General features: G+C 71.8%; 47 protein-coding genes (1 of these 47 running past the window's edge). 19 read left to right on the top strand and 28 right to left on the bottom strand.

What is annotated here, in order from left to right:
* The 5 genes from AB0D49_RS34930 to AB0D49_RS34910 form a co-directional block, all read left to right on the top strand.
* Positions 1-488, top strand: the 3' portion of a protein-coding gene (locus AB0D49_RS34930; RefSeq protein ID WP_362765819.1) for a sugar ABC transporter permease. Its footprint begins 424 nt before the window's first position; 488 of the gene's 912 nt are visible here — the last part of the coding sequence; the start codon falls outside the window, past its left edge; it ends in the stop codon at positions 486-488.
* The gene (locus AB0D49_RS34925; protein ID WP_362765816.1) at positions 485-1,411 is read left to right on the top strand and encodes a carbohydrate ABC transporter permease; all 927 of its coding nucleotides are present in this window, start codon (positions 485-487) and stop codon (positions 1,409-1,411) included. Before AB0D49_RS34930 ends, AB0D49_RS34925 begins: the two co-directional genes overlap by 4 nt.
* A 45-nt stretch (positions 1,412-1,456) precedes the next feature.
* Positions 1,457-3,310: a CBM35 domain-containing protein gene (locus AB0D49_RS34920; RefSeq protein ID WP_362765813.1), complete on the top strand. Its 1,854-nt coding sequence runs from the start codon at positions 1,457-1,459 to the stop codon at positions 3,308-3,310.
* Positions 3,311-3,390: 80 nt separating this feature from the next.
* Entirely contained in the window at positions 3,391-5,766 is a 2,376-nt protein-coding gene (locus tag AB0D49_RS34915) for a glycoside hydrolase N-terminal domain-containing protein (protein ID WP_362765810.1), read from the top strand.
* A complete protein-coding gene (locus AB0D49_RS34910) occupies positions 5,763-6,983 on the top strand; it encodes an SGNH/GDSL hydrolase family protein (protein WP_362765807.1) in 1,221 nt (406 codons plus the stop codon). The genes AB0D49_RS34915 and AB0D49_RS34910 overlap by 4 nt, the downstream gene beginning before the upstream one ends.
* Before the next feature lie 9 nt (positions 6,984-6,992).
* Here the strand turns inward: AB0D49_RS34910 and AB0D49_RS34905 are convergent, their stop codons facing one another.
* From AB0D49_RS34905 to AB0D49_RS34880, 6 genes are all read right to left on the bottom strand, one after another.
* A complete protein-coding gene (locus AB0D49_RS34905; RefSeq protein ID WP_362765804.1) occupies positions 6,993-9,968 on the bottom strand; it encodes an AAA family ATPase in 2,976 nt (991 codons plus the stop codon).
* Between the two features lie 46 nt (positions 9,969-10,014).
* A protein-coding gene (locus tag AB0D49_RS34900; RefSeq protein WP_362765801.1) for an IS5 family transposase occupies positions 10,015-10,841 on the bottom strand; the annotation gives its coding sequence in 2 pieces (ribosomal slippage) (positions 10,015-10,475 and positions 10,475-10,841; 828 coding nt in all).
* Between the two features lie 343 nt (positions 10,842-11,184).
* Positions 11,185-11,544, bottom strand: coding sequence for a UBP-type zinc finger domain-containing protein (locus AB0D49_RS34895; RefSeq protein ID WP_362765798.1), 360 nt, complete (start codon positions 11,542-11,544; stop codon positions 11,185-11,187).
* Positions 11,537-13,054, bottom strand: a complete 1,518-nt coding sequence (locus AB0D49_RS34890; RefSeq protein WP_362765795.1) for an ATP-binding protein — start codon at positions 13,052-13,054, stop codon at positions 11,537-11,539. The genes AB0D49_RS34895 and AB0D49_RS34890 overlap by 8 nt, the downstream gene beginning before the upstream one ends.
* Positions 13,051-14,727: an FAD-dependent oxidoreductase gene (locus AB0D49_RS34885; RefSeq protein ID WP_362765792.1), complete on the bottom strand. Its 1,677-nt coding sequence runs from the start codon at positions 14,725-14,727 to the stop codon at positions 13,051-13,053. The genes AB0D49_RS34890 and AB0D49_RS34885 overlap by 4 nt, the downstream gene beginning before the upstream one ends.
* A gap of 156 nt (positions 14,728-14,883) precedes the next feature.
* Positions 14,884-15,246 (bottom strand): VOC family protein, encoded by a 363-nt coding sequence (locus AB0D49_RS34880; RefSeq protein WP_362765789.1) that lies wholly within the window; start codon positions 15,244-15,246, stop codon positions 14,884-14,886.
* A 77-nt stretch (positions 15,247-15,323) separates the two neighbouring features.
* Between AB0D49_RS34880 and AB0D49_RS34875 the strand changes: the two genes are divergently transcribed.
* On the top strand, positions 15,324-16,193 hold the full coding sequence (locus AB0D49_RS34875) for a universal stress protein (protein WP_362765786.1): 870 nt from the start codon (positions 15,324-15,326) through the stop codon (positions 16,191-16,193).
* A 51-nt stretch (positions 16,194-16,244) separates the two neighbouring features.
* Here the strand turns inward: AB0D49_RS34875 and AB0D49_RS34870 are convergent, their stop codons facing one another.
* The 4 genes from AB0D49_RS34870 to AB0D49_RS34855 form a co-directional block, all read right to left on the bottom strand.
* On the bottom strand, positions 16,245-17,483 hold the full coding sequence (locus tag AB0D49_RS34870) for a DUF4032 domain-containing protein (protein WP_362765783.1): 1,239 nt from the start codon (positions 17,481-17,483) through the stop codon (positions 16,245-16,247).
* 10 nt (positions 17,484-17,493) lie between these two features.
* Positions 17,494-18,240, bottom strand: coding sequence for an MBL fold metallo-hydrolase (locus tag AB0D49_RS34865; RefSeq protein ID WP_362765780.1), 747 nt, complete (start codon positions 18,238-18,240; stop codon positions 17,494-17,496).
* Between the two features lie 70 nt (positions 18,241-18,310).
* Positions 18,311-19,495 (bottom strand): acyltransferase family protein, encoded by a 1,185-nt coding sequence (locus AB0D49_RS34860; protein WP_362765777.1) that lies wholly within the window; start codon positions 19,493-19,495, stop codon positions 18,311-18,313.
* Positions 19,496-19,579: 84 nt separating this feature from the next.
* A complete protein-coding gene (locus tag AB0D49_RS34855) occupies positions 19,580-20,206 on the bottom strand; it encodes an alpha-ketoglutarate-dependent dioxygenase AlkB (protein WP_362765774.1) in 627 nt (208 codons plus the stop codon).
* A 139-nt stretch (positions 20,207-20,345) separates the two neighbouring features.
* Between AB0D49_RS34855 and AB0D49_RS34850 the strand changes: the two genes are divergently transcribed.
* On the top strand, positions 20,346-21,029 hold the full coding sequence (locus tag AB0D49_RS34850) for a TetR/AcrR family transcriptional regulator (protein WP_362765771.1): 684 nt from the start codon (positions 20,346-20,348) through the stop codon (positions 21,027-21,029).
* The gene (locus AB0D49_RS34845; RefSeq protein WP_362765768.1) at positions 21,019-22,692 is read left to right on the top strand and encodes an FAD-binding dehydrogenase; all 1,674 of its coding nucleotides are present in this window, start codon (positions 21,019-21,021) and stop codon (positions 22,690-22,692) included. Before AB0D49_RS34850 ends, AB0D49_RS34845 begins: the two co-directional genes overlap by 11 nt.
* 218 nt (positions 22,693-22,910) lie before the next feature.
* On the opposite strand, the gene AB0D49_RS34840 is transcribed toward AB0D49_RS34845, so the two are convergent.
* From AB0D49_RS34840 to AB0D49_RS34830, 3 genes are all read right to left on the bottom strand, one after another.
* Entirely contained in the window at positions 22,911-23,261 is a 351-nt protein-coding gene (locus AB0D49_RS34840) for a DUF488 family protein (protein ID WP_362765765.1), read from the bottom strand.
* A gap of 128 nt (positions 23,262-23,389) precedes the next feature.
* The gene (locus tag AB0D49_RS34835; protein ID WP_362765762.1) at positions 23,390-23,641 is read right to left on the bottom strand and encodes a WhiB family transcriptional regulator; all 252 of its coding nucleotides are present in this window, start codon (positions 23,639-23,641) and stop codon (positions 23,390-23,392) included.
* A 150-nt stretch (positions 23,642-23,791) separates the two neighbouring features.
* On the bottom strand, positions 23,792-24,721 hold the full coding sequence (locus tag AB0D49_RS34830; protein WP_362765759.1) for a LysR family transcriptional regulator ArgP: 930 nt from the start codon (positions 24,719-24,721) through the stop codon (positions 23,792-23,794).
* A 105-nt stretch (positions 24,722-24,826) separates the two neighbouring features.
* On the opposite strand from AB0D49_RS34830, the gene AB0D49_RS34825 reads away from it, so the two are divergent.
* Together AB0D49_RS34825 and AB0D49_RS34820 are read left to right on the top strand one after the other, a co-directional pair.
* A complete protein-coding gene (locus AB0D49_RS34825) occupies positions 24,827-25,447 on the top strand; it encodes a LysE/ArgO family amino acid transporter (protein ID WP_362765756.1) in 621 nt (206 codons plus the stop codon).
* A gap of 97 nt (positions 25,448-25,544) precedes the next feature.
* Positions 25,545-26,861: an MFS transporter gene (locus AB0D49_RS34820; protein WP_362765754.1), complete on the top strand. Its 1,317-nt coding sequence runs from the start codon at positions 25,545-25,547 to the stop codon at positions 26,859-26,861.
* Between the two features lie 13 nt (positions 26,862-26,874).
* On the opposite strand, the gene AB0D49_RS34815 is transcribed toward AB0D49_RS34820, so the two are convergent.
* From AB0D49_RS34815 to AB0D49_RS34800, 4 genes are all read right to left on the bottom strand, one after another.
* A complete protein-coding gene (locus AB0D49_RS34815; RefSeq protein WP_362765752.1) occupies positions 26,875-27,255 on the bottom strand; it encodes a VOC family protein in 381 nt (126 codons plus the stop codon).
* An 889-nt stretch (positions 27,256-28,144) separates the two neighbouring features.
* On the bottom strand, positions 28,145-29,635 hold the full coding sequence (locus AB0D49_RS34810; RefSeq protein WP_362765749.1) for an aldehyde dehydrogenase family protein: 1,491 nt from the start codon (positions 29,633-29,635) through the stop codon (positions 28,145-28,147).
* A 225-nt stretch (positions 29,636-29,860) separates the two neighbouring features.
* Positions 29,861-30,748, bottom strand: a complete 888-nt coding sequence (locus AB0D49_RS34805) for an ROK family protein (protein WP_362765746.1) — start codon at positions 30,746-30,748, stop codon at positions 29,861-29,863.
* A 126-nt stretch (positions 30,749-30,874) separates the two neighbouring features.
* Positions 30,875-31,546, bottom strand: a complete 672-nt coding sequence (locus AB0D49_RS34800) for a flavin reductase family protein (protein WP_362765743.1) — start codon at positions 31,544-31,546, stop codon at positions 30,875-30,877.
* A gap of 145 nt (positions 31,547-31,691) precedes the next feature.
* Here AB0D49_RS34800 and AB0D49_RS34795 point away from each other — a divergent pair, with 145 nt between their 5' ends.
* On the top strand, positions 31,692-32,900 hold the full coding sequence (locus tag AB0D49_RS34795; RefSeq protein ID WP_362765739.1) for an ROK family transcriptional regulator: 1,209 nt from the start codon (positions 31,692-31,694) through the stop codon (positions 32,898-32,900).
* A gap of 422 nt (positions 32,901-33,322) precedes the next feature.
* On the opposite strand, the gene AB0D49_RS34790 is transcribed toward AB0D49_RS34795, so the two are convergent.
* Positions 33,323-34,519 carry a BadF/BadG/BcrA/BcrD ATPase family protein gene (locus AB0D49_RS34790; protein WP_362765736.1) on the bottom strand — a complete coding sequence of 399 codons (1,197 nt, stop codon included), beginning with the start codon at positions 34,517-34,519 and terminating at the stop codon, positions 33,323-33,325.
* 142 nt (positions 34,520-34,661) lie between these two features.
* Here AB0D49_RS34790 and AB0D49_RS34785 point away from each other — a divergent pair, with 142 nt between their 5' ends.
* The 6 genes from AB0D49_RS34785 (at position 34,662) to AB0D49_RS34760 (ending at position 41,819) form a co-directional block, all read left to right on the top strand.
* The gene (locus AB0D49_RS34785) at positions 34,662-35,978 is read left to right on the top strand and encodes a 6-phospho-beta-glucosidase (protein ID WP_362765733.1); all 1,317 of its coding nucleotides are present in this window, start codon (positions 34,662-34,664) and stop codon (positions 35,976-35,978) included.
* A 225-nt stretch (positions 35,979-36,203) separates the two neighbouring features.
* A complete protein-coding gene (locus AB0D49_RS34780; RefSeq protein WP_362765987.1) occupies positions 36,204-37,460 on the top strand; it encodes an extracellular solute-binding protein in 1,257 nt (418 codons plus the stop codon).
* A gap of 13 nt (positions 37,461-37,473) precedes the next feature.
* Positions 37,474-38,472, top strand: a complete 999-nt coding sequence (locus AB0D49_RS34775) for a sugar ABC transporter permease (RefSeq protein WP_362765730.1) — start codon at positions 37,474-37,476, stop codon at positions 38,470-38,472.
* A 46-nt stretch (positions 38,473-38,518) separates the two neighbouring features.
* Entirely contained in the window at positions 38,519-39,436 is a 918-nt protein-coding gene (locus AB0D49_RS34770) for a carbohydrate ABC transporter permease (protein ID WP_362765727.1), read from the top strand.
* Between the two features lie 56 nt (positions 39,437-39,492).
* A complete protein-coding gene (locus AB0D49_RS34765) occupies positions 39,493-41,151 on the top strand; it encodes a GMC family oxidoreductase N-terminal domain-containing protein (RefSeq protein ID WP_362765724.1) in 1,659 nt (552 codons plus the stop codon).
* Positions 41,148-41,819 carry a type 1 glutamine amidotransferase domain-containing protein gene (locus tag AB0D49_RS34760; protein ID WP_362765721.1) on the top strand — a complete coding sequence of 224 codons (672 nt, stop codon included), beginning with the start codon at positions 41,148-41,150 and terminating at the stop codon, positions 41,817-41,819. Before AB0D49_RS34765 ends, AB0D49_RS34760 begins: the two co-directional genes overlap by 4 nt.
* Before the next feature lie 8 nt (positions 41,820-41,827).
* Here the strand turns inward: AB0D49_RS34760 and AB0D49_RS34755 are convergent, their stop codons facing one another.
* From AB0D49_RS34755 to AB0D49_RS34730, 6 genes are all read right to left on the bottom strand, one after another.
* A complete protein-coding gene (locus tag AB0D49_RS34755) occupies positions 41,828-42,487 on the bottom strand; it encodes a hypothetical protein (protein WP_362765718.1) in 660 nt (219 codons plus the stop codon).
* A gap of 12 nt (positions 42,488-42,499) precedes the next feature.
* On the bottom strand, positions 42,500-43,174 hold the full coding sequence (locus AB0D49_RS34750; RefSeq protein WP_362765715.1) for a hypothetical protein: 675 nt from the start codon (positions 43,172-43,174) through the stop codon (positions 42,500-42,502).
* Between the two features lie 33 nt (positions 43,175-43,207).
* Positions 43,208-45,562 (bottom strand): hypothetical protein, encoded by a 2,355-nt coding sequence (locus AB0D49_RS34745; protein WP_362765711.1) that lies wholly within the window; start codon positions 45,560-45,562, stop codon positions 43,208-43,210.
* Positions 45,563-45,617: 55 nt separating this feature from the next.
* Positions 45,618-46,043, bottom strand: coding sequence for a hypothetical protein (locus AB0D49_RS34740; protein ID WP_362765708.1), 426 nt, complete (start codon positions 46,041-46,043; stop codon positions 45,618-45,620).
* Positions 46,044-46,171: 128 nt separating this feature from the next.
* Entirely contained in the window at positions 46,172-46,624 is a 453-nt protein-coding gene (locus tag AB0D49_RS34735; RefSeq protein WP_362765705.1) for a cyclic nucleotide-binding domain-containing protein, read from the bottom strand.
* Between the two features lie 306 nt (positions 46,625-46,930).
* Complete coding sequence (locus AB0D49_RS34730; protein ID WP_362765702.1) at positions 46,931-48,304, bottom strand: NAD(P)/FAD-dependent oxidoreductase; 1,374 nt, start codon at positions 48,302-48,304, stop codon at positions 46,931-46,933.
* Positions 48,305-48,552: 248 nt separating this feature from the next.
* On the opposite strand from AB0D49_RS34730, the gene AB0D49_RS34725 reads away from it, so the two are divergent.
* Positions 48,553-49,164, top strand: coding sequence for a hypothetical protein (locus AB0D49_RS34725; protein WP_362765699.1), 612 nt, complete (start codon positions 48,553-48,555; stop codon positions 49,162-49,164).
* Positions 49,165-49,205: 41 nt separating this feature from the next.
* Positions 49,206-49,922 carry a fibronectin type III domain-containing protein gene (locus AB0D49_RS34720; RefSeq protein WP_362765696.1) on the top strand — a complete coding sequence of 239 codons (717 nt, stop codon included), beginning with the start codon at positions 49,206-49,208 and terminating at the stop codon, positions 49,920-49,922.
* A gap of 18 nt (positions 49,923-49,940) precedes the next feature.
* On the opposite strand, the gene AB0D49_RS34715 is transcribed toward AB0D49_RS34720, so the two are convergent.
* The 4 genes from AB0D49_RS34715 to treS all read right to left on the bottom strand — a co-directional run.
* Positions 49,941-51,845 (bottom strand): AMP-dependent synthetase/ligase, encoded by a 1,905-nt coding sequence (locus tag AB0D49_RS34715; protein WP_362765693.1) that lies wholly within the window; start codon positions 51,843-51,845, stop codon positions 49,941-49,943.
* A gap of 156 nt (positions 51,846-52,001) precedes the next feature.
* A complete protein-coding gene (gene glgB, locus AB0D49_RS34710) occupies positions 52,002-54,161 on the bottom strand; it encodes a 1,4-alpha-glucan branching enzyme (protein ID WP_362765985.1) in 2,160 nt (719 codons plus the stop codon).
* A 488-nt stretch (positions 54,162-54,649) separates the two neighbouring features.
* Positions 54,650-56,050 carry a maltokinase gene (locus tag AB0D49_RS34705; protein ID WP_362765690.1) on the bottom strand — a complete coding sequence of 467 codons (1,401 nt, stop codon included), beginning with the start codon at positions 56,048-56,050 and terminating at the stop codon, positions 54,650-54,652.
* Positions 56,051-56,078: 28 nt separating this feature from the next.
* A partial coding sequence (gene treS, locus AB0D49_RS34700; protein WP_362765687.1) for a maltose alpha-D-glucosyltransferase occupies positions 56,079-57,671 on the bottom strand: 1,593 nt, incomplete at its 5' end.

Here is a 57,671-nt window from a genome sequence, read left to right as displayed (position 1 = left end):
TCCTCAACAGCCTGCTCGGCGCGGTCGGCACCAGTGGCCACATCGACTGGCTCGGCGACCCCGACCTCAATCTGTGGTCCGTGCTGGTCGCCTCCGGCTGGCGCCACACCGGCTACATCATGATCCTCTACCTGGCCGGACTGAAGAGCGTCGACCCGGCGCTGCGCGAAGCCGCCGCCCTCGACGGCGCCAACGGCCGCCAGACCTTCTTCCGCGTGATCTTCCCGGCCCTCAAACCCGTCAACATCATCATCCTGGTGGTGACGGTCATGGAGTCACTGCGCGCCTTCGACATCGTCTATGTCCTCGGCGGCGGCACCGGCAGCAAACCCGGCATGGAACTCCTCTCCCTGCTCATCACCGACAACATCGTCGGCGAGGCCGGACACATCGGCTACGGCTCCGCGCTCGCCGTGATCCTGCTGCTGGTCTCGCTCGCCGCGATCGGGACCTTCCTCGTCCAGACCTTCCGGAAGGAGGACCAGTGACCACCACGGTGAACCGGCCCGCCTCCCGGCCCCGCTCCGGCGACCGGCCGACCCCGCGCACCGGACCCCGCAGACCCCCGCGCGACCTCGGCCGCCACCTGCTGCTCGGCTCCGTCGCCGTGCTGTGGCTGGTCCCGCTGCTGTGGGCCGTCTACACCTCCCTCAGGTCCTACGAGGACACCGCCAGCAACGGCTACTTCTCCTGGCCCAGCGGACTGAGCCTCGGGAACTTCACCGACGCCTGGACCCAGTCCGGGATGCCGCACTTCTTCTGGAACTCGGTCCTCATCACCGTCCCCGCGGTCCTGGGCACCCTGCTGTTCTCCGCCGCGGTCGCCTTCTTCGTCTCCCGGTTCTCCTTCCGCTTCAACCTCGCCCTGCTGATGCTGTTCACCGCGGGCAACCTGCTGCCCGCCCAGGTGCTCATCACCCCCCTGTACCGGCTCTACCTCAACCTCCCGCTGCCGTGGTGGATGAGCGACTCGATGCTGTTCTACGACTCGCTCTGGGGCATCATCGTCATCCACATCGCCTACCAGTGCGGCTTCTGCACCTTCGTCCTCAGCAACTACATGAAGACGATCCCCAAGGAGATCACCGAGGCCGCCCAGGTCGACGGGGCGCCCGTCTGGCGCCAGTTCTTCCAGATCGTGCTGCCGCTGTGCCGCCCCGCGTTCGCCGCGCTGGCCACACTGGAGTCCATCTGGATCTACAACGACTTCTTCTGGCCGCTCACCCTCGTCGACACCGGCGACAAGCGGCCCATCACCTCCGCGCTCGCCAATCTCCAGGGCGCGTACTTCACCAACCCCAATCTGATCGCGGCCGGAGCCCTGATGACCGCGATCCCCACCCTGCTGATCTACTTCGCGCTCCAGCGCCAGTTCATCAGCGGGCTCACCATCGGTTCCAGCAAGGGCTGAGCCGCCCCGTTTCCCTCGCCGCCCCGAACCCTGGAGGCACGACCCATGCGGTCTTCCTCGTCCCTCACCCGCCCCGGACGCCGGCTCAGAGCCGGCACCCGCCCCGGACGCCGGCTCAGAGCCGTCGTCGTGCTGGCCCTCGCCGCCGGACTGACCACCGCCGTCCCCGCCGCCCAGGCGGAGACCACCGTCCCCGAGACGGCCCCCGCCACCGCCACGGCCACCGGCCTCGCCGCCAAGCCCTTCATGGGCTGGACCAGCTGGAGTATGCAGTCGTCCAAGTACCCGGGACTCAACCCCAAGGGCGACTACAGCTACCTCACCGAGCAGAACATCACCCAGCAGACCGACGCCATGGCGAGCAAGCTCAAGAAGTACGGCTACGAGTACATCAACATCGACGCCGGCTGGTGGATGGACTGGGCCTGGACCCCCCAGTTCGACGCCTACGGACGCCAGAAGGCCGACCCCGTGCGCTTCCCCAGCGGCATGAAGGCGGTCGCCGACCGTATCCACGCCAAGGGCCTCAAGGCCGGGATCTACCTCCCCGTCGGCCTCCAGAAAGAGGCGTACCGCAACGGCACGACCCCCATCCACAACGCCCCCGGCTGCACCACCGCCGACATCGTCTACGACGATCTGCGCACCACCAACGGCTGGGACAGCTCCTACAAGATGGACTTCGCCCAGCCCTGCGCGCAGAAGTACATCGACTCACTGGCCCAGATGTTCGCCGACTGGGGCTACGACTACCTCAAGCTCGACGGCGTCGGCCCCGGCTCCTTCAAGTCCGGCGACCAGTACAACAACGTCGCCGACGTGGCCGCCTGGAACAAGGCCATCGCCACCGCGGGCCGCCCCCTGCACCTGGAGATCTCCTGGTCGCTGGACATCGCCTACGCCGCCGACTGGAAGAAGTACACCAACGGCTGGCGCATCGACACCGATGTCGAGTGCTACTGCAACACGCTGGTCACCTGGGAGAACTCGGTCGACGACCGCTTCGACGACACCCCCAAGTGGACCGACTGGGCGGGCCCCGGCGGCTGGAACGACCTCGACTCCCTGAACGTCGGCAACGGCGCGATGGACGGCATCACCAAGGCCGAACGGCAGAGCTACGCCACTCTGTGGGCCATCGCCAAGTCCCCCCTCTACCTCGGCGACGACCTCACCAAGCTCGACTCCTACGGCCTCTCCCTGCTGACCAACCGCGAGGTCATCGCGATCAACCAGGCCGCCGCCCGGCCCGCCGAGCCGGTCACCGCCTCGAACCCGCAGCAGGTGTGGGCCGCGAAGAACCCCGACGGCAGCTACACCGTCGCCCTGTTCAACCTCGCCGACGGCCCCGCCCAGGTCACCGCCGACTGGTCCACCCTCGGCTTCACCGGCAAGGCGTCCGTGCGGGACGTGTGGAACAAGGACAACCTCGGCACCTACACCGACAAGATCACCCAGGCGCTGCCCGCCCACGGCTCCCGCCTGTTCACCGTCACCCCGCGCGGCACCGCCCTCACCTACACCGCCACCGAGGCCGAGGCGCCCGGCAACACCCTCGCGGGCAACGCCTCCCCGGCCGACTGCTCCGCCTGCTCCGGCGGCAAGAAGGTCGGCAACCTCTACGGCGGCGGCAAGCTCACCTTCAACGACATCACCGTCCCCAAGGCCGGCACCTACCAGATCAAGGTGTCCTACATCAGCGGTGACGCCCGCTCCGCCCTGGTCTCCGCCAACGGCGGCGGCGCCACCTCGCACCGCTTCGGCGCCACCGCGAACTGGGGGACCGTCAACACGGTCCACATCCCGGTCAGGCTGAAGGGCGGAGCCAACACCATCACCTTCGACAGCGGCAGCAACGGCTACGCGCCCGACGTCGACCGCATCGAGGTCCAGAAGTAGCCCCCCACACGACCCCCGCACGACCCCCTGGGGGCCCGGCAGCACGCCGGGCCCCCGGCCCCGACGTACCCGGAGCCGCCATGCACACCAGCCCGAACCAACCCAGCAGAAGAACCGTGCTGTCCGCCGCCTCCACCGCGGGCCTGACCGCCGCACTCGCCACCCTGCCCGTCTTCACCGCCTCCGCCGCCCCCGACCGCCCCGCCAAGACCCCCGCCACCAGCGGCTCACCCCGCGAGACGCTGTGGTGGCAGTCACCCGGCGACGAGGGCTCCCTCATCGAACAGGGCCTGCCGCTGGGCAACGGCCGTATCGGCGCCCTCGCGAGCAACGACCCCGGCAAGGAACTCCTCCTCCTCACCGACGCCACCCTGTGGACCGGCGGCCTCAACGACACCCTCGACAATGACGGCCAGTTCCCGTACGGCCGCGCCGACTTCGGCTCCTTCACCCTGCTCGCCCGGCTCACCGTCGACCTCCCCGACCACGACCTCGGCTCCGTCCACACCTACCGCCGCACCCTCGACCTCGCCCAGGGCCTGGTCGGCGCCAGCTACATCCGCTCCGGAGTCACCTACCGGCGCGAGATGTTCGCCAGCCACCCCGACGACGCGATCGTGCTGCGCTTCACCCAGAGCGGCGGCGGACGCTACACCGGCAGCATCACCCTCACCGGCACCCACGGCGAGCGGCCCACCGCCGCCGAGTCCTTCGGCGCCGCCCTCCCCAACGGACTGCGCTACGGCGCCGCCGTCAAGGCGAAGGGCAGCGGCGGCAAGGTCACCGTCACCGGCACCCGTATCGACTTCACCGGCTGCACCGACCTCACCGTCGTGATCAGCGCGGGCACCAACTACGCGCCCGACGCCACCGCCGGATTCCGCGACCCCCGGCTCGACCCCCGGCGCCTCGCCCACACCAAGGCCACCGCCGCCATCCGCGAGTCGTACGACGCCCTGCGCCGCACCCATATCGCCGACTACCGCGCCCTCTTCGACCGGCTCAGCCTCTCCCTCGGCACCTCCAGCGCCGACCAGCGCGCCCTGGACACCTGGGAGCGGCTGCACGCCCGCCACACCGGCCTCGACCCCGACCCGGAACTGGAGACCGCCTACTTCCATTTCGGCCGCTACTTGATGATCACCGGCTCCCGCGACAGCCTCCCCCTCAACCTCCAGGGGCTCTGGCTGGACGGCAACGACCCGGACTGGATGGGCGACTACCACACCGACATCAACATCCAGATGAACTACTGGATGGCCGACCGCACCGGACTCTCCGACTGCTTCGACGCCCTCACCGACTACTGCCTCGCCCAGCTCCCCTCCTGGACCGACCTCACCAAGCGGCTCTTCAACGACCCCCGCAACCGCTACCGCAACTCCAGCGGAAAGATCGCCGGCTGGACCGTCGCCATCTCCACCAACCCCTACGGCGGAGGCGGCTGGTGGTGGCACCCCGCGGGCAACGCCTGGCTCTGCCACAGCCTCTACGAGCACTACGAGTACACCCAGTCCCGCACCTACCTCGCCAAGATCTACCCCCTCCTCAAGGGCGCCTGCGAGTTCTGGGAGTCCCGGCTGCTCACCCACACCCTGCCCGGCACCGGCAAGGAGGTGCTGATCGCCGACAGCGACTGGTCTCCCGAGCACGGCCCCCTCGACGCCAAGGGCATCACCTACGCCCAGGAACTGGTGTGGGCGCTGTTCGGCCAGTACGCCGAGGCGTCCGCCGTCCTCAAGAAGGACACCGCCTACGCCGGAACCATCGCCGGACTGCGCCGACGCCTCCACCTCCCCGAGGTCAGCCCGAAGACCGGCTGGCTCCAGGAGTGGATGTCCCCCGACAACCTCGGTGAGACCACCCACCGCCACCTCTCCGGCCTGGTCGGACTCTTCCCCGGCGACCGCATCCGCCCCGACGGCTCCACCCCGAAGGCCATCGTCGACGGCGCCACCGCCCAGCTCACCGCCCGCGGCATGAACAGCTTCGGCTGGGCCAACGCCTGGCGCTCCCTGTGCTGGGCCCGCCTCAAGGACGCCGAGAAGGCATACCAACTCGTCGTCAACAACCTCCGCCCGTCCGTCGGCGGCAGCAACGGCACCGCCTTCAACCTCTTCGACATCTACGAGGTGGAATCCGGGCGCGGCATCTTCCAGATCGACGCCAACTTCGGCACGCCCGCCGCGATGACCGAGATGCTGCTCTACTCCCGCCCCGGACACCTCGAACTCCTGCCCGCCCTGCCCGCCGCCTGGGCCGCCTCCGGCCACCTCACCGGGGTCGCCGCGCGCGGTGGTTTCACCGTCGACCTGGCCTGGAAGAACGACACACCGACCAGCGTGACGATCCGCAGCGTGGGCGGACGCACCACCACCGTCGAGTTCGCGGGCCGCACCCGCACGGTCACCCTGGCCCCCGGCCGGTCCGTCACCCTGCGGGACTTCCGCCGGTGAGGCCCCGGACCGCCCCGCCCGCCGGGGTCCTCGCGGTCCTGGTCGCCCTGGTCGCCCTGGTCGCCCTGCTGGTCCCAGCCGGACCGGCGGGGGCTGCGGGGGCCGCGCCCGCCCGGCACGAGGTCGTCACCTGGGGCGCCAGCGCCCAGGACGTCGGCACCGCCGTCGCCGACCGCGCCTTCCGGCTCGTCGTGCACACCAGCGTCGGCGGCGACAATCTGCGCGTCCGGCTCTCCAACGCCTTCGGCGACCGCCCGGTGACCTTCGACAACGTCCACGCCGGACGCCAGAAATCCGGCGCCGAACTCGTCCGCGGCAGCAACAGCCCGCTCACCTTCGGCGGCTCCCGCACCGTCACCGTCCCACCCGGCGGGTCCGTCCTCAGCGACCCCCTCCCGGGACGGCTGCCCGCGGGCACCAACCTCGTCGTCAGCATCCACACCCCCGACGCCGCCGGACGCCTGACCGGCCACGGCATGGCGATGCAGACGTCCTACTACACCCAGGGCGACCACACCGCCGAGGAGAGCGCCACCCACTGGGCCGCCCGGACCGGCTCCTGGTTCTACCTCGACGCCGTCACCGTCCGCACCGACTCCTCGACCGGAGCCGTCGTCACCCTCGGCGACTCCATCACCGACGGCTGGGAGTCCTCCACCGACCTCAACCGCCGCTGGCCCGACTACCTCGCCCGCAGACTGCGCACCTCCACCGCCACGACCGTCGAAGGCGTCGCCAACCAGGGCATCTCCGGCAACAAGGTGCTCACCGACGGCGCCGGGGTCAGCGCCCTGAACCGGCTCGACCGCGATGTCCTCTCCCACCCCGGCGTGCGGACCGTGTTCCTGTTCGAGGGCATCAACGACATCAAGGCCCACAGCGGCGTCACCGCCGCCGACCTCATCGCCGGATACCGCGAGATCGCCGACCGGGCGCACGCAGCGGGCAAGTGCGTCGTCGTCGCCACCGTCGGCCCCTACAAGGGCTGGTACGAGTGGGACGAGGCGGGTGAGGCCGTACGGCAGGAGGTCAACGCGTTCCTGCGCACCAGCGGTGACTTCGACGCCGTCGCCGACTTCGACCGGGCCCTGCGCAGCCCGTACGACCGGCAGCGGATCCTTCCGTTCCTGGACAACGGCGACCATCTGCACCCCAACGACAAGGGGATGCAGGTGATGGCGGACACGGTCGACCTGGCCAGCCTGGACTGCCGCTGAGCCGGTGACCTACCCGGAGGCGGTGGTGCCGTCGGGGGCGATCAGCTCCCGGCGGTAGGCGATGGCCACCGCCTCCGTACGGCTCGCCGCGCCCAGCTTGGCGAGGATGTTGGACACATGCACACTCGCCGTCTTCCCCGAGATGAACAGTTCCTCGCCGATCTGCCGGTTGCTGCGCCCCAGCGTCAGCAGCCGCAGCACATCCCGCTCACGGGCGGTCAGCGGCGAAGCCGCGGGCACGCCCTGGGCCGGACCGTCCGCCAGCCGCCCGCGCCGGATCAGCTCCTCCACCCGCTCCCGCAGCACCGTCGCACCCAGCTCCACCGCCGTCTCCCGCACCGCGCGGGCCTCCTCCGCCGCCTCCGGGCGCCGCTCCGCGACCAGCAGCGCCTCGGCCAGCCGCAACCGGCAGCGGGCCTGCTCGTACCGGTCGCCGAAGCCGAAGGCCGCCACCGCCCGCTCCCACACCGCCGGTTCGGGACCGGACGCGGCCCGGGTCCAGTCCGCCTCCGCGCGCGCCAGCCAGGCCATGCCCTCCGGGCCCTGCGGAATGCCGTCCTCGCCCCGCGCGGCGGACTCCCGGGCCAGCCCGACCAGCTCCCCGGCCGTCTCCGTCCAGCGCGCCACCCCGGCCGTGTCCCCGGTCAGCCGCAGCGCGACGGCCCGGTCGGCGACCGCCGCCAGCGCCAGCGCCGCCAGCCGCACCGTGGCGTCCGACCGGACGCCCGCCTCGTCGGTCAGCGTGTCCACCATGGTCCGCGTCCGGGCGACCGCCGTCTCCGCGTCACCGCGCTGCGCCGCCGCGTCGATCAGCACGATCGCCGCCACCAGATGGCCCATCCAGTCGAACGGCCCGGCGAGCAGCGTGCCCGCCGTCTCCTCCACCGCCGCCGCCTCCCCGCGCGCGAGACGCACATACAGCGCCGGACCCACCGTGAACCCGCCCGCCGGGGGCAGCCGCTCGGTGTCCTCGCGGGCCGCCTCCACACACGCGTCCCACCGGCCCAGCGTGTACAGCACCAGCAGCCGCAGATAGCGCAGCTCCAGCGGATACGACGACGACAGCAGGCCCGCCCGGCGCGCCCGGTCCAGCCCCTCCTCCACCCACGGCAGACTCTCCTCCGGCTCACCGGCCTCGAAACAGCCGACCGCCAGATTGAACAGGGCCCGCATCTCCACCGGGGAGTTGCCCGCGGCGCGGGCCAGCTCCCGGGCCTCCTTCAGCCGCTCCCGGCCCTCCGGGGTGCGCCGCCAGCCCTTGTCGAAGGCCACCAGCGAGATCATCAGATCGGCCTGGGCGTCCAGGACACCCAACCGCTCGGCGACCGGCAGCGCCCGGCGCGCGAACTCCACCGCCGTACGGCTGTCGCCCACCATCCGGGCCGCCAGCGCGTGCGTGGCCGCCGCCCACACCCAGGTCGGCGTCGGCGGATCGGCCGGGATCAGCTCCAGCGCCTCACTGCTGTGCGCGAACGCGGCCTTCAGACTGTCGACCCGCAGCAGACTCCCCGCGAGCGTGTACCGCACCCGCGCGGCCAGCTCCGAGTCCGTGTCCGCGCCGACCTCGGCCAGCGCGGCGCGGTTCAGCGCCACCGCCCGGTGCCCCTGACCGGCGTGCGCCGCAGCCGCCGCGGCCCGCAGGGTGAGCGCGATCCGCTCGACGCCCCCGGGCCGCGCGTCCGCGTCCACCACCGCCCACAGCTCCAGCGCGGCCTCCAGATGTCGCAGCTCCTCGGCGGGTCCGCCGACCCGGCGGGCATGGTCGGCCGCCTCCAGCGAGGCGGTGAGCGCCTCGACCAGATCATGGCTCTCCCGGTAGTGGTGCGCCCGCTCGGCCGCTGTCTCCGCGGTCCGGCCGCGCGCGGCCAGCAGCCGGGCCAACCCGCCGTGCAGCCGCGACCGCTCGCCCGGCAGCAGATCGGCGTACACCGCCTCCCGGGCCAGCGCGTGCCGGAAGCGGTATGTGCCATCGTCGCCGGGCAGCAGCAACTGCCGCTCCACGGCCTCGCGCAGCGCCTCCTCCAAGGCGTCGTCGGGCAGTCCGGCCGCCCCCCGCAGCGTCTCGTGCGCCACCCGGCGACCGGCCACCGCCGCCGTGCGCAGCACCTGCTGCGCGGTGTCGGAGAGCTGCTCGAACCGGATCAGCAGCACGTCCGCGAGCCCGCTCGGCACGCCGACGTCCCCGGTGCCGGTGGCCGCGAGCAGCTCCTCCGCGTAGAAGGCGTTGCCCTCGGCGCGCTCCACGATCCGGCGCACGGTCGCCTCCGGCAGCGGGCTCTCCCGCAACCCCCGCACCAGGACCGCCACCTCCGCGTCGGGCATGGGCCGCAGCTCAAGGCGCTCCACCGACGGCAGCCGCACCAGCTCGGCGAGCAGCGGGCGCAGCGGATGACGGCGGTGCAGATCGTCCGCCCGGTACGACGCCAGCAGCGCGATCCGATGGGTCGGCGTGCCGCCCGCCGACCGCTGGAGCACGCCCCGGCTGAGCAGGAACCGCAGCAGGTCCCGCGATGACTGGTCGGCCCAGTGCAGATCCTCCAGCACCAGCAGCAGCGGCGCCCGCCCGGCGACCTCGGCGAGCAGTGAGGCCATCCCCTCGAACAGCCTCAGCCGCGCACCGCCGGACCGCTCCCGCTCGTCCGGTTCGTCCACCCCGGGCGCCCCCAGCAGCCGCTCGGCCGCCGGATGCGCGGCCAGCACCCCCGCGAACCGCTCATCGGCGGCCAGCGCGCCCAGCATCTCCGTGAACGGCAGATAGGGCAGCCCGACATCGCCGAGGTCCACACAGTGCCCGGTCAGCACGGTCATCCCGTCCTCGGCGGCCCGCCCCGCGATCTCCTCCAGCAGCCGTGTCTTGCCCACGCCGGCGTCCCCGGCGACGAGCACGGCCCGCCCTTCCCCACCCCGGACCCGCCGCACCACCCCGGAAAGCCAGGAGACCTCGTCCCCCCGCCCCACAAACCCACACTGACCCATACCCCCCATCCTCCCACTGACCAGCAGAGGTCCACCGGAACGCCCCTAAGAACTCCTAACAGAGTGACAAGTTCTTCAGTCTGCGCCAGCAGATGATTCCGCAGGCGAGGCTGAGGAAGGCTTCGTGGATGTCGTCGCGGATCTCCCAGCGGATGCGTAACCGGCGGAACCAGTGCAGCAGCGCGAAGCTCTGCTCGACCACCCACCGGTGCACGCCCAGCCCCGATCCGTGTTCGGTTCCGCGCCGCGCGATGACCGGGGTGATTCCGGCAGTCCGGACCCGCTTGCGGTACTTGTCGTGGTCGTATCCGCGGTCGGCGTAGATGCTGTCCGGCCGTCGGCGGGGACGTCCGCGCCGGCCCCGCACCGGCGGGACGGCCTCGATCAGCGGCATGAGCTGGGTGACGTCGTTGCGGTTGCCGCCGGTCAGTGACACCGCCAGGGGGATGCCGTTCGCTTCGGTGATCAGATGGTGCTTCGAGCCGGTCCGGGCACGGTCGACCGGGCTCGGACCGCTTTTGGGCCACCCTTCATGGCCCGCACATGAGAACCGTCGATCACCGCCCTCGACCAGTCCAGCGCACCGGCGGCATGCAGCTCGGCCAGCAGCGATTCATGCAGACGCTGCCACACACCCGCGTCGTTCCAGTCCCGCAGCCGCCGCCAGCACGTCATACCCGAACCGAAACCGAGCTCCTGGGGCAGGAACTCCCACGGAATGCCCGTGTACAGCACGAACAGGATGCCCGACAGCACCTTCCGGTCGTCCAGCCTCCTGCGCCCCGGGTGATCCGCACGGCGCGGCACCACCGGAAGCAACGGCTCGATCCGCGCCCACAACTCGTCCGACACAACCCACGGACGCTGCTCACCCCTCTTCATGCCCAGGCTAACAAGCCGTCAGACTCACACATTCCAAGGGGTCGAGTGCCATTTAGTTAGGAGTTCTAAGGGGCGCTGGGGATACCCGCACCCGCGGCCCTGGACGGCAAGGGACCCGCCCCATCGAGCGGGCGCTCACCCCACCCCCCCAGGGGCGCGGGGAACTGCGCGACGAGCCACACTCAACCCGCACCTGCCCCCTGGACGGCACGGACCGATCCTGCTCAGAGGGGGCGCCCCCAACCCCCCCCCTCCAGGGGCGCGGGGAACTGCGCGACAAGCCCCCCACAACCCGCACCCGCCACGAAACAACGCCCCCCACCCCCAGTCGCGCGACAACCCCCTACCGATGAAGCCCCTTCACCCAATCCTCCGGCACCCGCCCGGAGGGCCCCGGCACGGCCTGCCCCACCGGATGACTCACCGCCCCAGCCAACTCCGGCCCCGACTCATACATCTCACTCGTCTCATAACTCCAGAACCACGCCTCCCCCGGCTCAAAGCTCCGCACCACAGGATGCCCGGTCGCCTTGAAGTGCGCCGTGGCATGTTGCGCGGGCGACGAGTCACAACACCCCACATGCCCGCACTGCGCACACCGCCGCAGATGGAACCACCACCCACCGGCCTCGTCGCACTCCACACACCCGTCCCCACTGGGCGGCACACTCGGATCGACACCCCGCACAGCACTCTCACTCATCCCGAACCTCCGACATATCGTCAGTCTCAGTATCAGTCTCGGTATCAGTCGCAGCCTCGGCCTCGGCCGCAACCTCGGCATCCGCCGTCAACGGCAACAACACCCTGAACCGCGTATCCCCCGGCACCGACTCGACCAGCAGACTCCCGTGATGCTTGTTGACCACGATCCGCCATGAGATGTCGAGCCCCAGCCCCGTCCCCTCACCCACCGGCTTGGTCGTGAAGAACGGGTCGAAGATCCGGTCCTTGATCTCCGGCGCCACCCCCGGCCCGCTGTCCTGGAACTCCACCAGCAGCAGGTCCCCGTCCCGCGCGGTGCGCACCGTCAGCGTCCCCTCCCCACCGGCGGAGCCGATCGCGGCGACCGCGTTGTCGATGAGGTTGGTCCACACCTGGTTAAGCTCCGCCGGATACGCCGGGATCTCCGGCAGCGTACGGTCGTACTCCTTCACGACCTTGATCCGCTGCCCGATCTTGCCACTGAGCATCACCAGCGTGCTGTCCAGCAGCTCATGGACGTCCGCCATCCGGTACGGCGCCCGGTCCAGCTGGGAGTACTGCTTCGCCGCGTCCACCAGATGCGAGATGCGGTTCGTGGAGTCCTCGATCTCGGACATCAGCAGCTCGGTCTCGACCGTGTAGTTCAGCCAGCCGACCGCACCGGGGAGGATCTCCGGGTCCACCGCGGCCTGCACCTGGTCGAGCCAGTCCGGGTCGATCCCGGCCTGCACGAACGTCGGCGCCAGCCGCCAGCCGTCCACGATCCCGTGGTCGTCGAGCCAGTCGGTGACCTCGTCCTCCCGGTCCGCCGCCTCCAGCGGACTGAGCACCGGCGCCTTGGCCACCCGCTCCGCCGTGCGCTCCTGGATCTCCATCAGCCCGGTCAGCGCCTCCGGCGTGTACGCCCCGGCCGCGATCACCGTGAGCTTGTGCCGCATCTTCGCGACCCGCTCCCGCAGGGTGGCGGTGGCCCGCACCGCCGCCGCGGCCGGGTTGTTCAGCTCATGGGTGAGCCCCGCGGACAGCGAGCCCAACGCCAGCAGCCGCTCCCGCTGCCCGATCACCCGCTGACTGTTCTTCGACCCGAAGAACAGCCCCTCCAGCAGATGTACGGCCATCGGGAACCACTCCCGCATCACCGCGGCGAACGTCTCCCCGGGCAGTACGAAGAACCGGGTCGGCTCGGTCACCCGCATCGTGTTGTTGTAGATCTGCCGCACCCGCTCGTCCCCGATGTACGCCTGCATCGCGCCCGCGTACACCCCGCGCTGCGAGGTCCGTACGACCTCCACGTCGTCGCCGCCGACCTTGCGGGACAGCACGACCGTGCCGTCGAGCATCACATAGAAGCAGGTCGCCGGGTCGCCCTCGGTGTACACCGCACCGGGTTCGAACAGTTCCACCCGCCCCTCGGCGCACAGTCGCGCCAACTGCTCGGGGTCGAGCTTCTCGAACAGGAACAGCGTGCTGATCTCCTCCGGGCTGCACGGCTGCGGGATTCCGCTCATGACTGCTCCAGATACCGGTGGACGAGCATCACGGCCATCGCGCCCTCACCGACCGCCGACGCGACCCGCTTCGCGGACTCCGCGCGCGCGTCGCCCGCCACGAACACCCCCGGGATATTGGTCTCCAGGTGGTACGGCGGCCGGTCCAGCTCCCAGCCCGCCGGGGGCCGCCCGTCGGGCGTGAGGTCGGGCCCGGCCAGGATGAACCCGCGCCGGTCCCGCTCCACCGCCCCGTCCAGCCAGTCCGTCAGCGGCGCCGCCCCGATGAACACGAACAGCCACTTCGCGTCGACCAGCTCACTGCCCCCGGTCGCCACATCGCGCAGTGTCAGCTGCTCCAGCTCCCCGTCGCCGTGCGCCGACTCCACCACCGTGTTGCAGCGCACCGCGATGTTCGGCGCCTCGTCGACCTGCTGGATCAGATAGTGCGACATCGACGCCGACAGATCCGGGCCGCGCACCAGCAGCGTCACCGACTTCGCGCCCCGCGCCAGATACATCGCCGCCTGTCCGGCCGAGTTGGCGCCGCCCACGATGTACACGTCGTGGCCCTGGCAGGCCGCCGCCTCGGTCAGCGCCGACCCGTAGAACACCCCGCACCCGGTGAGCGCGGGCAGCCCCGGCGCGGCGAGCTGCCGGTACGACACGCCGGTCGCCAGGATCACCGCGTGCGCGGCGATCGCCGTACCGTCGGCGAACCGGACCGTGCGGGACCCGCCGTTCACCTCGAGCCCGGTGACCTCCCGCGCGGTGAGGATCTCCGCGCCGAACTTCGCGGCCTGACGCCGGGCCCGGTCGGTGAGCTGCGCGCCGGACACACCGTCGGGGAAGCCGAGGTAGTTCTCGATCCGGGACGACTGCCCGGCCTGTCCGCCGGTCGCCTCCCGCTCCACCAGCACCGTCCGCAGCCCCTCCGACGCCCCGTACACGGCCGCGCCCAGCCCCGCCGGGCCGCCGCCGATCACCACCAGGTCGTAGAAGTCGGACGCGGGAGTGGTGGCGAGCCCCACCTTGGCGGCCAGCTCCGGCGCCTCGGGCTCGATCATCGTCTCGCCCTCGGGCGTGACCACCAGCGGCAGCCGCTGGCCGTCCGCGCCCGCCGCGGCCAGCAGCCGCTGCCCCTCGGGTTCGTCCGCCGAGTACCAGCGGTAGGGCACCTGGTTGCGGGCCAGGAACTCCCGGACGTCCGAGGAGGGCGCCGAGAAGCGGTGGCCGACGACCTTGGTGCTGGGCACCGGCCGGTAGTCGCTGGTGCGCCACGCCGACAGCAGATCGTCCAGCACCGGATAGAGCTTCTCCTCCGGCGGGTCCCAGGGCTTGAGCAGATAGTGGTCCAGATCGACGACGTTGATCGCGTCGATGGCCGCGTTGGTGTCCGCGTACGCGGTCAGCAGCACACGGCGGGCGCCCGGATACACGTCCAGGGCCTGTTCCAGGAACTCGATGCCGTTCATCTGCGGCATCCGGTAGTCCGCGAGGATCACGGCCACCAGGTCACCGCGGAGCTTCAGCTCACGCAGTGCCCCGAGGGCCGACTCGCCGGACTCCGCGCGGACGATCCGGTACGACCCGCCGTAGCGCCGCCGGAGGTCGCGCGCCACGGCACGCGACACCCCCGGATCGTCGTCGACGGTCATGATGACGGTCCGCGCCGTGTCGGCGGCCTGTGCCATACGTCTCCCACCCCGAGCGGATCAGGTTCCGCGGCCCGGCGAACCGGGTCCGGCCGCGCCGCTTCCGCCCATCGTATGTTCGATCGCCATACTTCGCTCGGATACGCCCGGCGATGCGCGGATGCCGCCCGGGGACGGCTGTCCACGCCTCCGGCGTCAGTCCGTACGCGCGCTGAGCACGCAGAACTCGTTCCCTTCTGGATCCTGGAGCACCACCCAGCTCTCCTCGCCGCTCTGCCCCACGTCCGCGTGCCGGGCGCCCAGGGCGAGCAGCCGGTCCACCTCGGTGCGCTGGTCGGCCGGGCGGAAGTCGAGATGCAGCCGGTTCTTGCCCGCCTTGCCGTCCGGGGACGCGCCGAACAGCAGGCCCGGCAGCACCTCGGGCGCCGGACGGATCTCGTACTCCCCGGCCCCGGGATCGTCCAGGACCGTGACCCAGCCGAGCGCCTCGGCCCACCAGCGTCCGAGCGCCGCCGGGTCCGCGCAGTCGATCACCACTTGCTCCCACCGCAGGGTCATACCGGCAGCGTAGTGAAGACACCGCGTAGTGAAGACTGGGAGGCGCACACATGATCACGACAGAAGGAGGCGACGGGATGACGCGCCCGGTCACGGCAGGGGTGGACGGATCGGACGAGAGCCTGGCGGCGCTGGCCTGGGCCGCGCGGGAGGCCGTCCGGCGCGATCTCGCGCTGCGGGTGGTGCACGCCTGGCGGCCGGAGGAGCACCCGGCCGTCGACGGCGACCACGACGCCCAGGAGCGGTGGGCCCGGGAGGCCGTCGACGGCGCCGTCCGCGCGCTCGCCGAGCGTCACCCGACGCTCACGGTCACGACCGCGGTCACCGAGGGCGTCCCGGCCGACACGCTCACCGCGGCCGGCGCGGACGCCGAGCTGCTGGTGCTGGGCTCGCGTGGACACGGCCAGGTGGTCGGCTTCCTGGTCGGCTCCGTCGGCCAGCAGGTGATCGCCGAGGCCGGGCGGCCCGTCGTCCTGGTCCGCGCGGGCGACAAGGCGTCCACCGAGGTCGCCGGGCACGAGATCGTCGTCGGCCAGGAGGGCGAGCCCGAGGACAGCGCCGCCGTGCTGGAGTTCGCCTTCCGCACGGCCGCCGCGCGCGGCGCCGCGATCCGGGCGGTCCGCGCCTGGACCCTGCCGCCGGTGTTCTCCTACAGCCCCGCCGCGATGAAGGTCCTCGACGAGGCGGGCGGCCCCGAGCCCTACGAGAAGCGGGCCCTCGCCGACGCCCTGCGGCCCTGGCGCGAGCGCTACCCCGGGGTGCATGTCCTGGAGCATGTCGAGATGGGCAGCGCGGGCCAGGTCCTGCTGTCCGTCGCGGGCGGCGCCCAGCTGATGGTCGTCGGCCGCCGCGCCCGCCGTACCGCCGTGGGCGCGCGCATCGGCTCGGTCGCCCATGGAGTGCTCCACCACGCCCAGTGCCCGGTGGCGGTGGTCCCCCCGGCGTGATGACCGGGGGCCCGGCGGCATCCGTACGGAACGTCCCGGGCCCCCGCGTCATCAGTCCACGTCACATGGCAGGGCCACCGACTGGTGTGCCCTCGGGAGGATGTGGGCGATGTAGTCCTTCACGACCGTGTCCAGCGCGATGTCGTGCTGGGCGCGCTCGGACAGGTACCAGCGGTGCTCCAGGAGCTGGTGGTACAGCTCCGCCGGGTCCATCGTGCCGCGCAGCTCCGCCGGGACCGCGCGGACCGTCGGCCGGAACACATCACGCACCCAGCGGTGGGCCAGCACCTCCGGGCGGGCGGCCAGCGGATCGCCCGGCGCGTAGTCGTCCTGGGTGGCCATCCAGGACTCCAGATCGGTCAGCAGCCGCCGCGCCTGGTTCTCCTCGGTGTCCAGACCGGTCAGCCGCAGCAACTGGCGCTGATGGTGCCCCGCGTCCACCACCTTCGGCACGAAGGTCACCGTGTCGCCGTTGCCGGAGCGCTCGATCTGCATCTCGGCGACATCGAACCCGAGGTCGTTGAGCCTGCGTATCCGGCGCTCCATGTAGTGGTGCTTGCCCGCCGGATACACCGACACCCGGGTCAGCTCCCGCCACAGCTCCCCGTACCGTCCGCAGATCTCCCTCCCGAACTCGATCGGGTCCACCGACGGATGCAGTGCCCCGGACGCCTCCAGGTCGAGCAGCTCCCCGCTGATGTTGACCCGCGCGAGATCGAGGTCGTAGTCGCGCTGGCCGTCGCTCAGCCGGGCGTGCAGCTCGCCGGTCTCCGCGTCCACCAGATACGCGGCGTACGCGCCCGCGTCCCGCCGGAACAGGGTGTTCGACAGCGAGCAGTCGCCCCACGCGAACCCGGCCAGATGCAGCCGCACCAGCAGCACCGCCAGCGCGTCCATCAGCCGGTGCATGGTCTCCGGCCGCATCGTCGTCTCGAACATCGACCGGTACGGCAGCGAGCCCCCGAGGTGCCGGGTCACCAGCACCGGCTCCAGTGGCTGACCGGACGCGTCGGCCCGCCCGGTGACCACGGCGAGCGCGTCCACCGCCGGGATGCGCAGCCGGTCCAGGTCGCGCAGCAGCCCGTACTCGCGCAGCGCGGGCCGCTCCGCCAGCTCCTTGACGGCGATCACCTCGTCCCCGGCACGCGCGTAGCGCACCACGTGCCGGGAGATGCCGCGCGGCAGCGGCACGAGGTGCTCCTCGGGCCACTCCTCCAGCGGCAGTTGCCAGGGGAGCGCGAGCAGCAGGGCCGGATGCTCCGGGTTGGTGGCGCTGATCTGCAAAGCCATGACCCGAACACTAGAACGCGTACGCGTCCGCCTGTCGAACCGTATCGGCGATCGGACCCCGGTGCGCCGGACCGTGCCCCGGCAGCAGCAGCCCGGCGTCCAGCGCGCCGAGGCGCTGAAGCGAGGCGCGGGCCGCCGCCCGCTCGTGGTGGAACATCCCCGGCAGCAGTTGCGGCCCGCGCAGCCGGGACGTGGCGTGCCCGGTGACCAGCGCGTCCCCGGAGACCACCACCCCGGCGTCCGGCAGATGGAACGCGCAGTGCCCCAGGGTGTGCCCGGGGGTCGGCACCGGCACCGGGGCGCCCGGCAGGTCCAGCGGCCCGTCCGGCGCGAACGCCCGCGCCTCGGCGACCGGGACGTGCGCCTTGCCCCCGGCGCGCAGCGCGTGCACCGACCACGGCAGCACCCCGGGCCGCCAGGCGTTGCGCAGCACGTCCCCCACGTCCACCTGGTGCAGGAACTCCCGGCGCGCGTGCGGCACCTCCGCCGCGTGGCACAGCACCGGTGTGCCGTACCGGGCGTGCAGGAACGCGGCGGACCCGAGATGGTCGTTGTGGGCATGGGTGAGCAGGACGGCCGTGACCGCCTCCGGGGCGCCGCCCACCTCGGTGAGGGAGGCGAGCAGCCGCTCCCGGTCCGCCGGGTAGCCGGTGTCCACCAGGGTGAGGTCGTCGCCGTCGGCGAGGATCACCCAGTTCGTCTGGCCGCCGTGAACCAGGAACACCCCGTCCGTGACCTGCTGTACGTCCGCCCGCATGACCGTTCCTCGTCCCTCTTCGTGCCGGTAGGGGACCAGCTTCGTGCCGGTAGGGGACCAGGGAAGCAGATCAGCGGGCGGGCTCCGGCGCGGACCCGGCGCGCATCCCGAGGAGGAACCGTGTCACCCGCAGCCGCCGCACCGCGCACTCGTACACCGCGAACACCACCGCCAGCGAACCGGCCACGATCGCCGTGTACTTCACCGGCACCGGCGCGGGCCAGCCCACCACGCCGTACGCGAAGGCCACCACGACGGGCTGGTGGAGGAGGTAGACGGGGAGCGCGGCTCCGGCGAGGTAGGCCCTGACCCGGGCGGAGCGGGGGCCCGGGGTGCGCGTGCCGGGCCGGTCCAGCAGGCCGGTGATCGCCAGCACCCAGCACCATCCGGCCGCCCCGAACAGCGCCCGGGTCAGTACCGCGAACGCGGTCCGCCCGGTGAACGGTTCGTCCAGCGTCATGAACCCCGGTGCCGTCGCCGCGAACAGCACCAGCCCGAGCACCCCGGCCGGTCGCGCCAGCCGCCGGGTCGCCGCCCGGACCCGTCCGTCGTCGGCGAGGGCGTAGCCGTACAGGAAGAACACCAGGTAGGCCCACCGGTTCCAGCCCGCGAGGCCCTCCTCCATCAGCAGGACGGCGTTCAGCGCGGCCAGCGGAAGGGCGGGCAGGAGCAGCAGCGCGGGGTGGCGCCCGGCGGCCCGCGCGAGCGGCTCGGCGCCCCGCGCCAGCGGGGCCGCGACCGGCGCGAGCAGCAGACCGAACGCCAGCAGCAGCACCACGAACCACAGATGCCCGGTCTCGAAGTACCGGCCGTCCAGGACGAACGGGAAGTCGGCCAGGTCCAGCCGCACGCTCAGGAACCGCCCCCAGAAGTCGGGGTACGGCACATGCTCGCCCACCGCGCGCAGCCGCAGCCACTGCGGGAGCGGCAGCAGCACCAGGGTGGTGGCCACCAGCGGCACCCCGAGCCGCAGCAGCCGCTCCCGGGCGAACCCGCCCGGTCCCCGGCGGCCCAGGGAGTGCCGGGTGCCCAGCCCGGCGGCCAGGAACAGCACCGGCATCGCCCAGACCACGCCGAGCCCGGACAGCACGGTCACGGCCTCCGAGGTGTCCGCGTTCTTGACGTAGAAGTCGTCGTCGGGGGAGAACACCAGGGCGGCGTGGAAGAAGACCAGCCCGAGCACGACCAGCACCCGCAGGGTGTCCAGTTCCCGGCGCCGGGCGGCCACCGGTGCTCGTCCCGCCTCCGTGCCCATCGGCGCCCCCTCCTGAGGTGCGCCCAGTGTGGGGGAGGCGCGGCACGGACGACAGGCTTCCGCGACCGGCGAAGAGGATGGGATCTAGCGCACGCCGTGTGGCCGGAACTGCACGCTGATCCGGGGCCCGCCCGCGCGAGTGCTCTTCGGTACGCAGTGCTCCCAGGTCCGCTGGCAGGAACCGCCCATCACGATCAGATCGCCGTGTCCCAGCGGGCGGCGCACCGAGTCGCCGCCGCGCAGCGGACGCAGCAGCAGATCGCGCGGGGCGCCCACGGACAGGATGGCGACCATGGTGTCCTCCCGGGCGCCGCGTCCGATCCGGTCGCCGTGCCAGGCCACGCTGTCCCGGCCGTCCCGGTACAGACACAGCCCGGCCGTGGTGAACGGCTCCCGCAGCTCCCCGGCGTAGTGCGCGGACAGCGCGTCGCGGGCCTCGGTCAGCGCCGGGTCGGGCAGCTCCTCGCCCTGGCCGTAGAAGGCGAGCAGCCGGGGCACGTCGACCACCTGGTCGTACATGGTGCGCCGCTCCGCCCGCCAGGGGACGTCGTGCAGCAGCCGTTCGAACAGGGTGTCGGCGCCGGTCAGCCAGCCGGGGAGGACGTCGATCCAGGCGCCGGAGCCCAGCACGGTCCGGCGGACGCCGTCCAGCGGGCCCAGCCGCACCTGGTCGCTCTGGTCGAAGAGGGAGCCCTGGAGGTGCGTGGTCATGACCCCAGCGTACGCCTCATTCGAAAATCTGTTCCCATGACGCCTCCGAGTGGGGTCCGGGTGGTGGATCGGTGCCGCACGGCCCTAGGGATACATTCCTGTATCGGATACATTCGCGTATCGAACGGAGGCGGCCGGCATGGTGGACGACGGGACCGGGGCGGAGCCGCCGGGCGGGCGCGTGACCCGGCGCCGGGCGCGGACCCGGGCGAACCTGCTCGCCGCCGCGTTCACCGTGTTCGCCGCCAAAGGGTTCGGACGGGTCTCCATCGAGGAGGTCTGCGAGGCGGCCGGATACAGCCGGGGCGCCTTCTACTCCAACTTCGCCAGCCTGGACGAACTGTTCTTCGCCCTCTACCAGGAGCGGGCCGAACTGATCGCCGAACAGGTCGCCGGGGCGCTCGCCCAGGACGGCCCCGGACTCGACGTCCCCGCCGCCGTCGACCGCGTCACCGGCGTACTGCTCCTCGACCGCGACTGGCTGCTGGTCAAGACCGACTTCCTGGTGCGTGCCGCCCGCGACCCCGCCGTCTCCGCCACCCTCCTCGACCACCGGGCCCGGCTGCGCGCCGCCATCGCCGAACGGCTGCGCCGCGCCCGGGGCCACACCGCGCTCCCCGCCGTCCTCGGCGGCACCGACGGAGCCGCCCGCGCGGTCGTCGCCGCCTACGACGGCGTCACCGTGCAACTCCTGCTCGACCAGGATCTGTCCGGCGCCCGCGCCTGGCTGAAACAACTGCTCACGGCGCTGCTGACGGACGGCGGCGCCGCCGGGTCACCCGACCCCCCGCCCCCAGGAAGGGAACGTCACCATGGACGCTGACGTCATCGTCGTCGGAGCGGGCCTCGCCGGCCTGGTCGCCGCGCACGAACTCACCAGCAGGGGCCGCCGGGTCGCCCTGGTCGACCAGGAGAACGCGGCCAACCTCGGCGGCCAGGCGTACTGGTCGTTCGGCGGACTGTTCCTGGTCGACTCCCCGGAACAGCGCCGGCTGAAGATCAAGGACTCCTTCGACCTGGCCTGGACCGACTGGCAGGGCAGCGCCGCCTTCGACCGGCGGGACGACGAGGACGCCTGGGCCGTGCGCTGGGCCCGCGCCTATGTCGAGTTCGCGGCGGGCGAGAAGCGGTCCTGGCTCGACGGCCACGGCATCAAGCTGCTGCCCACCGTCGGCTGGGCCGAACGCGGCGATCTGCGCGCCGACGGCCACGGCAACTCCGTACCCCGCTTCCACATCGCCTGGGGCACCGGCACCGGAGTGGTCGAACCCTTCGTCGCGTACGCCCGGCAGGCCGCCGCCGACGGACTGCTCACCTTCCACCACCGCCACCGCGTCGACGCCCTGATCGTCGAGGACGGCGCGGCGCGCGGGGTACGGGGCACGCTGCTCGCCCCGGACGACGCCCCGCGCGGTGTCTCCTCCAGCCGGGAGGCGGCCGGTGAGTTCACCCTCACCGCCCAGGCGGTGATCGTCACCTCCGGCGGCATCGGCGCCGACCACGACATCGTCCGCCGCCACTGGCCCGCCCGGCTCGGCACCCCGCCCGCCCGGATGATCACCGGCGTGCCCGCCTACGTCGACGGCCGGATGCTCGACATCAGCGCCGAGGCCGGGGTCCGCCTCGTCAACCGCGACCGGATGTGGCACTACACCGAGGGCGTCCAGAACTGGGACCCGGTCTGGCCCGGCCACGGCATCCGCATCCTGCCCGGCCCGTCCTCGATGTGGTTCGACGCCCTGGGCCGCCGCCTGCCGGACCCCTGTCTGCCCGGCTACGACACCCTCTCCACCCTGCGCCATCTGCGCACCACCGAGGACCTCGCCGGACACGACCACTCCTGGTTCGTCCTCACCCGGAAGATCATCGAGAAGGAGTTCGCGCTCTCCGGCTCCGAGCAGAACCCCGACATCACCGCCAAGGACCGCAAGGCGGTGCTGCGCGACCGGCTCCTCGGCAAGGGCGCCCCCGGCCCGGTCCAGGCGTTCCTGCGCAGCGGCGCCGACTTCGTCACCGCGCCCACCCTGGAGCGGTTGGTCGAGCGGATGAACGGCCTCACCGACGCACCCCTCCTGGACGCCGGTGTCCTGCGCCGCCAGATCGAGGCCCGGGACCGGCAACTCGCCAACACCTACAGCAAGGACGCCCAGGTGCAGGGCATCCGCAACGCCCGCCGCTACATCGGGGACCGGCTCGGCCGGGTCGCCACCCCGCACCGGCTGCTGGACCCCGAGGCCGGTCCCCTGATCGGCGTCAAGCTGCACATCCTCACCCGCAAGACCCTCGGCGGCATCCAGACCGACCTGGACTCCCGCGCCCTCGGCGCCGACGGCAGGCCGATCGAGGGGCTGTACGCGGCGGGCGAGGTCGCCGGGTTCGGCGGCGGCGGCGTCCATGGGTACAACGCGCTGGAGGGCACGTTCCTCGGCGGCTGTCTGTTCTCGGGCCGCGCGGCGGGCCGGGCGGCGGCGGGCCAGGTGGGCTGAGCGGCCCGGTCAGGGTGGCGCGGGTCAGGTGGGCTGAGCGGCAAGGTCGGGGTGGGCGGCGGGCCAGGTGGGCTGAGCGCTGGGCGGGAGCGGGCCAGGTGGGCTGAGGGGGAGCGGTACGAATCCCCTCAGCCCACCTGGCCTGAGGGGGAGCGGTACGAATCCCCGGTCCCAGGTCCCCGTTACCCCTACCCGTTACCCGATCAGCGCGGCGGGCGTCACTCCCGCAGGAGCCGGAGCAGTACGGCCGCATGGCTGTGCTCCGGCTCCTTGGACCCCGTCAGCAGCGTCACCGGGCCCGCCGCCACCGACGCCCGCAGCCCGGCGAGCAGCCCGGCCGCCTCAGGCTCGGCCAACTCGGCCTCGTACCGCCGCGCGAACTCCTCGTACGGACCCTCCCCGGCGTGGTACCAGCGGCGCAGTTCGGTCGACGGAGTGAGCGCCTTGGGCCACTCGTCGACCCGTGCCGCCTCCTTGGACAGCCCGCGCGGCCACAGCCGGTCGACCAGGACGCGCAGACCGTCGCCGGGTTCGACGGCCTCGTAGATACGGCGGACGCGGACGCTCACGGGGGACCCTTCGCCGGGGGTGGTTTTCCCGGAGCGTATCCCGGCTGTCGGAGTCATGGCGATATGGCGGGGATTGTTCGGATCGTAGGGACGGACGGGCGACTCGGGGCCGGTCCGGTACGACGGTCTCAACGCCGTGCCGGGCGCCCGGTGGCCGCCCGCCGGGTCCGGCGTTCCGTCTCGCTGGCGCCGCCCCACACCCCGGAGTCCTCGCCCTCGTCCAGCGCGTACCGCAGACAGGGCTCGCGGACCGGGCAGGTCCGGCACACCGCCTTGGCCCGCTCCGTCTGGAACGCGGCCGGTCCGGACGTGCCGACCGGGAAGAACAGATCGGGGTCGTGGAAGCGGCACTCGGCCAGCTCCCGCCAGTGGTCGTCCATCGCCGCCTCCACCGCTGTAGCTGTCGCGGTCGCCTCGTGTCGAGTCGTACGCGCCCTCCTGAAGGGCCCTCCTCGACTCGGCTCACCGGTCGGCGCCCGCTGAAACAGATCTCGCGGAAACGGCACTGTCACGGCATCGGTGATTCCGCGTCAGGAGCGCAGACTTTCGGCCGCCGTGGTGAGCACCGCCTCGGCGACGACGGCCAGCGCGGGGGAGTCCAGCTTCCACTGCTGCCAGTACAGCGGCACGTCCACCGGACCGCCCACGCCGAGCGGCACCAGCCGCCCGGACCGCAGCGCCGGGTCCGCCTGCGCCTCCGTCACCAGACCCCAGCCCAGCCCGGCCACGACACACGCCGTGTACCCCTCGTTCGTCGGCACCCGGTGGCGCAGCGCGCTCGCCCCGCCGTGTCCGCCGCCCAGCCCGCGCACGAAGGCGTCCTGCATGTCGTCGCGCCGGTCGAAGGTGATGACCGGGGCCTCGGCCAGCGCGTCCCGCGCCGGGCGCCCGCGCAGATACCTGGCGGTGAACTCCGGGGTGGCCACCGGCAGATACCGCATCCGCCCGAGCGGCCGGACCGAACAGCCCGGCACCGGGTCCGGCGACGAGGTGACCGCCGCCATCACCAGCCCCTCCCGCAGCAGTACCGCCGTACGGTCCTCGTCCTCGCGGCGCAGTTCCAGACCGGGCGCCGAGCCGGGCGGCAGCCGGACCAGGGCGTCCAGGAACCAGGTGGCCAGCGAATCCGCGTTCACCGCGACCGACACCCGGGCCGGTTCGCCGTCCCGGGTGAGCCCCAGCTCCGCGAACGCGTCCCGCTCCAGCCGCGCCAGCTGCCGGGCCAGCCGTACCAGCACCGCCCCCGACTCCGTGGGGCGCACCGGCTTGGTGCGCAGCAGCAGCACCCGGCCCGTCCGCTGCTCCAGCGCCTTCACCCGCTGGCTGACCGCCGACGGCGTCACATGCAGCGCGAGCGCCGCCGCCTCGAACGTGCCCTCGTCCACCACCGCGAGCAGCGTCCGCACCTGGTCCAGCGGCAGATCCGACAGCCCGCCCGCACCGGAGACGCCCTCACTCATCCGCCCCGACCTCCAGTCCGTCCAGTCCATCCACTTCAGTCAAGCTAATGATAGGTAAGAATCTTTAGCTGTACGTCCAGTGATCGCGTCCGTAGCGTCCACGGCATGACCCCCGCACTGTCCGCCGCCACGGCCGGCTTCGGCACCGGCCTCTCCCTGATCGTCGCCATCGGCGCCCAGAACGCCTTCGTCCTGCGCCAGGGCGCCCGGCGGGACGCCGTCCTCGCGGTGGTCGCCATCAGCGCGCTGTCCGACGCCCTGCTGATCACGCTCGGGGTCGCCGGGGTCGGCGCGATCGTGGTCGCCTGGCCGCAGGCCATGACGGTGGTCGCCTGGACCGGCGGCGCCTTCCTGCTGGGCTACGGGGCGCTCGCCGCCCGCCGGGTGCTCCGGCCCACGGGGGACACCCTGGGCGCCGACGGGTCCGGGGCCGCTGGATCACGCCGCCGGGCCGTCCTCACCGGTCTCGCCCTCGCCTGGCTCAATCCCCATGTCTATCTCGACACGGTCTTCCTGGTCGGCTCGCTCGCCGCCGACCGCGGCGAACTGCGCTGGACCTTCGGCCTCGGCGCGGCCGTCGCCAGCCTGGTCTGGTTCACCGCGCTCGGCTTCGGCGCCCGGCTGCTCGGCCGCCGGCTCACCCGGCCCGCCGCCTGGCGGGTACTGGACGGCTTCGTCGCCCTGACGATGATCACCCTGGGCGTGCTGCTGATCGCCCGAGCCTGATCCGGGCCGCCATAGTCCGAGACGGCTCCCCGTCCGCGGCCCGCTGCTGCGATAGTGACTCCTGGTTCGAAAGATGTAACGAGCAACCAGGAAGTGCGTGGACAGCAGCGGACGCGGTACGCAGGAGCCGGAGGATCCGGCGGCCACGGGGGGCACGCCCCCGCCGGGTGAGGAGCCGTCACGCCCCCGGCGCCGCTGGGCGATGGACACCCGGCCGCTGCGCCGCCCCGCCTACCGCAGGCTCTGGTCGTCCACCATCGTCACCGCCGTCGGCAGCCAGCTCACCGCCGTCGCCGTACCCAAGCAGGTCTACGACCTCACCGGGTCCTCCGCCTGGGTCGGCTACGCCAGCATCGCCGGACTGCTGCCCATGGTGGTGTTCGCGCTGTGGGGCGGCGCCGTCGCCGACGCGGTCGACCGCCGGACCCTGCTGCTGGTCACCAACATCGGCATAGCCGTCACCTCGCTGCTGTTCTGGCTCCAGGCGCTCACCGGGCTGGACTCCGTCGCCGTACTGATGGTGCTGCTCGCCACCCAGCAGGCGTTCTTCGGGCTCAACGCGCCCGCCCGCAACGCCTCCATCGCCCGGCTGGTCCCCGAGGAGGAACTCGCCGCGGCGAACGCGCTGGGCTCGACCGTGATGCAGATCGGACTGGTCGCCGGGCCGCTGCTGGCCGGGGCGCTGATCCCGGTGATCGGGCTCGCGGAGCTGTATCTCATCGACGCCATCGCCCTGTGCGTGACCGTGTGGGCCGTCGCCCGCCTGCCCTCACTGCCGCCGCTGACGACGGCCGCCCGACGCCGGGCGGGGGTACGGGAGATCGTCGCGGGCTTCCGGTACATCGCGCTGCACAAGGTGCTGCTGCTGTCGTTCCTCGCCGATGTCATCGCGATGGTCCTCGGTATGCCCCGCGCCCTGTTCCCGCAGCTCGCCGCCGAGACCTACGGTCCCTACGGCGAAGAGCTGGCCCTCGGGCTGCTGTTCGCGGCGATCCCGGTCGGCGCGGTGGCGGGCGGACTGTTCTCGGGCACGTTCTCGCGGGCCCGGCGGCACGGCTGGATGGTGATCGGCGCGGTGGTGGCGTGGGGGCTGGCCATCGCGGGCTTCGGGCTGAGCACCAGTCTCTGGGTCGCGGTGGCGTTCCTGGTGGTCGCCGGGGTCGCGGACATGGTGTCCATGGTGTTCCGGGGCGCGATCCTGCTGTCCGCCGCGACCGACGAGATGCGCGGCCGGATGCAGGGGGTGTTCACCGTGGTCGTGGCGGGCGGCCCGCGGCTCGCCGACGTCCTGCACGGCACCGCGGGCTCCGCGTTCGGCCCACGCGCCGCCGTGGTGGGCGGCGGACTGCTGGTGGTCGCGGCGATGCTGGGCCTGGCGGCGGCGGTACCGGCGCTGCGCCGCTACCGCGTCTGACCAGGCCGACGGCTCAGAGGGCCTTGATCCGCGACTTGAGCAGGCAGAACTCATTGCCCTCGGGATCGGCGAGCACATGCCACTGCTCCTCGCCGGTCTGCCCGATGTCGGCGCGGCGGGCCCCCAGCGCGAGCAGGCGCTCCAACTCGGCGTCCTGGTCGCGGTCGGTGGGGTTGACGTCGATGTGCAGCCGCGTCTTGCCCGGCTCGGGCTCCTCCCGGTAGCTGAGGATGATGGTCGGCTGCGCCCCGCCGAACCCCTCCCGGGGCCCGATCTCGAACATCAGGTCGCCCTCGCGGTCCAGCACCACGAAGTCCAGCACCTCGCACCAGAACCGCGCCAGCACCTCGGGTTCACGGCAGCCGAGGACGAGTTCACTGATACGACACGCCATGGGGAACGGACCTGCTCTCATCGGGGATCGGTACGGACACCGCGACGGGACCGTGGGGCCCCGTGGCACGGCCACGCGGGAGACCGTACCCGGAGAAGCGAGCAGGTGGGAAGCGGCTTTCCGGGTGCCGCCACCGTCGGGGAGGGGGCGGGTCCGACCCTCCGGGCCGGGGGCCCGCGGGTGGGTGGTCCGGCTGGTGCGTCCGGGGTGACGGCTGATTCGGCGCGGGCGTGGGCCGCCCACGCCCCGGCTTGTGGCTGCGGGAGTGTGGCCGCCCGCGCGTCCGGGCCGCCGGCCGATGCCCGCGCGGGCGTGGGCCGATGCCCACGCCCCGGCTTGTGGCTCTGGGAGCGTGGCCGCCCGCGCGTCCGGGCCGCCGACCGATGCCCGCGCGGGTGTGGACCGGCGTCCAGAGCCTGGCCCGTGGGCCCGGATCGGCCTCGCCTTCGACGCTGGACTCCGCCCGGAGAGCCCGCCCTCCAGGTCCCGGCGGCTGGTCCCCCGAGCCCTGCCGGGATGGCTCCGCACGACCGGAGCCCTGCCGGGGTGGTTCCCCGACCGGAGCCTGCGGGGGTGGTTCCCCGCGACCGGAGCCCTGCGGGGGTGGCTCCGCGCGACCGGAGCCCTGCCGGGGTGGTTCCCCGACCGGAGCCTGCGGGGGTGGTTCCCCCCGCCCCGAGCCCTGCCGGAGTGGCTCCGCGCGACCGGAGCCCCGCCGGAGTGGTTCCCCCCGACCCGACCGGAGCCCCGTCGAGGTGGGGTTCCCCGCGGCCAGGCCGGTGGCCGGTCCCCCCGTCCAGACCGGCTGTCCCACCGCCCGCCTCCAGGCTGCCGGCTCACCCCCGCCCCCCAGGCAACCGATCGCCCCACCCCCGGGCGCCCGTCCCACCTACCCCGCGAAGAAGATCGGCTTCAGGTGGGTGAAGAAGGCGATCCCGTCGCCCGCCCCCTCGTACTCGCCCCGTCCGCTGTTCTTCCGGCCTCCGCCAGGTACCCGCAGATCACCCACCGACGTGGGCAGGTTGATGCCCACCCGTCCGGCGTCCACCGCCTGGGCGAAGCGCCTGCCGCGGTCCCGGTCGGCCGTGAAGATCGCCGCGCACAGTCCGTACGGCGTCCCGTTGGCCAGGGTGATGGCCTCCTCCAGTGAGGAGACGCTCAGCAGGGCCACCACCGGGCCGAAGATCTCCTCCTGCACGATGGGGGAGTCCAGGGCGGGCCGTTCGACGACGGTCGGGGCGATGTAGTAACCGGCGGGGAGGTCGGGGCCCTCGGCGGGGCCGCCGCCGATGAGGACCGTGCCGGACAGCGCCTCGTCGGTGAGGTACGAGAGCACCTTGTCGTACTGGACGCGGGACGAGACCGGCCCCATGTCCGTGTCCGGGTCGAGCCCGTCGCCGACCCGGACCGCACGGGTGCGGTCCACGAACCGGTCGCGGAACTCCTCGAACACCGGCGTCTCCACCAGGATGCGGCTGGTCGCGATGCACCACTGCCCCGCCGCCGTGTAGGAGGCGGCGACCGCCGCGTCCAGGGCCCGGTCCAGATCCGCGTCGGCCATGACCACCAGCGGGTTCTTGCCGCCCGTCTCCACCTGGACCTTCACATCGCGCGCCCCGGCCAGCTCCGCGACCTGGAACCCGACCCGGGTCGAGCCGGTGAACGAGATCGCGTCCACGTCCGGGTGGTCAAGCAGCGGCTGCCCGGCCTCCTGGCCCGTGCCGAACACCAGGTTGTAGACCCCGGCGGGCAGACCCGACTCCATCAGCGCCCGGCCCACCATCTCCGCGGTGACCGGGGTGAGTTCGGACGGCTTGACCACCACCGCGTTGCCCGCGACCAGCGCCGGGACGCTCTTGCGCAGGACCGCGCTGAACGGGTAGTTCCACGGGGTGACCAGGACCGCCACCCCGACCGGCGCCCGGGTCATCTCCACATCGAGATCGGACTCCAGGGCCCTGACGTGGCTGAGCAGATCCGGGGCGATCTTCAACTGATAGGCGGTGGCGGCCAGCGCCCGCGCGATCTCGCCCTCGCAGTCGGCGAGGGTCTTGCCGGACTCCAGGACGTCGGCGACCGCGAGCGCCTCCGACCGGCTCTCCAGGAGTTCCAGCGCCCGGCCGATGACGGCGATCCGGTCCTCGACGGGTGTCGCGGCCCAGTCCGCGGCGGCGGCCCGCGCGGCGGCCACCGCGGCACCGGCGTCCGAGGCGTCCGACGCCGGGCACACCGCGATGATCCGGTCGGCCCGCGCGGGATTCTCCCGGGCGAGGGTGCGTCCCGAACGCGCGGGCTGCCAGGTCCCGTCGACCAGATTGAGGACCTCGTGCGCGGAAGCGGGGATGGTGGGCACGGACGACGGCTGGGATGAAGCGGTCATGGGGTGAAGCCCTCCCGTCTGCGGATGCAGGGGATCGGAGTGACGGGTCGCAGTCACTGGTCGGAGTGACTGAGCTGTCCAATGAATGTGAAGGTACCCTTACTATTCACCACCCTTCGGCTGCGCTCAAGGGGTGTGATAGGTCGGATTATGAGGAGGTGAGGGTGGTGTAGACCTTAAGAGGGGCCCACGCTATAGTTAGCAGCCTTTACTATTTATTCGAGTTTACCGGAGGGAAGGAGCCAGGTGCGACGCCAGCAGCAGCGCCCCGCGCAGCACCGCCCTCCCCTCCAGGGCGGAGCGCGTGACATACGTGTCCCGCCCCGCGACCACCTCCGCGACCGCCGGATCGTCCCCCAGCCGCCGTACGGTCGCCGCGCGCAGCGCCGGGATCAGTCCGGGCAGCGCGCTGACATCGCCGTCGAACACGATCCGGCGCGGCGACACCGCATATGTCAGCGCGGTCGTCAGCTGCGCCAGATACCACGCCTCCAGCTCGACCAGCTCCGGAGTGACCGCCTCCGGCCAGCTCCCGCCGCCGGTGCGGGCCAGCAGGGCGCGCCTGCTCGCCAGCGACTCCAGACACTCGGGGTGATAGGGACAGGGGCCGGTCACCTCGTCCGACGGATGCCGGGCGACCGGCAGATGCCCCATCTCCGGATGCGCCCGCCCGTGCACCACCCGGCCCCCGGTCAGCACCCCCGCCCCGATGCCGCCCGTCACGATCACGAACACCAGGTCGTCGCCCCCGCCGCCGAACTCCCGCTCGGCCAGCGCGCCCGCGTTGACATCCGTGTCCAGCGCGATCGGCACCGGGAACTCCCGCCACACCGCGCCGACCAGGTCGAACCCCGGCCACCCCGGCTTGAGCACCGACCCGACCCTGCCGTACGTCGCCGACTCCAGCCGCAGATCCAGCGGGCCGAAGCAGCCGATACCGACCGCCGACACCGGGCCGTACCGCTCCTGCTGTGCGCGGAGGAAACCGGTGACCCGGCCCAGCGTCTCCTCGGGTGTGGTGGTGGGAAACACCGCCTCGGCCCGTACCTCGTCGGGACCGGTGGCGACCGCACACCTGAAGTCCTTGCCCGATCCCGCGATTCCGGCGAGCATCCCTGTTCCTCCTGCTGTGTCGCGCGTGATGTGTGGGGAGGCCACCGGGGGGCGTCCCGCCGGGGCCGTACATACCGCTGGGGCCGTGCCTACCGCCGGGGCCCTGTCCGCCGTACCGGCGGCGGCTCAGGGATCGTCGCCCCCGTCCGCCAGGCCCGCCCAGTGCGGGCGGGTCAGCCGGAACACCTCGCCGAGCGGGGCGTACGCCGAGCCCGACAGCCGGGCAACCGGAGCCAGCAGCGCGGGGTCGACGCGCCCGGCGCGCCAGACCTCCGGCGCCACATGAAGGTGCAGCACCTCGCCGATGACCAGCACACTGCTGCCCACCGGCACCTCCCGCACCAGCCGGCACTCCAGATGCGCCTTGGCCCGTGCCACCCGGGGTGCCGCCACGCGCGCCGCCGGTGCCTCCGCCAGCCGCGCCCAGACGAACTCGTCCTCGCCCGGCGGGAAGTCGGCGGAGGTCAGGTTCATCGCCGTCACCAGCTCGGCGGAGACCACATTGACCACGAACTCGCCGGTCGCGCGGATATTGGTGAGCGTGTCACGCACGCCGGTCGAGCTGAACACGATGTGCGGGGGGGCGTGCGAGGCGATGGTGAAGTAGGAGTGCGGGGCCACATTGCGCACCCCGCCGGGGCTCAGGGTGGACACCCAGGCGATCGGGCGGGGCACCACCAGCGCGGTCAGCAGATGGTAGACGTCCCGCACCGGCCAGGCGTCCGCGGACAGTTCCAGCGGCCGGTCGAGCCGCTCGGGCGGGACCGGTGGACGACCGGTCCCCTCAGCCTCGGTCATGATCGCTCCCAGGATCGGCCGGTAGGATTGCGGCGCTCGTCGGCGCCGTACGTGTGTGCGCCGGGCCGGACCGCCGTGGCGGTCGCCAGTGGTCACACCAGCGCAGGAGGAGGTAGGGGCCACGTTTGTCGAGCCGCGTAACTTCGTGAAGGCGGACCCGTCCATGGTCCGGGCCATCAACCGGCGTTCGGTCATCGACGCCGTCCAGCACCACGGTGTGCTCTCCCGCTCCCAGGTGGCGCGGGTGGTGGGACTGTCCAAGCCGACCGTCTCCGAGGTCTTCACCGATCTGCTGGCCGCCGGACTGCTCCGCGAGGCCGGTGCCACCCATGGCCGCCAGGGACCCAAGGCCCTGCTGTACGAGATCAACAGCGAGGCCGCGTGGGTGGTCGGCATCGATGTGGGCCGCCGCTGGATCAGGGCCGCGCTGGCCGATCTGTCGGGCCGGATCGTCGCCCGGCACGACGAGCGGGTACGGCTGCGCAGCAGCCAGACCCTGCTGGACCAGATCGGCGCCATGGCCCGGACGGTGATGGCCGAGCGGTCGGTCCGCTGGGACCAGGTCAGCCAGGTCACCGTCGGCAGCCCCGGCGTGGTCGATCCGGCGCGCGGGCAGATGATGCTCGCCGCGAACCTGCCCGGCTGGGAGCGGCAGGGCATGGTCGAGTCGATCCGCGCCCGCTTCGACGCGGCCGTCACCATCGAGAACGACGTCAACCTGGCCGCGCTCGGCGAGCTGTGGAGCGGTTACGGGCGGCAGTACGACAACTTCGCCTATCTGTGGATCGGTTCCGGCGTCGGGCTCGGTCTCGTCATCGACGGCAAGCTGCACCGGGGGGCGCGCGGGCTGGCCGGGGAGATCGGCTATCTGCCGATCGGTCTGGAGGGCGCCGACGAGTCGGGGCCGCCGTGGCGCGGCTGGTTCGCCAGCGAGACCGTGGAGCGGGCGGTGGCGCGGCTGGCCGCCGACCGCGCACTGGACCGCCCGCCCACCATGCGCGGGGTCTTCGCGATGGCCCGGCGCGGCGACGCGCTCGCCCGCGAGGTGGTCGAACTGGAGGCCCGGCTGCTGGCCCGCGCGGTGTCCACGGTCGCCGCCGTGGTCGACCCGGAGGTGGTGGTGCTGGGCGGCGGCATCGGCCACAACGGCGATCTGCTCACCCCGACCATCGAGACGACCCTGCGTGCCCTGACCCCGCTCTCCGTCCAGGTGGTCACCTCCGTGCTCGGCACGGACGCCGTGCTGCACGGCGCGGTGGGCAGCGCGGTCTCCGACGCCTGGGGCCGCCTCCTGGGCACCCCGATGCCAGAACCCGACCCGGGCCCACCGGCACCGGTCACGGTGGGGGAGTAGGGCGGGGAGCGCACCGGCCCGCCGCCGGGGGTCCGGGGGTGTCGGGGCGTCTGCGGCTGTTCGGGTGAGCGCGGATCTCCGCGCGTCTGCGGGTGCCGGGGCGTCCGGGGGTGTCCGGGTGTCCGCAGGGGTCCGGGGGGCCGGTGCCGTCGATGTCACCGGCGTCGTCGGAGCCGTCGGCTGTGCCGGGCGGGAGTGTCGGGCCGGTACGGGAGCCGTGTCCGGCGCCGCGTGCGCGGTCCCCTGCGTCCCGGTCGTCCGCGCGTCCCCTCTTACGGGAGCCGCGCTTTCCGCCGTCCTGGTGGTCTCGTCCGTCCGGTCCGCTCCGGTCGTCCGCGCGTCCCCTCTTACGGCGGCAGCGCTTTCCGCCGCCCCGGTGATCCCGTCCGCCCAGCCCGCCCCGGTCGCCCGCGCCTCCCCCCTCATGGCAGCAGCCCTTCCCGCAGCCCCGGCGCCCGCGTCTCCGTCTCCCCGGGCGGACCGGCCGATCCGGCCGCCGATCCCGCCGCCGATCCCGAATCCGACCCCGCCGCCGATCCCGCCGCCGATCCCGACCCCGCAGCAGACCCCGACCCTGGCCCCGTCTCTGCCTCCGCCCCCGCCTCCCTCAGGCGCTGGCGGGTCAGTTGGGTGACCACTCTGCGGGCCTCCGGGGAGTCCGCGCCCCCGCCCAGCCGGTGCAGCCCCAGCAGTGCCGCGCCCGCGACCGGCGGGGACGTCAGGACCCGTACCGTCGCGCGGGGGGCGATACCGGCGACGCCCCGGCGGACCGTGTCCAGGAGTGGGCCGTCGCCCGCCTCGAACAGCCCGCCGCCGAGGACCACGGGGACGTCCGCGTGGGCGAGGCCCAGTCTGCGGACGGCCGTGGCGACGTAGGTGACGATCTCCGACGCCAGTTGGTCGATGAGTTCCCGGGCGACCTCGTCGCCCTCGGCGGCGGTACGGAAGACGGTCGGCGCCAGCACCAGGAGCTGGCGTTCGGTGATCCGGCCGGTGTAGACGGCCTCGGCCACCGCCATCGGGTCGGCCAGCCCGAAGTACCGGGGCACGGCGGTCTCCAGCGCCGTACGGCGGCCCCGGCCGTCGGTCGCCCGGACCGCCTGGCCCAGCGCCCGCACCCCGAGCCAGCGCCCGCCCGCCACCCAGTCCCCGGAGATCCGGCCGAGCGCGGCGAACCGCAGATCGCGTCCGTCGGGGGCGATGCCCACACAGTTCAGCCCGGTCCCGGCGCCGACCGCCACCCCCCACTGGGCGGGGCTGCCCGCCCACAGCACGGCGAAGGTGTCGTTGTGCAGCAGCACGGAGTCGGTCAGCCGCGCGGCGCGCAGGGCCGTGCCCACCCGGTGCTCGTCGACCGGCAGATCGATACCGGCGAGACAGAACACCCCGAGCCGGGCCAGCGGCTCACCGGGCGGCAGTCCGGCGGCGGCGCGCAGCCGGTCGGCGCTCTCCCGCAGCGCGGCCGTCGCGCCCTCAAGACCGAGGCGCTGATGGGAGCAGCCGGGGCCGCGCACCGCGGCGAGAACCGTGCCGTCGGCGGCCACCAGCGCCAGTTCGGTCTTGGAGTTGCCGCCGTCCACCGCCAGGACGGCGGCCCTCGTGCTCGTCTCTGCTGTCACCGCTGTCACCGCTGTCCCCGCTCTCAGGGCTCCCGGAACTGGTCCGCACTGGTCCACGCTTGGCCCAGTGCTCCACTATAGTAAGGGCTCCTCACTATTTATCCATCCTCTTGGAGTGATCGGCACAACAGGAAGGCATGTCATGAGCGTCAAGATCGCAGTAATCGGAGGCGGCTCCACCTACACCCCCGAGCTGGTGGACGGGTTCGCCCGGTTCACCGACCGGCTGCCGGTGGGGGAACTGGTGCTGCACGACATCGACGCGGCCCGGCTGGAACCGGTCGCCGGGGTCGCCGGGCGCATCCTGGCCCGGCAGGGCTGGACCGGCCGGCTGACCGCCACCGGCAGCCTCGAACAGGCCGTCGAGGGCGCCGACTTCGTCGTCGTCCAGCTCAGGGTGGGCGGGCAGCAGGCGCGGCTGCTGGACGAGACGCTGCCGCTGGAGGTGGGCTGCGTCGGGCAGGAGACCACCGGCGCGGGCGGCTTCGCCAAGGCGCTGCGGACCGTGCCGGTGGTGCTGGACCTCGCCGAACAGGTCGCCGCGCGGGCCGCCGACGGGGCCTGGCTGGTCGACTTCACCAACCCCGTCGGGATCGTCACCCAGGCCCTGATGGACGCCGGGCACCGGGCCATCGGCCTGTGCAACGTGGCGATCGGGCTCCAGCGCAAGTTCGCCGGGCTGCTCCAGGTCGACCCCGGGCGGGTGGCCCTGGAGCACGTCGGACTCAACCACCTCACCTGGGAGCGCGCGGTCACGGTGGACGGCCGTGATGTGCTGCCCGACCTGCTGGACGGGCACCTCGACGCGCTCTCCGCCCACCTGGAGCTGCCCGGCTCGCTGCTGCGCGACCTGTCCGCCGTGCCGTCGCGCTATCTGCGCTTCTACTACCGCACCGCGGGGATGCTCGACGAGCAGCGGGCGGGCCGTATCCGGGCCCGCGAGGTGCAGGCCATCGAGGAGGAGCTGCTCGCCCTCTACCGCGACCCCGCCCTCGACACCAAGCCCGCCGCGCTCGCCCGGCGCGGCGGCACCCACTACAGCACGGCCGCCGTCCAGCTCATCGCGTCTTTGTACGACGACCGGGGCGATGTCCAGGTGGTCAACATCCGCAACGACGGGGCCGTCCCGGACCTGCCGGACGACGCCGTCGTGGAGATCCCCGCCCGGATCACCTCCGCGGGCGCCGCCGCGCTGCCCGCCCGTCCGCTGCCGCCGGAGCTGCTGGGCCTGGTCCAGCAGGTGAAGTCGTACGAACGGCTGGCCGTCGCCGCCGCCCGCACCGGTGACCACCGCAGCGCCGTCCTCGCCCTGATGGCCAACCCGCTGGTCCGCGACCGCGAGCCCGCCGTCGCCCTGCTGGACGCCTTCCTGCGGGAGCACGAGCGGACCCTGCCCGGTTTCTGGCGGGCCCCGTCCAGGACTCGCTCCGGACACGAATCTGTAAGCACCCCTTCCTAACTATTGAGCTTGACCGGAACCGCCGCTAGATTCTGGGCACTCACCGGACTCGGGCGAAGGTGGAGCATTCCGGACGCCCCGCACAGGCGACCGGACACCCGCTCGAAATGGTGCACACGTCCCCACACATCCCATGGGACGACATCGGGGGCCTCACATCCAGATCCATGCGCCATCGAAGGAGGCGTCCAGATGGGTGGACTGCGTAGGGTTCGAGGCTTGTACGTGTCCGTCGCCCTCCTGCTGACCGGCGCACTGACCGCCGCGTGCGGCGGAGACGGAGGCGGCGGTGCGGACGGAGGCGACGAGAAGATCCGTCTGACGGTCGGCACGTTCAACGACTTCGGTTACAAGGAGCTGTACAAGCAGTACATGCGGGACAACCCGAACATCGAGATCGTCGAGCATGTCGCCGAGTACCAGACCCATCACACCCAGCTCGCCACCCGGCTCGCCGCCGGGAACGGGGCGCCGGACGTGGTGGCGATCGAGGGCGACTTCCTGGGCCAGTTCACGGCCCAGCCGCAGAACTTCCACAACCTGCTGGAACTGGGCGCCGGTGATCTGGAGGACCGCTGGCTGCCCTGGAAGTGGAAGCAGTCCATGGCCGGGGACAAGGTGCAGATCGGTATGGGCACCGATGTCGGCGGCCTCGCCATCTGCTACCGCCGGGACCTCTTCGAGAAGGCCGGACTGCCCACCGACCGCGCTGAGGTCGCGGGGCTCTGGCCGGACTGGAAGAGCTATATCGAGGTCGGCAAGGAGTTCACCGCCGCCAAGACCGGCGCCAAGTTCGTGGACAGCGGCCCGCTGCTGTTCAACGCGATCCTCGGCCAGGCCGACGCGGCGTTCTACGCCCCCGACAACAGCCTGGTCCTGGAGAGCAACCCGGCGGTCAAGCAGTCCTTCGACCTCACCTCCGAAGCCGTCGAGGCCGGGCTGTCCGCCAACCTCGCCGCCTTCAGCCCGCAGTGGAACACCGGCTTCCAGCGCGGCAGCTTCGCCACCCTCACCTGCCCCGCCTGGATGATGGCCTTCATCCAGAGCCAGGCCCCCAAGACCGAGGGCCAGTGGGACGTGGCCGCCGTACCCGGCGGCGGCGGAGGGAACTGGGGCGGCTCCTGGCTGACCGTACCGAAACAGTCCGACCACCCCGAGGAGGCGTACAAGCTCGCCGCCTGGCTCACCGCACCCGAGCAGGCGCTCACCGTCTTCAAGAACATCGGCAACCTGCCCGCCATCCCCGAGCTGTACAAGGACCCGGCCATGGCGGACCTGAAGAAGCCCTTCTTCAACAACGCCCCGGTCGGCCAGATCTTCACCGAGGCCGCCACCCGGCTCCAGCCCCAGTACCAGGGGCCCAAGGCAGCCGCCGTACGGCTGGCGCTCCAGAACGGCATCAAGCGCGTCGAGGAGGGCCGGGAAGAGCCCGGCGAGGCGTGGGACAAGGCACTGAGCGATGCCGAAAAGGCCGCTCAGTAGCCCGCCGGCGCCCATGCCCGCCGAGCGCCCCGCCGCCGCCCGGTCCGCGGCAGGACCGGCCACCCCTTCTGGTGGCCGGCCCCGCCCGGACGGGCGCGGCGGGCTGCGCACCCGGCTGCGCCGCGCCGACCGGACCCTCGCCCCCTACCTCTACATCGCCCCCTTCTTCCTGGTCTTCCTCGGCTTCGGCCTCTTCCCCCTCGGCTACACCCTCTTCGTCTCCCTGCACGACTGGAGCCTGCTGGGCGCCGAGGGCCACCGATGGGTCGGCCTCGCCAACTACCGCGAACTCCTCGGCGACTCCTACTTCTGGAACGCCCTGTTCAACACGGTGTCCATCTGGTTTCTGTCCACCGTGCCGCAACTGCTGCTCGCCCTCGCCCTGGCGCACACCCTCAACATCCGGATGCGCGCCCGCACCACCTTCCGGATGGGCGTCCTGCTGCCCAATGTCGCCTCGGTGGCCGCCGTCGCGATCATCTTCACCCAGCTCTTCGGCCGGGACTTCGGGATGGTCAACTGGGCCCTCGACCTGGTCGGCATCGGCCCCGTCGACTGGCAGGGCGGCCGGGCCAGCTCCCATGTCGCCGTCTCCGCGATGGTCATCTGGCGCTGGACCGGCTACAACGCGCTGATCTACCTGGCCGCCATGCAGACCGTCCCCCGCGAACGGTACGAGGCCGCCCGCACCGACGGGGCGAACGGCTTCCAGCTCTTCCGGCACATCACCGTCCCCGCGCTCCGCCCGGTGATCATCTTCACGGTGATCATCTCCACCATCCAGGGACTCCAGCTGTTCGCCGAGCCCCTGCTGTTCGACCCCACCCCCGGCGGGGTCACCGGCGGCTCCGACCGCCAGTTCCAGACCCTCACCGTCTACCTCTACGAGCAGGGCTTCCGGCAGTTCGACTTCGGCTACGCGTCCACGATCGCCTGGGTGATGTTCCTGGTGATCGTCCTCGCCTGCGCGGTGAACTACCTGGTGACCCGGCGGATCAGGTCGAACCGGTGACCACCGTGACCAGCGTGACCAGCGCCGCCCTGAAAGGAGGGCCGGGATGACCAGCAGCACCGGGACGACCTCCAGCACCGTGGGTGCCCCGCCCCCCGCCGGCCCCCCGCCCCGCCCCCGGCGCCGCCGCGGCGGCGGACTGCGCCACCTCAATCGGGCCGGACCCCTCACCTACGCCCTGCTCGGCGCCATCGTCCTCGGCTCCGCGTTCCCGCTGTACTGGACGCTGGTCGTCGCCTCGCACGACAACGAGGCCGTCGCCCAGACCCCGCCCCCGCTGGTGCCCGGCGGCCATCTCTTCGACAACATCGGCCGCGTCTTCGACACCGTCGAGTTCCAGAAGGCGCTGCTCAACTCGCTGATCGTGGCCGGTTCCATCACCCTGTCCGTGCTGCTGTTCAGCTCGCTCGCCGGGTTCGCCTTCGCCAAGCTCCGCTTCCGCGGACGGCGGGCCCTGATGCTGGTGGTGATCGGCACGATGATGGTGCCGACCCAGCTCGGCATCATCCCGCTGTACATCCTCATGGGCGAGCTGGGCTGGGCCGGGCGCCTGGAGGCGGTCGTCGTGCCTGGCATGGTCACCGCGTTCGGCGTCTTCTGGATGCGCCAGTTCATCCTGGACGCCGTACCCGACGAACTCATCGACGCGGCGCTCCTCGACGGCTGTCACACCACCCGGGTCTTCTGGCATGTCATCGTGCCCGCGACCCGCCCGGCCGCCGCCGTGCTCGGCGTCTTCACCTTCATGCAGGCGTGGAACGACTTCTTCTGGCCCCTGGTCGTCCTCAACCCCGACGACCCGACGGTCCAGGTCGCCCTGTCCAGCCTCTCGGCCGGATACTTCCAGGACTACTCGCTGATCCTCGCCGGAACCGCCCTCGCCACCCTGCCCGTCCTGCTGGTCTTCGCCCTGCTGGGGCGGCAGATCGTGGGCGGGATCATGGCGGGAGCGATCCGCGGCTGACCACACCTGTGCTCCACCCCGCCGTCCGTTCTCGTGGCTCTCAGAAGGAGGCCGACATGACCCCCCAGTCCGCACCCCCCGGCGAGCGCCACGCCATGCCGCCAGGCGAGTCCACCGAGTTCACCCATGTGGTCGTCGGCGCGGGCAGCGCCGGGAGCGTCCTCGCCGCCCGGCTCAGCGAGGACCCGGCCGCCCGGGTGCTCCTGCTGGAGGCGGGCCCGCCCGACACCGCACGTGACCTGCACATCCCGGCCGCCATGCCCCGCCTCCTGAAGGGCCCGTACGACTGGGACTACGCCACCGAGCCACAGCCGCACGCGGACGGCCGCTCGGTCGCCTGGCCCAGCGGCCGGGTCCTCGGCGGCACCTCCTCCACCAACGCCATGATCTACGTCCGCGGCAGCCACGCCGACTTCGACACCTGGCGCGACGACCACGGCTGTGACGGCTGGGGCTACGACGATCTGCTCCCGTACTTCCGCCGCGCCGAGGGCTACCGCGGCCGGCGCCTGCCCGGCGACCTCGGCACCAGCGGCCCGCTCGCCGTCGAGGACCCGCGCCGGCGCCACCGCACCACCCGTGCCTGGGTCGCCGCAGCCCGCGCCCACGGCCTCGCCCCCGGCGCCGGATTCAACGGCGGACGCCCCGACGGCGCGGGCTTCTACCAGCTCACCCAGCGCCGGGGCCGCCGCTGGTCCACCGCCGACGCCTATCTGCGCCCCGCGCTGAACCGGCCCAACCTCACCGTGCGCACCGGTGCCCTGGTCACCCGGGTCCTCCTCGACGCGGGCCGGGCGACCGGCGTGGCCTACCGCTCCGGCGGCACGGAACACCAGGCGCACGCCACGGCCGAGGTGATCCTGTGCGCCGGGGCCATCCGCTCCCCGCACCTCCTCATGCTCTCCGGCATCGGCGACCCGGACGCGCTGCGCGCCCACGGCATCCCGGTCCTGGTCGAGTCCCCGGCGGTCGGCGCCGGGCTCCAGGACCATCCCCGCTGCACCATGGTCTGGCGGGCCCGCCCCACCCGGGGCGACGCACTGGCCCCGGCCCGCGCCGAACTCCTGTGGCGGCTCCTCGGCCGCGGCCCCCTGGCCTCCAACGGCGGCGAGAGCGGCGCCTTCCTGCACACCCGGGAGGGGCTGCCCGGCCCCGACCTCCAGTACCACGTGGTCCCCCCAGGACTCCCGGACCCGGACGCCGACGCGGCGCCCTCGATCGCGGTCCTGGTCACCGCCGTCGAGGTACGCAGCCGGGGCCGGGTGGGACTGCGCTCCGCCGACCCCGCCGACGCGCCCGCCCTGGACCCCGGCTACCTCAGCCACGAGGGCGATCTGGAGGTGCTGGCCGCCGGGGTGCGGATCGCCCGGGAGATCGCCGCCCACCGCCCCTTCGCCGACGTCACCGACGGCGAGCTGACCCCGGGCCCCGACACCACCGGTGAACCGGCGATCCGGGACTGGATACGCCGGGACCTGGTCACCATGCACCACCCCACCAGCAGCTGCGCCATGGGCGGCGGCGAGGACACGGTGTGCGACCCGCTGCTGCGGGTACGCGGTGTCACCGGGCTGCGGGTGGCCGACGCCTCCGTCTTCCCGACCGTGCCGCGCGGCAACACCAACGCCCCGGTGATCGCGCTGGCCGAACGCGCGGCCGACCTGATCCGCGACGCCACCCACGTACCCCCGCAAACGAGGAGATCCCCGCGATGACGCCCACCGGCAAGACGGTCCTGTTCGTGCTCACCAGCCATGGTGAACTCGGCGACACCGGCCGGGCCACCGGATTCTGGCTGGCCGAGGCCGCCCATCCCTGGGAGGTGTTCACCGCCGCCGGACACCGTGTCGAGCTGGCCTCCCCGCGCGGCGGACGCTCACCCATCGACGGCGCGGACCTTTCCGACCCGGCCCAGCGGGCCTTCCTCACCGAGGTCGACCTCACCGCCGCGGTACGGCTGGCCGACGTCGACCCGTCCGACTACGACGCTGTGCTCTACGTCGGCGGCCACGGCACCATGTGGGACTTCCCCGGGAACCCGGACGTCGTACGGATCGGCGACGCCGTGCACGCGGCGGGCGGGGTGATCGCCGCGGTCTGCCACGGTCCGGTCGGCCTCCTCGACCTCACCACCGCCGACGGCACCCCGCTCCTCGCGGACCGCGCGGTCACCTGCTTCACCAACGCGGAGGAACACGCCTCCGAGATGGCCGACATCATCCCGTTCTTCCTGGAAACCGCCCTGACCGCCCGAGGCGCCCACCACACCAGCGCCGACGTCTACGCCCCCCATGTGGTCCAGGACGCCCGGGTGGTGACGGGCCAGAACCCGTCGTCGGCACGGGGCGTGGCGGAGACGGTGGTGAAACTACTGGCGGAGTGAGGGCGGGGCTACACGGGGGTCAGGGAGGGCTGCGCTTCGAGCCCCCCGTCGTCGGTGCAGCGCAACTCCTTCGCCATGGCGAGGGCGAAGGAGTGGGCGAGGGCGGCGTAGGCGTCTTCGAGTGCCTTGGGGTCACCCTCAGGCTCGACGGGTGCGCCCGTGGTCTGAACGAAGACCCGCATGTGGTACGGGACCGAGGTGAGCGGGCTGTTGTTGTCGTGGCAGTCGAAGGAGATGAACGCCGCGTCGGGTGAGGTGCCGGACAGGTCACCCATGGACAGCTTGGTGAACTGGGGAGCCACGTTCTCATCCTTGTTCGCCGTGCGATCCATCAGCCACCACCTGATCCGCAGTGGCTCGGTCTTGGCTTGCAGAGGCGTGTAGATCCGGCAGATGTCCTCGTTCCCGGCGCCGTCCGTCCTGCCGGTGAGCCGGAGATCCTCGACGGCGCGCGGGATGGTGTAGTCGTCGTCGGACGCTTCGAACTGGTCGACGCCCATGATGGCTTGGAGGGACTTGGCGACGGCCGGGGAGATGGCCGTTCCGCCGCAGAGCTGCTGGGCTCTGACGAGTGGCTCTGGCTCGACCCCGTCGTCGCTGCACCCGGCGACCGCGAGCGCCAGGGAAACGGCTACGGCACTGCACCGGAGCCTGCGTGTGGGGACCACGTTCAGTGTCCCTCAGACCGGGTTGAGGGAGGGCTGCGCGTCGAGTCCACCGTTGTCGGTGCAGCGCAGTTCCTTGGCCATGGCGAGGGCGAAGGAGTGCGTGAGGGTTGCAAAGGCGTCTTCGATCTCCTTGAGATCCCCTTCAGGCTCGACGGGAGCACCCGTGGTCTCGACAAAGACCTCTATGTGGTAAGGGACAGATGTCAGTGGGCTGTTGTTGTCGTGGCAGTCGAAGGAGATGAAGGCCGTGTCGGGTGAGGTACCGGAGAGATCACCCATCGACAACTTCGTGAACTGCGGGTACAGATTCTCGTCCTTGTTCGCCGTGGTTTCCGTCAGCCAATACCTCACGCGCAGTGGCGTGGTGAGTGCTTTGAGGGGGGTGAAGATCCGGCAGATGTCCTCAGTTCCAGTGCCCTCCGTCCGGCCCGTCAACCTGAGGTTCTCGGCAGCGAGTGGGATGGTGTAGTCATCGTCGGATGCTTCGAACTGATCCACGCCCATGATGACGTGAAGGGCCTCGGCCGCTGCTGGGGAGATGGCCGTTCCGCCGCAGAGCTGCTGGGCCTTCACCAGCGGCTCCTCCTCCGTTCCTTCGTCACTGCTGCATCCTGTGACCGTGAATGCCAGGGAAGCGGCGACGGCCGCACACAACAGCCCGCGCGTCGTCCTACGGGTGATCACCATGAGCGTCCTCTGTATCGTCGATCACGGCCGGTCTCAATCCGTCACCGGGTCGTGCCCCTGCTGGTTCTCTCGGTCGTTGCCCGCCGAGTAGCCAGCCTTCATGGATTCCCTGAAGTCCTGCCTGTCCACAGGAAGGATGGCTTCGCGGTGTTGTCGAAGGAATGCTTCCATCGGGGCCTCGGCCAGCCTCTCGCCCGCAGAATAGATCGCGATTCTCTGCGTTGCGTTGAGATCCTCGACCTTCTCCTTGTGCTGGTCGATCGAGTTGCCGGAAATATCACCGATGATCTGGCCGATGCCTTGCTCCAGTGCACCGCTGGCAGTGTCCGTGGCGAGCGGTACCAAGACCGCTGCCGTACCAACGGCCGCGGTCACGGGCAGGAAGGCGACGCCTGCCGCCACTCCCACGGTCGCCCCGAACTCGATCCAGCCAGAGCGCTTCTGGACCGCCTTCTCATAGTCCTCATGAGTTTTGAGATTGGTGGCTTGGACCTGGTCGGCGCGTGACTGATCCAGCATGCCCTGTACCTCCGCGCCGATGTTGACCGCAGCCCTGGCCGCACCCACGTTGACCGTGCCGTCCGGGTTCACCTGCTGTTCCAGCACACTGCGCGTATAGACCTGCTCAGCGGTCGAAAGCGTGGCGTACGCGTCCGGATACTGGCCGAGCGCGCTCAGGAAGCCACGGACCACGCTGCGGCCGTCTCCGTCCTCGGTCTCCGCGAAATCGATGCGTCCGTCCGGGTTCCTGCCCGGCGCGAAGGGGCTGTCGGGGTCGTTCTTCTCCAGCGCCCAGTTGATGTCGTCCACATACCCGGCCCCCATCGTCCCCAGGCTGTCCGACAGCGCCTGGTGTTCCCTCAGCAGGTCCGGGTCCGCCCCGTACTTCTCCATGACCTTCTGCATGACCCCGGCGTTGTCCGCGTCGCGGAGTACGTTCGGGTCGGGGTTGCCGGCGGGGTAGCCGAGGGTCGCCGCCTCCAGGGCTTTGCCCAAGGCGTCCGGCATGTGGTTGAGGGCTTCCTCGCCCAGGCCCGGATCATGGGTATTGGTGTCCGCGAAGCCCTCGGACTGCCATTTGTCCCTGGTGAAGAAGTCGAGGTAGTTGTCGATCGGGGTGCCGTCGGACTTCCCGAGGTCGGCCGTCGCACCGTGATTGACCGTGCCGTCCTCGTTGTACGCGGTCGGGGGATCGGTGAAGAAGCGCTTGGCCGCCTCCGGGCTGTTGCCCAGGGCCTCCAGCATGGAGGTCATCGGGTCATAGCCCGCCCCGTTCACGCCGGAGGGATTGAACGGGTCGTGGGACGCACTGGACCTGCCCTTGTTCTCGGCGAACAGGTCCGGGTCCTTCTGCCGGAGCTGTGCCACATGCTCGGCCATCGGGTTCAGGAACTTCGCGTCATAGTTCCCGTACCGCATGATGCCGCCGAGCAACTGGTACCCGAAGGGCGGATTGTGGTCGTACTTGACGAGCGGAATCCGTTCCGTGCCCAGCTTGCGCAGTTCGGGGCCCCACTCGGCGGTGAACGCCTTGTCGTGGGAGGCGGTGGCCAGATTGAGGCCGAGGTTGCGCTGGAGTTCCTGGACGTCCTTGAGGCGTTCGGCGTCGACCTCCGTGTAGTTGTAGGTGTCCCCGGCCAGTTGGCCGAAGAAGACGAGGGACTTCTCCGGTCCGAGCCGTTCGTAGAAGTTCTTCGCGAACTCCACCGAACCGCTGTTGTCCTTGAGGAGTTCGTTCAGGGCCTGGAGTTCGGTGTGGGTGAGTTCGCTGCCCTTCCCGGCCAGCGCCGCCGCCCGTGCAGCCTCCTCCTGGTCCAGCTTGGTGTACGTGGGCGCGTTGAAGTCCTTGCGGTCGGTGACATTGGCTTCCAGGGAGTTCTTGAAGGCCAAGTCGGAGTCGGCGCAGTTGTCGACGATCTGGTCGATCCTGCGCTGCCAGGCGGCGACCCGCTCGTTCTCCCGCCGCAGCATGTCGGGGTAGTCCGGGTCGTGGGCGCGCTGTCTGGCGGGGATGTCATTGACCGAGTCGCGGGCGCTGGCCGTGCCCCGGCCGTCCACCTTGATGTTGGCCGCGGGGCCCTCGTGGTCGCGGATGTTCACCAGGTCGTCGTGGGCCTTCTTGATGAATGTGTGGCCCTCCGTCAGGATCTGGTGCACGCCCTTGGCCTCGGCGTGGGCGTCGGAGAACTCCTTGGCCGTCTTGGCGATGAACTCCTTGGTGACGCCCGCGTTGACGCCCTCCCAGCCTGCCTGGCCCGCCCGGGTGTTCATCCCGTCCATAGCGTCCCGCGCCAGCGTCTCCAGCTTGGCCGTCATCTCGGCCCAGTCCTCGACGGCGGCCTGTAGCTTGGCCAGCGGCGCGTCGATGATGTCCTCGTACTTCAACATGCTGTCAGTCCCCCGACTGCTCCGTGCCCACGCCCGAAGGGCGCCGCGATGTGCGCTACTTCAAGTATTCCGTGAGTTTGGAGACCGAGGCGAGATCGCCCTGGATCTTCACATCGTCCTTCGAATGCTGGGCTTTCGTGTAGTCCAGGTGGTTCGAGATCTGCGCGCAGGCGTCGAGCAGGGTCCGCAGATGGGTGTTCCAGCGGTCGTGCACCTTGAGCAGCCCGGACCCGCTGACGAACTCGCCGTTGGTGAGCGCGATCGCCGCGTCGAAGGTGGCGGTGCGGGCGTGGTCGCCGTCCTTGGCCAGCCGTCCGTACAGTTCGTAGGCGTCGCCGCCGATGCGGCCGAGGTCGTCGCGGTTCACCACCAGATTGGGGGCGCCGCTCCCGCCGCCCTCCGCCGGGAGACTGTTGAGCCGCATCGCTCCGCGCTGTTCGGCCGCCGCGCGGAGTTCGGCCCATTCCTGCTCGAACGACATGAATCCCCCTTCGTCCACCGGCCGTCTCGTCCGGTGATGGCCGTCACGGACCTGCGTACCGTAACGGGTGGGCCGCCGTCGGTGTCAAAGTGTGTGCATGCCAAGGATGTGAAGGGCGGGTTGCCGGGTCAGCGGGTGCGGCGGTGCAGCGCGTACGCCTCCGTCAGGCGTCCCCGGGTCAGTTCCAGGCGGTGGGCGAGGATCTCGGCGACGACCCGGATCAGGGACATCCCGAGCACCGGGTCCTCCTCGCACAGCACCAGCACCGCCCCGGCCTCGAACTCGTACGCCCGTACCGGGCTGAACGCCTCCGCGCCGAAATCCCACTGGTACGGCGGGAACAGCCAGGACCAGCCGAGCAGATCTCCGGCGCCGAGGCTGGCGACGGTCACCCGCTGGTGGGCGGTCACCTGCTGGGTGAGCGAGACGGCGCCCGAGCGGATCACCCAGAAACGGTCGGCGTTGCCTCCCGCCTCGAAGATCCGGGTGTCCTCGGCGAAGGACACCTCGTGCGCGAGGTCCATCAGCCGGCTGCGCTGCGGCTGGGGGAGGGCGGTCAGCAGCTTCGTCGCTTTGGTCATGGCGCGGGGCTCCTCGCCGGGGCGATCGGTTCCGGTGCTTTCCAGTGCTTTCCGGTGCTTTCCCTATGCCCATTTCAGCCGCTCCCGGCGCCCGGGGCACCTCGACAGCGGGGTGCGGGCATGAGAAAGCCCTGGCTGGACGGGGGAAGCCAGCCAGGGCGGTCAAGCGCGGCGCACGGGGGACGGCTCGGGTCGACCCCATGACCACGTATGAATGAACGATAAACCATGTGCCAGAACTTCACATAACGGCAGCGGCCCGGGGTGACCGGACTCACCTCACCGCCACCCGGACCGGCCATCCGGCTACTCGACCTCCCCCAGGTCCACCGCCTCCTCCACCCGCTCCCGCACCTGCTCCGGGGTGAGATAGGAGTGCACATACTCGAAGTCGCTCAGCTTGGCCGGTCGGCGGCTCTGGAACCCGGTCCGCACGAAATCGTCGCCCGCGACCGCGTTGAGTACCCAGTTGGTCAGCACCCGTGTCTTGGCCACATTGGTGCGCAGCGCCGACCAGTGGTAACCCCGGGCCACCGCCTGGGCGGCCATCCCGTGCAGCTCCACCCCGAGCGGCTTGGACACCGCGTCCCGCCCGCCGAGATCGACCACCAGCCCCAGATCCTTGTGACGGTACGCGGTGAGCGGCTCACCACGCAGCGTGGCGATGACATTGTCGGCGACCGTGCGGCCCTGCCGCATGGCGTGCTGGGCGCTCGGCGGGCACACCGCGCCCTCCTCGCCCTTGGCCAGGTCCGGCACCGCCGCCGCGTCACCGAGCGCGAAGACCCCGTCGTACCCGGGAAGGTCCAGCTCCGCGTTGACCGCCAGCCGCCCGCGTACGGTCTCCGCGTCCAGTGTCGCGATCAGCGGGCTGGCCACCACTCCGGCGGTCCAGATCAGGGTGCGGGTGGGGACCACCCGGCCGTTGGTGAAGGTCACCTCCCGGGCGCCCGCCTTCGCGATGGAGACCCCGAGCGAGATCTCCACCCCGCGCTCCCGCAGCATCCGCTGCGCGCTGCCGCCCAGCTTGTCGCCCAGCTCCGGCATCAGCTTGGGCGCGATGTCGATCAGATGCCACTTGATCAGCTTCGGGTCGAGCCGGGGATAGCGCTGGACCGCGTTGCTGGTCAGCAACTGGAGACAGGCCGCCGTCTCGGTGCCCGCGTAGCCGCCGCCCACCACCACGAACTGGAGCCGCGAGGCGCGCTCGTCCGGGTCCTGGCTGGCGTCGGCCAGATCGAGCTGGGCGATCACATGGTCACGGATGTAGGCCGCCTCGGCGAGCGTCTTCATCCCGAAGGCGTGATCCACCAGACCCGGGATGTCGAAGGTGCGGGTGACACTGCCGGGGGCCAGCACGATGTAGTCGTACGACTCGTCCACGATGCGGTCGGTGATCGTGCGGATCACACACACCTTGGAGCGCAGATCGACCCCGATGGCCCCGCCCGGGATGATCCGCGTGCGGTACTTGCCGCTGCGCCGCAGTGACACCGCGATCGACTGCGGGGTGAGCACGCCGGAGGCGACCTGGGGCAGCAGCGGCAGATAGAGCTGGTAGGAGAACGGGGTGACCAGGGTGAGGTCGGCCTCGTCCGGCCGCAGTCTGCGTTCCAGCCGGCGTACACAGCCGACCCCTGCGAAGCCTGCGCCGACCACCAGAATCCTGGGTCGTGTCACGGTGTCCTTCCCTTCCGCGGGTCCAGGGGGACTGCCTCACCGACCAGCATGCACGCACCCGGGGCGGCGCGCGCCGGGGCGTGGGGCGACCGGGGGCGACCGGGGGGCTGCGCACGCACCCTTGACGGCGACTTGGTCCAGTCCTAGGGTCCGGGGCACGTGTTCACCCTTGGGGTCACTGTTCAGTGACATGAACGACGTCACGGGTATGAACGGTGACTCACCCCCCACGCCTTCGAGGAGGCAGGATGCCCGCACGTACCCGGACCCTCGCCACGGCCGCCGCCCTCGCCGCGATCGGCGGCTCGTCCCTGCTGGTGGCGCCCCCCGCGCTGGCGGAGGTCGAACCCGGTGGCTGGACCTCGGTCTCCCCGACCTTCACCGAACAGGAACGCGGCTGCGGCCAGATCGACGGACTCACCTTCCGGCTCACCTGCTCCACCGCCAGCGGCGACCAGCGGGCTGAACGCCGCTACGCCACCTACACCGGCGGCACCCGCCAGTTCGAGGGCTACTTCCGCATCACCAGCCTCAGCGGCACCCGCATCAGCCTCAAGCAGACCTTCCACGAGTCCGGCTCCGGCCCCTACTTCATGCTCGCCGCCGAACGGGGCGGACGCCTCTACGCCGTGCACGGCGGCACCACCCTCTCCAACGCGGGCACGGTCGGCGCCCGCGTCCGGGTCAACACCGTGCACGCCGTCGGCAGCCAGCACCGCACCTACATCAACGGCTCCCTCCAGCACACCTACGCCAGCCCGAGCGGCAGCTTCTACGACAAGCTCGGCGCCTACCGCACCAACAGCGGCAACGGCCCCGCCACCGTGGAGTGGAGCGACCTCCGCTTCTGGCGGAAGTAACCCGGACACCGTCCCCGACACCCCGGAAGCAACCCCGCCCCATGCGCCGTACGACGATCGCCGCCGGGCCGGTGGCGCTGCTCCTCGCGCTGCCGGCCTGCACGGCGTCCCCCGGACCCGCCACCGACGCCCGGGGGCCGCTGCGGGCCACCCTCACCACCCCCACCGACATCGACCTCAGCTGGCGCGACGACCGGCCCCAAGTCGCCGGACACGTACTGGAGTTCGCCACCGCACCCGGCGGTCCCTACACCGCCCTGCGCTATCTCCCCACCCGGACCACGACCTACCGCCACCCCGACCTCATGCCCCGCACCACCTTCCACTACCGGCTGGTCAGCTACCGGGGCCCGGCGTCCCCACCGGTCACCGTCGAGGTGCCCGCCGCGGATCGGGCGCCCGACCTCGCCGGGCAGAAGTGGCTGACACCCCGCGACCGGCCCGGCGCCGGGGCGGGACAGCGGCGCTCGCTGCGGGGAGCCGAGCCCGGCACGGCCCCCACCGGGTTCACCGCCGAGCCCCGGGACGCCGGTGGCATCGCCTTCACCTGGACCGACAACTCCCGCGACGAGGACGGCTTCCTGCTGGAGATCCGCCGCGCCCCGGGCGCCGCCTTCGACCCGGTCATGGTGATGGACCCGGACACCGACGCCACCGGACTCGTCACCCTGCCCGGCGAGGAACACGCCGACTACCGCGTCCGTGCCTTCGTGTTCGGCGAGAAGTCGGACACCGTACGGCTGACGACAGGGGAGTGACGGGTCACCGGGCGGGGCTCAGCGGAACACGTTGTCCGTGTCGTCCCAGGCCAGCGGGTCCTCCCGGGTCACCGTCCGCGGCGGACGCGAACGCGCCTGGTACATCGTCTCGATCTCCGCCGCGTAGTGTCGCACGATCGCGTCCCGGCGCAGCTTCATCGACGGCGTCAGCAGCCCGTCCTCCACCGCGAACGGCCGGGACAGCACCCGGAACACCCGGATCGACTCCGCCCGCGACACCGCGCTGTTGGCCGCCGCCACCGCCCGGCCCACCTCCTCGCGCAGCGCGTTCTCCTCCCGGTCCTCATGCCCCGGCGTACCGCTCTGCCACAGCAGCGCCGACCGCCAGTGCGCCAGGAACTCCGGGTCCAGCGTGATCAGCGCGCCCACGCACGGCCGCCCGTCCCCGACCACCACCGCCTGATGGATCAGCGGATGCACCCGCATCCGGTGCTCCAGCGCCGACGGCGACACACTCGTCCCGCCGCTCGTGATGATGACGTCCTTCTTGCGGCCGGTGATCGTCAGATAGCCGTCGCTGTCCAACTGCCCCAGGTCCCCGGTCGCCAGCCAACCGCCCTGGAGCACCGACCGGGTCGCCATCTCGTCATTGACATAGCCGTGGAACACCGACGGGCCGCGCACCACGATCTCCCCGTCCCGGGCCACCGCGATCTCCATGCCCGGCAGCGCCTGCCCCACCGTGCCCGACTTCTCCCGGCCCAGTGGCTGCATGGTGATCCCGCCGCTGGTCTCGCTCAGACCGTAGGCGTCCGCCATGTAGATGCCGATGCCCTCGTAGAACAGCGCGAGATCACGGTTGAGCGGGGTGCCGCCCGAGCCGCCGCGCAGCACCCGGCCGCCGAGCGCCGCCCGCAGCCGCCGGTACACCGTCCGCTCGTACAGGGCGTGCTGGAGCCGCAGATCAAGGCCCGGACCCGAACCCCGGCCCAGCCGGTGCCGTTCGGTGGCCGCCGCGAACGACCGCGCGGTCTCCGCGGCCCGCTCGAACAGCGCACCCCGCCCCGCCTCCTGGGCCACCCGCAGAAACCCCTTGTAGATCTTCTCCAGCACCGACGGCACCAGATACAGATACGTCGGCTGGAACGACCGCAGCGCCGCCGACAGCGCCGCCTGGGTGAGTTCCGGCTCATGCCCCATCAGCACCCCGCCCCGGATGCACAGACACTGCACCATCAGGCCGTAGGCGTGGGAGAACGGCAGGAACGCCAGGACCCTGGCCTGCTCGCCGGGCAGCGCGCCGCTGTGGCCCCAGCCGTCGAGCAGCATGTCGCAGGGGTGCGCCAGCCCCCGGTGGCTCACCGCGCACCCCAGCGGACGCCCACTGGTGCCCGAGGTGTACGCGATGACTGCGGTCGAGTCCGGGTGCACGATCCGGCGCAGCGAGTCCACCGTGGTGGCCGGCATCAGCGCGCCGCGCTCCACGATCTGGTCCATCGCACCCGTGTCCAACTGCCACACATGCCGCAGCGTCGGCAGCCCGGCGCACACCGAGCCCACCGTCATCACCCCGTGCTCGTCCTCCACCAGCACGGCCGAGCACTGCGCGTCCCGCAGTATCCACTCGATCTGGTCCCGCGAGGACGCCGGATGGATCGGCACGATCTCGGCGCCCACCGACCACAGGGCGTAGCAGAACACCGTCCACTCGTAGCGGTTGCGGGACATCACGGCCACCCGCAGTCCGGGTGAGATCCCGCAGGCCACCAGCCCCTTCGCCAGCGCGAGCACCTGATCGCGCAACTCCACCGCCGTCACCTCCTCCCAGACCTGTGCCGCCGGGTCGGGACGGCGGGCGAGGACCGGGAGGGTGGGGTTCTCGTCGGCGGAGAGGAAGACGCTGTCGGCGAGGCCGGCGGTGAGGGGCGGTCCGGCCGACGGAGCGAGGGCCATATCGCGCATGCGCTGCTCCAGAGGTGTACGGGGGGTGACAGCGCCGACGGGCTCGGTTATCACCGGTGGTCGGAATCTAGCCGGTTCCCGCGCCGAGCGTCAGGGGATGACGCAACTGAGAGTGGGTTGTGATCTGGCTGTACTGCGGAAGCGGCCCCGGCCGGGTCAGACGGGTACCAGCCATACCGTCGCCAACGGCGGGAGCGTCACGGTGAGCACGCCCCCCTCCGCTGTCAGCGGCCCCGCGTTGCCCACCGCGCCACCGCCGTACCCGGCCGCGTCGGTGTTCAGCGCCTCCCGCCACGCGGGCACCTGGCCGTCGCGCACCGGGAGCCGGTAGCCGTGCCGGACCACCGGGGAGAAGTTGCTGACGGAGATCAGCGGGGAGCCGTCGGCCGCCCGCCGCACGAACGCGAAGACGTTGTCCTCCGCCGCGTCCCCGAGCAGCCACTCGAAGCCCGCCGGATCGGTGTCCCGCTCCCACAGCGCGGGCGTGGCCCGGTAACCGGTGTTCAGGTCGCGCACCAGGTCCCGTACGCCCCGGTGGTCCGGCTCCGCCCCGTACTCCGGGTCCAGCAGCCCCCAGTGCGGCCCCTCCTGCTCGGACCACTCGGCGCCCTGCGCGAACTCCTGCCCCATGAACAGCAACTGCTTGCCCGGATGCGCCCACATGAAGGCCAGGTACGCCCGGTGGTCAGCCCGCCGCTGCCACCAGTCGCCGGGCATCTTCGACACCAGCGCCCGCTTGCCGTGCACCACCTCGTCATGGGAGATCGGCAGCACATAGTTCTCGCTGTACGCGTACACCATCGAGAAGGTCATCTCATGGTGGTGGTACTTGCGGTGCACCGGCTCATGGGCCATGTACTGGAGCGAGTCGTGCATCCAGCCCATGTTCCACTTCAGCCCGAAGCCGAGGCCGCCGCCGTCCGTGGGGCGCGTGACCCCGTCCCAGGCCGTGGACTCCTCGGCGATGGTCACGACCCCCGGCACCCGCCGGTACACCGTCGCGTTCATCTCCTGGAGGAACGCCACCGCGTCCAGGTCCTCCCGGCCACCGAACACGTTCGGTGTCCACTGGCCCGAGTCCCGCGAGTAGTCCAGGTAGAGCATCGAGGCGACCGCGTCCACCCGCAGTCCGTCGACATGGAACTCCTCGCACCAGTACACCGCGTTCGCGACCAGGAAGTTGCGCACCTCGACCCGGCCGTAGTCGAACTCCAGCGTCCCCCAGTCGGGATGCTCCGCGCGCCGGGCGTCCCCCGGCTCGTACAGGGGCTGCCCGTCGAAGCGGGCCAGCGCCCAGTCGTCCTTCGGGAAGTGCGCCGGAACCCAGTCCAGGATCACCCCGATCCCGGCCCGGTGCAGCGCGTCGATGAGGAACTTGAAGTCGTCGGGTGTGCCGAGGCGTGAGGTCGGCGCGTAGAAGCCGGTGACCTGATAGCCCCACGACCCGCCGAAGGGATGCTCGGCGACCGGCATCAGCTCCACATGCGTGAAGCCCAAGTCCCTTACATACGTGGGTAGTTGGTCCGCCAGCTCACGGTAGGTCAGCCCCGGCCGCCAGGACGGGAGGTGGAGTTCGTACACCGAGAACGGCGCCTCGTGCACCGGCAGGGCGTCCCGGTGGGCGAGCCACTGCTCGTCGCCCCACTCGTAGTGCGAGGTGTGCACGATCGACGCCGTGTCCGGCGGCACCTCGCAGCGGCGGGCCATCGGGTCGGCCTTGAGGAAACGGTCCCCGGAACGCGCGGTGATCTCGAACTTGTAGCGCGCGCCCTCCCCGACGCCGGGCAGGAACAGCTCCCACACCCCGGCCGCGCCCAGCGAGCGCATCGGCTGGGCGGTGCCGTCCCAGAAGCTGAAGTCTCCCGCCACCCGGACGCCCTGGGCGTTGGGCGCCCACACGGTGAAGCGGGTGCCGCCGACGCCTTGGTGGGTCATCGGCTCGGCGCCCAGCGCCTTCCAGAGCTGCTCGTGACGCCCCTCGCGGATCAGATGCAGATCCAGCTCACCGAGCGCGGGCAGGAAGCGGTACGGGTCGTCGACCTCCCGCTCACCGCCGTCGTACGCCACCACCAGGGTGTACGCCGGGGTCCCGGGCAGCGGCAGCACCCCGGAGAACAGCCCCTCGCCCTCGGACGCCAGCGGGTACCGCCGCTCCCCGACCCGGACGCTCACCGCCTGGGCGAACGGGCGCAGGGTCCGGACGAGCAGTCCGTCCGGCGCCGGGTGCGCGCCCAGCAGGGCGTGCGGATCGTGGTGCGCGCCGGTCAGGAGCCGGGTCCGGTCCTCCGGGGGGAGCGCGGGGGCGGCTGAGGTCACCGGGAGGGCCGGGTCGGCGGGGCGGGCGGGGCGGGGGACCTCGGGCGGCGCGACCGCGTGGGCCGTCGTCCCACGGGCCCCGGATGTCTCAGCGGTGTCGGCGACCGCCGTCGCCGTCTCAGCAGCCTCAGCAGCCTCCGCTGTCTTGGACGTCTCAGCGGTGTCGGCCACCGCCGGCTCCGCCGTCTTGGACGTCCTCGACCCCCGCAACGCCTTCGCCGCCTTGGCCACTTTGGACACCCGGGGGGTCTTGGCCGCCCTGGGCTCCTTGGTCTCCTTCGCCGACTTCGGCTCCTTCGCCGCCTTGGCCGGCTCGGCGGGCTTCACCGCCGGGTTCGCCCCGGTCGGCGCCCCGTCCGACGCCCCAGTCACCCCCGGCTTCCGGGCAGCCCCCGGCTTCCCCGACGTCCCGGTCTTCCCGGTCTTCCCAGCCGTCCCGGTCGGTCCGGACGGTTCCGGCAACGACGTGTCGCGCAATGCCACCGCTCTCAGTCTCCTCTCACGGCCAGCCGCTCGATGGCCGCCATCGGTACGGCCAGCCAGTCCGGGCGGTGCCTGGCCTCGTACAGCACTTCATACACAGCACGGTCGGTCTCGTACGCGCGCAGCAGCGCGTGTTCCGCCCGTGGGTCCCAACCGGACCCGCTCGCGTACCCCGCGCAGAACGCGTCCCGGCAGCGGCCCGCCCACTCCGGGCGCCAGGGACGGCGCTGCCGGGCCGCGTAGTCGAACGAACGCAGCATTCCCGCGATGTCCCGGACGGGTGAGTGCGCACTGCGCCGTTCGGCCAGTGGACGGGACGGCTCGCCCTCGAAGTCGATGACGAACCACTCCCGGCCCGTCCGCAGCACCTGCCCCAGATGCAGATCCCCGTGGATGCGCTGCGCGGGCGGTCCCGCGGCCCGGCTCACCAGTGAACCGAACGCGGACCGCAGCCCGGGGACGAACGGCCGCAGCGCGGGCACACTGCGCGCGGCGGCGTCCAGCCGCTCGGCCATCGCCGCCGCCGTACGGCCGCTCTCGCCCAGCCCGCCCGGCCCCTCGGCCACCGGGAACGCCGCCGCCAGCGCGAGATGCACCTCCGCCATCGCCCGGCCCAGCTCCCCGGCCCGCACCGTGAAGTCCTGCCCGCCGGTCAGCGCTTCCAGCGCGAGGGTCCAGCCGTCCGAGGCGTCGGGCAGATACGGCTGCACCACGCCGAGCGTGGCCCCGAAGGGCTGCACGGTACGGAACCAGGCCGCCGGGGCGGGCACCCGGCGGCAGCCCTGCCGGGCCAGCGCGTCGGTGACCTCCAGATCGGGGTTGACGCCCGGCTGGATGCGCCGGAACACCTTGAGGATGAACGCGTCCCCGTACACCAGGGAGGTGTTGGACTGCTCGGCGTCCAGCAGCCGGGGCGGCAGCGAGGGCGGCAGCCGCACCGCCGGGTCCGCCTCGAACCGCAGGGGTCCCGCGCTGCCCGGACGGCGCAGCCGCTCCAGCAGCAACCGTGCCGCGCGCGGGTCCTGAAGGGCGTCGTAGACCACCAGTCCGCCGAGTGGTCCGGTCGGCTGGGTCCGGCCGATGAGCGCGCGGCCGAGCCGGGGCGACGGATGCTCCTGGACGCCCAGCAGCAGCTGGTAGCAGTCCCCGGGCGGCGGGGTGCCGCCGGGGGAGGGCACTCCGCCGTGGCCGCCGCCGTGCCCGCCCGCGTGTCCGGCGTGCACCAGCAGATGCAGACAGCCCGGGAACAGCTCGGTCATCGACAGCAGGCGCAGCTCGGTGACGGGCCGGTCCTTCCCCGCGAACCAGCGCTGGCGTGGCAGCCAGTCGCGCAGCAGCCCGTCCAGGGCGGCCATGGGCCCGGCGAGCCCGCTCGTGCCGGTGTGCGGAAAAGCGGTCTTCGCCATGGTGACGCGTCCTTTCGCCGGCGCACGCTCACACTCGACGGCCGATGCTCGGTGCCGCCCGGGTGAGCCGGAACCAGTAGAAGCCGTGACCCCCCAGGGTGAGCAGATACGGCAGCTCACCGATGGCCGGGAACCGCACCCCGCCGAAGAGTTCCACCGGATGGCGTCCCGCGAAGGACCGCAGGTCCAGCTCGGTGGGCTGGGCGAAGCGGGAGAAGTTGCCGACGCACAGCACCAGGTCGTCCTCGTACTCCCGCAGGAACGCCAGCACGGCCGGGTTCGAGGACGGCAGTTCGGTGTACGTCCCGAGGCCGAAGGCGGGGTTCTGCTTGCGGATCTCGATCATGCGGCGGGTCCAGTGCAGCAGCGAGGAGGGCGACGACATGGACGCCTCGACGTTGGTGACCTGGTAGCCGTAGACCGGGTCCATGATGGCCGGCAGGAACAGCCGCCCCGGGTCGGAGGGCGAGAACCCGGCGTTGCGGTCCGGCGTCCACTGCATGGGCGTGCGGACGGCGTCGCGGTCGCCGAGCCAGATGTTGTCGCCCATGCCGATCTCGTCGCCGTAGTAGAGGATCGGCGAGCCGGGGAGGGACAGCAGGAGTGCGGTGAAGAGTTCGATCTGGTTGCGGTCGTTGTCGAGGAGGGGGGCGAGGCGGCGGCGGATGCCGATGTTGGCGCGCATCCGTGGGTCCTTCGCGTACTCCGCGTACATGTAGTCGCGCTCTTCGTCGGTGACCATTTCGAGGGTCAGCTCGTCGTGGTTGCGCAGGAAGATGCCCCACTGACAGTTCGACGGGATCGCCGGGGTCTTCGCCAGGATCTCCGACACGGGGTAGCGGGACTCGCGGCGGACGGCCATGAAGATGCGGGGCATGACGGGGAAGTGGAACGCCATATGGCATTCGTCGCCGCCGGTCGCGTAGTCGCCGAAGTAGTCGACCACGTCCTCGGGCCACTGGTTGGCCTCGGCCAGCAGCACGGTGTCCGGGTAGTGCGCGTCGATCTCCTTGCGGACCCGCTTGAGGAATGCGTGCGAGGCGGGGAGGTTCTCGCAGTTGGTGCCCTCCTCGGCGTAGAGGTAGGGCACGGCGTCCAGCCGGAAGCCGTCGATGCCGAGATCCAGCCAGAACTTCAGCGCGGCGAGGATCTCCTCCCGCACGGCCGGGTTCTCGTAGTTGAGGTCGGGTTGGTGGGCGAAGAAGCGGTGGAAGAAGTACTGCTTGCGGACCGGGTCGAAGGTCCAGTTGGAGACCTCGGTGTCCACGAAGATGATGCGGGCGTCGCCGTACTGCTTGTCGTCGTCGGCCCACATGTAGTAGTCGCCGTAGGGGCCGGTGGGGTCCTTGCGGGATTCCTGGAACCACGGGTGCTGGTCGCTGGTGTGGTTCATGACGAAGTCGATGATGACCCGCATCCCGCGCTGGTGGGCGGCGTCGACGAACTCCACGAAGTCGGCGAGGTCGCCGAACTCGGGGAGGACGGCGGTGTAGTCGGAGACGTCGTAGCCGCCGTCGCGCAGGGGGGACTTGAAGAAGGGGGGCAGCCAGAGGCAGTCGACGCCGAGCCATTGCAGGTAGTCGAGTTTGGCGGTGAGGCCCTTGAGGTCGCCGACGCCGTC

It is taken from the genome of Streptomyces sp. NPDC048290, from assembly GCF_040652095.1.
Taxonomy (GTDB): Bacteria; Actinomycetota; Actinomycetes; order Streptomycetales; family Streptomycetaceae; genus Streptomyces.
Note: the sequence above shows the minus strand (reverse complement) of the source record. Positions and strands in the feature narration are given on the sequence as shown.

Excerpts from the sequence above, each read along its gene's own strand:
- AB0D49_RS34890 (WP_362765795.1), bottom strand. The coding sequence starts at position 13,054 with ATGAGCGGAATCCCGCAGCCGTGCAGCCCGGAGGAGATCAGCACGCTG.
- AB0D49_RS34895 (WP_362765798.1), bottom strand. The coding sequence starts at position 11,544 with ATGAGTGAGAGTGCTGTGCGGGGTGTCGATCCGAGTGTGCCGCCCAGT.
- AB0D49_RS34830 (WP_362765759.1), bottom strand. The coding sequence starts at position 24,721 with ATGAGTGAGGGCGTCTCCGGTGCGGGCGGGCTGTCGGATCTGCCGCTG.
- AB0D49_RS34875 (WP_362765786.1), top strand. The coding sequence starts at position 15,324 with ATGACGCGCCCGGTCACGGCAGGGGTGGACGGATCGGACGAGAGCCTG.
- AB0D49_RS34905 (WP_362765804.1), bottom strand. The coding sequence starts at position 9,968 with ATGGGGGGTATGGGTCAGTGTGGGTTTGTGGGGCGGGGGGACGAGGTC.
- AB0D49_RS34835 (WP_362765762.1), bottom strand. The coding sequence starts at position 23,641 with ATGGACGACCACTGGCGGGAGCTGGCCGAGTGCCGCTTCCACGACCCC.
- AB0D49_RS34825 (WP_362765756.1), top strand. The coding sequence starts at position 24,827 with ATGACCCCCGCACTGTCCGCCGCCACGGCCGGCTTCGGCACCGGCCTC.
- AB0D49_RS34775 (WP_362765730.1), top strand. The coding sequence starts at position 37,474 with ATGCCCGCCGAGCGCCCCGCCGCCGCCCGGTCCGCGGCAGGACCGGCC.
- AB0D49_RS34810 (WP_362765749.1), bottom strand. The coding sequence starts at position 29,635 with ATGACCGCTTCATCCCAGCCGTCGTCCGTGCCCACCATCCCCGCTTCC.
- AB0D49_RS34720 (WP_362765696.1), top strand. The coding sequence starts at position 49,206 with ATGCGCCGTACGACGATCGCCGCCGGGCCGGTGGCGCTGCTCCTCGCG.
- AB0D49_RS34725 (WP_362765699.1), top strand. The coding sequence starts at position 48,553 with ATGCCCGCACGTACCCGGACCCTCGCCACGGCCGCCGCCCTCGCCGCG.
- AB0D49_RS34785 (WP_362765733.1), top strand. The coding sequence starts at position 34,662 with ATGAGCGTCAAGATCGCAGTAATCGGAGGCGGCTCCACCTACACCCCC.
- AB0D49_RS34765 (WP_362765724.1), top strand. The coding sequence starts at position 39,493 with ATGACCCCCCAGTCCGCACCCCCCGGCGAGCGCCACGCCATGCCGCCA.
- AB0D49_RS34880 (WP_362765789.1), bottom strand. The coding sequence starts at position 15,246 with ATGACCCTGCGGTGGGAGCAAGTGGTGATCGACTGCGCGGACCCGGCG.
- AB0D49_RS34770 (WP_362765727.1), top strand. The coding sequence starts at position 38,519 with ATGACCAGCAGCACCGGGACGACCTCCAGCACCGTGGGTGCCCCGCCC.
- AB0D49_RS34750 (WP_362765715.1), bottom strand. The coding sequence starts at position 43,174 with ATGGTGATCACCCGTAGGACGACGCGCGGGCTGTTGTGTGCGGCCGTC.
- AB0D49_RS34870 (WP_362765783.1), bottom strand. The coding sequence starts at position 17,483 with ATGGCTTTGCAGATCAGCGCCACCAACCCGGAGCATCCGGCCCTGCTG.
- AB0D49_RS34885 (WP_362765792.1), bottom strand. The coding sequence starts at position 14,727 with ATGGCACAGGCCGCCGACACGGCGCGGACCGTCATCATGACCGTCGAC.
- AB0D49_RS34735 (WP_362765705.1), bottom strand. The coding sequence starts at position 46,624 with ATGACCAAAGCGACGAAGCTGCTGACCGCCCTCCCCCAGCCGCAGCGC.
- AB0D49_RS34705 (WP_362765690.1), bottom strand. The coding sequence starts at position 56,050 with ATGGCGAAGACCGCTTTTCCGCACACCGGCACGAGCGGGCTCGCCGGG.
- AB0D49_RS34805 (WP_362765746.1), bottom strand. The coding sequence starts at position 30,748 with ATGCTCGCCGGAATCGCGGGATCGGGCAAGGACTTCAGGTGTGCGGTC.
- AB0D49_RS34865 (WP_362765780.1), bottom strand. The coding sequence starts at position 18,240 with ATGCGGGCGGACGTACAGCAGGTCACGGACGGGGTGTTCCTGGTTCAC.
- AB0D49_RS34760 (WP_362765721.1), top strand. The coding sequence starts at position 41,148 with ATGACGCCCACCGGCAAGACGGTCCTGTTCGTGCTCACCAGCCATGGT.
- AB0D49_RS34850 (WP_362765771.1), top strand. The coding sequence starts at position 20,346 with ATGGTGGACGACGGGACCGGGGCGGAGCCGCCGGGCGGGCGCGTGACC.
- AB0D49_RS34920 (WP_362765813.1), top strand. The coding sequence starts at position 1,457 with ATGCGGTCTTCCTCGTCCCTCACCCGCCCCGGACGCCGGCTCAGAGCC.
- AB0D49_RS34855 (WP_362765774.1), bottom strand. The coding sequence starts at position 20,206 with ATGACCACGCACCTCCAGGGCTCCCTCTTCGACCAGAGCGACCAGGTG.
- AB0D49_RS34740 (WP_362765708.1), bottom strand. The coding sequence starts at position 46,043 with ATGTCGTTCGAGCAGGAATGGGCCGAACTCCGCGCGGCGGCCGAACAG.
- AB0D49_RS34815 (WP_362765752.1), bottom strand. The coding sequence starts at position 27,255 with ATGGCGTGTCGTATCAGTGAACTCGTCCTCGGCTGCCGTGAACCCGAG.
- AB0D49_RS34915 (WP_362765810.1), top strand. The coding sequence starts at position 3,391 with ATGCACACCAGCCCGAACCAACCCAGCAGAAGAACCGTGCTGTCCGCC.
- AB0D49_RS34800 (WP_362765743.1), bottom strand. The coding sequence starts at position 31,546 with ATGACCGAGGCTGAGGGGACCGGTCGTCCACCGGTCCCGCCCGAGCGG.
- AB0D49_RS34745 (WP_362765711.1), bottom strand. The coding sequence starts at position 45,562 with ATGTTGAAGTACGAGGACATCATCGACGCGCCGCTGGCCAAGCTACAG.
- AB0D49_RS34845 (WP_362765768.1), top strand. The coding sequence starts at position 21,019 with ATGGACGCTGACGTCATCGTCGTCGGAGCGGGCCTCGCCGGCCTGGTC.
- AB0D49_RS34860 (WP_362765777.1), bottom strand. The coding sequence starts at position 19,495 with ATGGGCACGGAGGCGGGACGAGCACCGGTGGCCGCCCGGCGCCGGGAA.
- AB0D49_RS34715 (WP_362765693.1), bottom strand. The coding sequence starts at position 51,845 with ATGCGCGATATGGCCCTCGCTCCGTCGGCCGGACCGCCCCTCACCGCC.